General features: G+C 71.2%; 56 protein-coding genes and 1 pseudogene (2 of these 57 only partly in view). 26 read left to right on the forward strand and 31 right to left on the reverse strand.

Annotated features, from left to right (window positions below):
- On the reverse strand, positions 1–152 hold the 5' portion of the coding sequence (locus AB0383_RS07975; protein ID WP_366185937.1) for an L-aspartate oxidase. Its footprint begins 1,489 nt before the window's first position; 152 of the gene's 1,641 nt are visible here — the first part of the coding sequence; it begins with the start codon at positions 150–152; its stop codon lies beyond the left edge, outside the window.
- Positions 149–1,165, reverse strand: a pseudogene (nadA, locus tag AB0383_RS07980) (quinolinate synthase NadA); the annotation flags it as partial. The gene AB0383_RS07975 and the pseudogene nadA, both read right to left, overlap by 4 nt.
- A 109-nt stretch (positions 1,166–1,274) precedes the next feature.
- On the opposite strand from nadA, the gene AB0383_RS07985 reads away from it, so the two are divergent.
- Both AB0383_RS07985 and AB0383_RS07990 read left to right on the forward strand, forming a co-directional pair.
- A complete protein-coding gene (locus AB0383_RS07985; RefSeq protein WP_220237968.1) occupies positions 1,275–1,910 on the forward strand; it encodes an NUDIX domain-containing protein in 636 nt (211 codons plus the stop codon).
- Positions 1,911–1,949: 39 nt separating this feature from the next.
- Entirely contained in the window at positions 1,950–2,672 is a 723-nt protein-coding gene (locus AB0383_RS07990) for an LON peptidase substrate-binding domain-containing protein (RefSeq protein ID WP_366185939.1), read from the forward strand.
- A gap of 4 nt (positions 2,673–2,676) precedes the next feature.
- Here the strand turns inward: AB0383_RS07990 and AB0383_RS07995 are convergent, their stop codons facing one another.
- From AB0383_RS07995 to AB0383_RS08030, 8 genes are all read right to left on the reverse strand, one after another.
- On the reverse strand, positions 2,677–3,282 hold the full coding sequence (locus AB0383_RS07995) for a DUF2567 domain-containing protein (protein ID WP_366185941.1): 606 nt from the start codon (positions 3,280–3,282) through the stop codon (positions 2,677–2,679).
- A gap of 56 nt (positions 3,283–3,338) precedes the next feature.
- The gene (locus tag AB0383_RS08000) at positions 3,339–3,545 is read right to left on the reverse strand and encodes a hypothetical protein (protein ID WP_366185943.1); all 207 of its coding nucleotides are present in this window, start codon (positions 3,543–3,545) and stop codon (positions 3,339–3,341) included.
- A complete protein-coding gene (bioB, locus tag AB0383_RS08005; RefSeq protein WP_366185945.1) occupies positions 3,532–4,563 on the reverse strand; it encodes a biotin synthase BioB in 1,032 nt (343 codons plus the stop codon). The genes AB0383_RS08000 and bioB overlap by 14 nt, the downstream gene beginning before the upstream one ends.
- Positions 4,564–4,649: 86 nt before the next feature.
- Positions 4,650–5,369, reverse strand: a complete 720-nt coding sequence (gene bioD / locus AB0383_RS08010) for a dethiobiotin synthase (protein WP_366186022.1) — start codon at positions 5,367–5,369, stop codon at positions 4,650–4,652.
- Between the two features lie 17 nt (positions 5,370–5,386).
- Positions 5,387–7,600: a bifunctional SulP family inorganic anion transporter/carbonic anhydrase gene (locus tag AB0383_RS08015; RefSeq protein WP_366185947.1), complete on the reverse strand. Its 2,214-nt coding sequence runs from the start codon at positions 7,598–7,600 to the stop codon at positions 5,387–5,389.
- 710 nt (positions 7,601–8,310) lie between these two features.
- On the reverse strand, positions 8,311–10,569 hold the full coding sequence (locus AB0383_RS08020; RefSeq protein WP_366185948.1) for a bifunctional SulP family inorganic anion transporter/carbonic anhydrase: 2,259 nt from the start codon (positions 10,567–10,569) through the stop codon (positions 8,311–8,313).
- Between the two features lie 229 nt (positions 10,570–10,798).
- On the reverse strand, positions 10,799–12,085 hold the full coding sequence (locus AB0383_RS08025) for an adenosylmethionine--8-amino-7-oxononanoate transaminase (RefSeq protein WP_366185950.1): 1,287 nt from the start codon (positions 12,083–12,085) through the stop codon (positions 10,799–10,801).
- A 44-nt stretch (positions 12,086–12,129) separates the two neighbouring features.
- Positions 12,130–13,299 carry a cytochrome P450 gene (locus AB0383_RS08030; protein WP_366186024.1) on the reverse strand — a complete coding sequence of 390 codons (1,170 nt, stop codon included), beginning with the start codon at positions 13,297–13,299 and terminating at the stop codon, positions 12,130–12,132.
- A 133-nt stretch (positions 13,300–13,432) separates the two neighbouring features.
- Between AB0383_RS08030 and AB0383_RS08035 the strand changes: the two genes are divergently transcribed.
- Positions 13,433–14,059 (forward strand): uridine kinase, encoded by a 627-nt coding sequence (locus tag AB0383_RS08035; RefSeq protein ID WP_364179540.1) that lies wholly within the window; start codon positions 13,433–13,435, stop codon positions 14,057–14,059.
- A 10-nt stretch (positions 14,060–14,069) separates the two neighbouring features.
- Here the strand turns inward: AB0383_RS08035 and AB0383_RS08040 are convergent, their stop codons facing one another.
- The 4 genes from AB0383_RS08040 to AB0383_RS08055 all read right to left on the reverse strand — a co-directional run bounded on the left by AB0383_RS08040 (position 14,070) and on the right by AB0383_RS08055 (position 18,696).
- Positions 14,070–15,227: a glycosyltransferase family 4 protein gene (locus tag AB0383_RS08040; RefSeq protein ID WP_366185952.1), complete on the reverse strand. Its 1,158-nt coding sequence runs from the start codon at positions 15,225–15,227 to the stop codon at positions 14,070–14,072.
- A gap of 105 nt (positions 15,228–15,332) precedes the next feature.
- Entirely contained in the window at positions 15,333–16,397 is a 1,065-nt protein-coding gene (locus tag AB0383_RS08045) for an NlpC/P60 family protein (protein WP_364179542.1), read from the reverse strand.
- A 425-nt stretch (positions 16,398–16,822) separates the two neighbouring features.
- Positions 16,823–17,014, reverse strand: coding sequence for a hypothetical protein (locus tag AB0383_RS08050; protein ID WP_220247473.1), 192 nt, complete (start codon positions 17,012–17,014; stop codon positions 16,823–16,825).
- A 257-nt stretch (positions 17,015–17,271) separates the two neighbouring features.
- A complete protein-coding gene (locus AB0383_RS08055; RefSeq protein WP_364179543.1) occupies positions 17,272–18,696 on the reverse strand; it encodes an NYN domain-containing protein in 1,425 nt (474 codons plus the stop codon).
- 142 nt (positions 18,697–18,838) lie between these two features.
- Between AB0383_RS08055 and AB0383_RS08060 the strand changes: the two genes are divergently transcribed.
- Together AB0383_RS08060 and AB0383_RS08065 are read left to right on the forward strand one after the other, a co-directional pair.
- Positions 18,839–20,557, forward strand: a complete 1,719-nt coding sequence (locus tag AB0383_RS08060) for a DEDD exonuclease domain-containing protein (protein WP_364179545.1) — start codon at positions 18,839–18,841, stop codon at positions 20,555–20,557.
- A gap of 52 nt (positions 20,558–20,609) precedes the next feature.
- Positions 20,610–20,894, forward strand: a complete 285-nt coding sequence (locus AB0383_RS08065; RefSeq protein ID WP_220237955.1) for an Lrp/AsnC ligand binding domain-containing protein — start codon at positions 20,610–20,612, stop codon at positions 20,892–20,894.
- A gap of 69 nt (positions 20,895–20,963) precedes the next feature.
- On the opposite strand, the gene AB0383_RS08070 is transcribed toward AB0383_RS08065, so the two are convergent.
- Genes AB0383_RS08070 through AB0383_RS08085 form a run of 4 tightly spaced genes read right to left on the reverse strand, consistent with a single transcriptional unit; the run spans position 20,964 to position 25,305 of the window.
- Positions 20,964–22,661, reverse strand: coding sequence for a cytochrome bc complex cytochrome b subunit (locus AB0383_RS08070; RefSeq protein ID WP_366185955.1), 1,698 nt, complete (start codon positions 22,659–22,661; stop codon positions 20,964–20,966).
- Positions 22,658–23,809, reverse strand: a complete 1,152-nt coding sequence (locus AB0383_RS08075; RefSeq protein ID WP_364179549.1) for a ubiquinol-cytochrome c reductase iron-sulfur subunit — start codon at positions 23,807–23,809, stop codon at positions 22,658–22,660. Before AB0383_RS08075 ends, AB0383_RS08070 begins: the two co-directional genes overlap by 4 nt.
- The gene (locus tag AB0383_RS08080) at positions 23,806–24,624 is read right to left on the reverse strand and encodes a c-type cytochrome (protein WP_364179551.1); all 819 of its coding nucleotides are present in this window, start codon (positions 24,622–24,624) and stop codon (positions 23,806–23,808) included. The genes AB0383_RS08075 and AB0383_RS08080 overlap by 4 nt, the downstream gene beginning before the upstream one ends.
- Before the next feature lie 54 nt (positions 24,625–24,678).
- Positions 24,679–25,305, reverse strand: a complete 627-nt coding sequence (locus tag AB0383_RS08085; RefSeq protein ID WP_285969328.1) for a heme-copper oxidase subunit III — start codon at positions 25,303–25,305, stop codon at positions 24,679–24,681.
- A gap of 95 nt (positions 25,306–25,400) precedes the next feature.
- Between AB0383_RS08085 and AB0383_RS08090 the strand changes: the two genes are divergently transcribed.
- Genes AB0383_RS08090 through trpD form a run of 3 tightly spaced genes read left to right on the forward strand, consistent with a single transcriptional unit; the run spans position 25,401 to position 27,354 of the window.
- Entirely contained in the window at positions 25,401–25,826 is a 426-nt protein-coding gene (locus AB0383_RS08090; protein ID WP_366185958.1) for a ribonuclease E inhibitor RraB, read from the forward strand.
- A gap of 60 nt (positions 25,827–25,886) precedes the next feature.
- A complete protein-coding gene (locus AB0383_RS08095; protein WP_354863944.1) occupies positions 25,887–26,297 on the forward strand; it encodes a hypothetical protein in 411 nt (136 codons plus the stop codon).
- Positions 26,298–26,304: 7 nt separating this feature from the next.
- Positions 26,305–27,354: an anthranilate phosphoribosyltransferase gene (gene trpD / locus AB0383_RS08100; protein WP_366185960.1), complete on the forward strand. Its 1,050-nt coding sequence runs from the start codon at positions 26,305–26,307 to the stop codon at positions 27,352–27,354.
- A gap of 82 nt (positions 27,355–27,436) precedes the next feature.
- Here trpD and AB0383_RS08105 read toward each other — a convergent pair whose 3' ends face one another.
- Positions 27,437–28,408: a helix-turn-helix domain-containing protein gene (locus AB0383_RS08105; protein ID WP_364179557.1), complete on the reverse strand. Its 972-nt coding sequence runs from the start codon at positions 28,406–28,408 to the stop codon at positions 27,437–27,439.
- A gap of 83 nt (positions 28,409–28,491) precedes the next feature.
- On the opposite strand from AB0383_RS08105, the gene AB0383_RS08110 reads away from it, so the two are divergent.
- Positions 28,492–29,436 carry a DMT family transporter gene (locus tag AB0383_RS08110; protein WP_366185962.1) on the forward strand — a complete coding sequence of 315 codons (945 nt, stop codon included), beginning with the start codon at positions 28,492–28,494 and terminating at the stop codon, positions 29,434–29,436.
- Here the strand turns inward: AB0383_RS08110 and AB0383_RS08115 are convergent.
- Positions 29,381–29,803: a cytochrome c oxidase subunit 4 gene (locus AB0383_RS08115; protein WP_220237945.1), complete on the reverse strand. Its 423-nt coding sequence runs from the start codon at positions 29,801–29,803 to the stop codon at positions 29,381–29,383. The two genes, AB0383_RS08110 and AB0383_RS08115, sit on opposite strands and share 56 nt — an antisense overlap.
- A gap of 39 nt (positions 29,804–29,842) precedes the next feature.
- Positions 29,843–30,790: a cytochrome c oxidase subunit II gene (coxB, locus tag AB0383_RS08120; RefSeq protein ID WP_364179561.1), complete on the reverse strand. Its 948-nt coding sequence runs from the start codon at positions 30,788–30,790 to the stop codon at positions 29,843–29,845.
- A gap of 195 nt (positions 30,791–30,985) precedes the next feature.
- Between coxB and asnB the strand changes: the two genes are divergently transcribed.
- Entirely contained in the window at positions 30,986–32,920 is a 1,935-nt protein-coding gene (gene asnB / locus AB0383_RS08125; RefSeq protein WP_364179562.1) for an asparagine synthase (glutamine-hydrolyzing), read from the forward strand.
- Positions 32,921–33,049: 129 nt separating this feature from the next.
- Here asnB and AB0383_RS08130 read toward each other — a convergent pair whose 3' ends face one another.
- Entirely contained in the window at positions 33,050–34,039 is a 990-nt protein-coding gene (locus AB0383_RS08130; protein WP_364179564.1) for a carbohydrate kinase family protein, read from the reverse strand.
- A 145-nt stretch (positions 34,040–34,184) separates the two neighbouring features.
- On the opposite strand from AB0383_RS08130, the gene AB0383_RS08135 reads away from it, so the two are divergent.
- Positions 34,185–34,367, forward strand: a complete 183-nt coding sequence (locus AB0383_RS08135; protein WP_220237941.1) for a hypothetical protein — start codon at positions 34,185–34,187, stop codon at positions 34,365–34,367.
- A 90-nt stretch (positions 34,368–34,457) separates the two neighbouring features.
- Here the strand turns inward: AB0383_RS08135 and AB0383_RS08140 are convergent, their stop codons facing one another.
- Complete coding sequence (locus AB0383_RS08140) at positions 34,458–34,835, reverse strand: iron-sulfur cluster assembly accessory protein (protein ID WP_220237940.1); 378 nt, start codon at positions 34,833–34,835, stop codon at positions 34,458–34,460.
- A gap of 145 nt (positions 34,836–34,980) precedes the next feature.
- On the opposite strand from AB0383_RS08140, the gene AB0383_RS08145 reads away from it, so the two are divergent.
- The gene (locus AB0383_RS08145; protein ID WP_364179566.1) at positions 34,981–35,628 is read left to right on the forward strand and encodes a DUF3043 domain-containing protein; all 648 of its coding nucleotides are present in this window, start codon (positions 34,981–34,983) and stop codon (positions 35,626–35,628) included.
- 192 nt (positions 35,629–35,820) lie between these two features.
- Entirely contained in the window at positions 35,821–36,816 is a 996-nt protein-coding gene (locus tag AB0383_RS08150) for an aldo/keto reductase family protein (RefSeq protein ID WP_366185966.1), read from the forward strand.
- A gap of 22 nt (positions 36,817–36,838) precedes the next feature.
- Here the strand turns inward: AB0383_RS08150 and AB0383_RS08155 are convergent, their stop codons facing one another.
- Both AB0383_RS08155 and AB0383_RS08160 read right to left on the reverse strand, forming a co-directional pair.
- A complete protein-coding gene (locus AB0383_RS08155; protein WP_364179570.1) occupies positions 36,839–37,528 on the reverse strand; it encodes an IspD/TarI family cytidylyltransferase in 690 nt (229 codons plus the stop codon).
- A gap of 11 nt (positions 37,529–37,539) precedes the next feature.
- Positions 37,540–38,109: a dihydrofolate reductase family protein gene (locus AB0383_RS08160; RefSeq protein ID WP_364179571.1), complete on the reverse strand. Its 570-nt coding sequence runs from the start codon at positions 38,107–38,109 to the stop codon at positions 37,540–37,542.
- Between the two features lie 152 nt (positions 38,110–38,261).
- Between AB0383_RS08160 and cobT the strand changes: the two genes are divergently transcribed.
- Complete coding sequence (gene cobT, locus AB0383_RS08165; protein WP_364179573.1) at positions 38,262–39,341, forward strand: nicotinate-nucleotide--dimethylbenzimidazole phosphoribosyltransferase; 1,080 nt, start codon at positions 38,262–38,264, stop codon at positions 39,339–39,341.
- A 64-nt stretch (positions 39,342–39,405) separates the two neighbouring features.
- Here cobT and AB0383_RS08170 read toward each other — a convergent pair whose 3' ends face one another.
- Positions 39,406–40,509, reverse strand: coding sequence for a branched-chain amino acid aminotransferase (locus AB0383_RS08170; RefSeq protein ID WP_364179575.1), 1,104 nt, complete (start codon positions 40,507–40,509; stop codon positions 39,406–39,408).
- Between the two features lie 112 nt (positions 40,510–40,621).
- On the opposite strand from AB0383_RS08170, the gene AB0383_RS08175 reads away from it, so the two are divergent.
- On the forward strand, positions 40,622–40,927 hold the full coding sequence (locus AB0383_RS08175; RefSeq protein ID WP_364179577.1) for a hypothetical protein: 306 nt from the start codon (positions 40,622–40,624) through the stop codon (positions 40,925–40,927).
- Between the two features lie 15 nt (positions 40,928–40,942).
- Here AB0383_RS08175 and AB0383_RS08180 read toward each other — a convergent pair whose 3' ends face one another.
- Positions 40,943–41,575, reverse strand: coding sequence for a DUF402 domain-containing protein (locus tag AB0383_RS08180; protein ID WP_364179579.1), 633 nt, complete (start codon positions 41,573–41,575; stop codon positions 40,943–40,945).
- Positions 41,562–42,419, reverse strand: coding sequence for a sulfatase (locus AB0383_RS08185; protein ID WP_364179580.1), 858 nt, complete (start codon positions 42,417–42,419; stop codon positions 41,562–41,564). Before AB0383_RS08185 ends, AB0383_RS08180 begins: the two co-directional genes overlap by 14 nt.
- A 102-nt stretch (positions 42,420–42,521) precedes the next feature.
- On the opposite strand from AB0383_RS08185, the gene AB0383_RS08190 reads away from it, so the two are divergent.
- Both AB0383_RS08190 and AB0383_RS08195 read left to right on the forward strand, forming a co-directional pair.
- Positions 42,522–44,024, forward strand: coding sequence for a leucyl aminopeptidase (locus AB0383_RS08190; protein WP_364179582.1), 1,503 nt, complete (start codon positions 42,522–42,524; stop codon positions 44,022–44,024).
- Positions 44,025–44,092: 68 nt separating this feature from the next.
- Positions 44,093–45,061 carry an SMI1/KNR4 family protein gene (locus AB0383_RS08195; RefSeq protein ID WP_366185970.1) on the forward strand — a complete coding sequence of 323 codons (969 nt, stop codon included), beginning with the start codon at positions 44,093–44,095 and terminating at the stop codon, positions 45,059–45,061.
- Here the strand turns inward: AB0383_RS08195 and AB0383_RS08200 are convergent.
- Positions 45,058–45,402: an oxidoreductase gene (locus AB0383_RS08200; protein WP_220237928.1), complete on the reverse strand. Its 345-nt coding sequence runs from the start codon at positions 45,400–45,402 to the stop codon at positions 45,058–45,060. The two genes, AB0383_RS08195 and AB0383_RS08200, sit on opposite strands and share 4 nt — an antisense overlap.
- A gap of 182 nt (positions 45,403–45,584) precedes the next feature.
- Here AB0383_RS08200 and lpdA point away from each other — a divergent pair, with 182 nt between their 5' ends.
- From lpdA to lipB, 5 genes are all read left to right on the forward strand, one after another.
- On the forward strand, positions 45,585–46,958 hold the full coding sequence (gene lpdA, locus AB0383_RS08205; RefSeq protein ID WP_364179586.1) for a dihydrolipoyl dehydrogenase: 1,374 nt from the start codon (positions 45,585–45,587) through the stop codon (positions 46,956–46,958).
- A gap of 56 nt (positions 46,959–47,014) precedes the next feature.
- Positions 47,015–48,832 carry a 2-oxoglutarate dehydrogenase, E2 component, dihydrolipoamide succinyltransferase gene (sucB, locus tag AB0383_RS08210; RefSeq protein WP_366185973.1) on the forward strand — a complete coding sequence of 606 codons (1,818 nt, stop codon included), beginning with the start codon at positions 47,015–47,017 and terminating at the stop codon, positions 48,830–48,832.
- A gap of 238 nt (positions 48,833–49,070) precedes the next feature.
- Positions 49,071–49,955, forward strand: coding sequence for a TIGR01777 family oxidoreductase (locus AB0383_RS08215; RefSeq protein ID WP_366185975.1), 885 nt, complete (start codon positions 49,071–49,073; stop codon positions 49,953–49,955).
- Entirely contained in the window at positions 49,952–50,581 is a 630-nt protein-coding gene (locus tag AB0383_RS08220) for a phosphatase PAP2 family protein (protein ID WP_366185977.1), read from the forward strand. The genes AB0383_RS08215 and AB0383_RS08220 overlap by 4 nt, the downstream gene beginning before the upstream one ends.
- Entirely contained in the window at positions 50,578–51,321 is a 744-nt protein-coding gene (lipB, locus tag AB0383_RS08225; RefSeq protein WP_366185979.1) for a lipoyl(octanoyl) transferase LipB, read from the forward strand. Before AB0383_RS08220 ends, lipB begins: the two co-directional genes overlap by 4 nt.
- Before the next feature lie 65 nt (positions 51,322–51,386).
- On the opposite strand, the gene AB0383_RS08230 is transcribed toward lipB, so the two are convergent.
- Together AB0383_RS08230 and AB0383_RS08235 are read right to left on the reverse strand one after the other, a co-directional pair.
- The gene (locus tag AB0383_RS08230; protein WP_364179596.1) at positions 51,387–52,319 is read right to left on the reverse strand and encodes an LLM class F420-dependent oxidoreductase; all 933 of its coding nucleotides are present in this window, start codon (positions 52,317–52,319) and stop codon (positions 51,387–51,389) included.
- 25 nt (positions 52,320–52,344) lie between these two features.
- Entirely contained in the window at positions 52,345–52,965 is a 621-nt protein-coding gene (locus AB0383_RS08235) for a TetR/AcrR family transcriptional regulator (protein WP_366185981.1), read from the reverse strand.
- Positions 52,966–53,097: 132 nt separating this feature from the next.
- Between AB0383_RS08235 and AB0383_RS08240 the strand changes: the two genes are divergently transcribed.
- From AB0383_RS08240 to AB0383_RS08255, 4 genes are all read left to right on the forward strand, one after another.
- Complete coding sequence (locus AB0383_RS08240) at positions 53,098–53,643, forward strand: hypothetical protein (RefSeq protein WP_366185983.1); 546 nt, start codon at positions 53,098–53,100, stop codon at positions 53,641–53,643.
- 35 nt (positions 53,644–53,678) lie between these two features.
- Positions 53,679–54,629, forward strand: coding sequence for an oxidoreductase (locus AB0383_RS08245; protein ID WP_366185985.1), 951 nt, complete (start codon positions 53,679–53,681; stop codon positions 54,627–54,629).
- Positions 54,630–54,666: 37 nt separating this feature from the next.
- Positions 54,667–55,668, forward strand: a complete 1,002-nt coding sequence (lipA, locus tag AB0383_RS08250; protein WP_366186027.1) for a lipoyl synthase — start codon at positions 54,667–54,669, stop codon at positions 55,666–55,668.
- 139 nt (positions 55,669–55,807) lie between these two features.
- Positions 55,808–56,298, forward strand: the 5' portion of a protein-coding gene (locus AB0383_RS08255; RefSeq protein WP_364190699.1) for a DedA family protein. The gene runs 163 nt beyond the window's last position; the window shows 491 of its 654 coding nt (coding positions 1–491); it begins with the start codon at positions 55,808–55,810; the stop codon falls past the right edge of the window.

Here is a 56,298-nt window from a genome sequence, read left to right on the forward strand (position 1 = left end):
GCCGCTTTGGTCACCACGAGCACGTGCAGCCCGAGCTCCTGCGCCCGCAGCGCGGCCGTCAGCCCGGCCACCCCGCTGCCCACGACGACGAGGTCCGCACGGGCTTCCCACACCGGGGTTTTCGCCTGTGAAGCGTTAACCGGGGTGGTCATTCGCCGCCGCCGGGCTGCCCGATCTCGATCATCCGCTGCACCGAAGCCCGCGCCCGGGCGGCGGTCTCGAGGTCCACGTGGACCTCGTCCGCGCCTTCACGCAGGCTCCGCAGCAGCGCGGCGGGCGTGATCATCTTCATGTACCGGCAGGACGCCCGGTCGTTCACCGCGCGGAAGTCGATCTCCGGCGCGGCCTTGCGCAGCTGGTGGATCATGCCGATCTCGGTCGCCACCAGCACCGAGCGAGCCTTCGTGTCCCGAGCCGCGTGCACCATGTCGCCGGTGGACAGGATCTTCACGCGCTCCGGCGCCACCGCGCCCTCGCCCGCGAGGTAGAGCGCCGATGTCGCGCAGCCGCACTCCGGGTGGATGAACAGGTCGGCGTCGGGGTTCTCTTCGGCCCGCGCGGCCAGCTCGGCCCCGTTGATGCCGGCGTGGACGTGGCACTCGCCGGCCCAGATGTGCATGTTCTGCCGGCCCGTCACGCGCTTCACGTGCGCGCCGAGGAACTGGTCGGGCAGGAAGAGAACTTCCTGGTCAGCGGGGATCGAAGCCACCACGTCGACCGCGTTCGACGACGTGCAGCAGATGTCGGTCTCCGCCTTCACCTCGGCGGTGGTGTTCACGTACGACACCACGACCGCGCCCGGGTGCTCGGCCTTCCAGGCCCGCAGCTCGGCGCCGGAGATGGAGTCGGCGAGCGAGCAGCCGGCCCGTGCGTCGGGGATCAGCACCGTCTTCTGCGGCGCCAGGATCTTCGCGGTCTCGGCCATGAAGTGCACGCCGCAGAAGACGATCGTGGACGCGTCGCTGCTCGCCGCGATGCGGCTCAGCGCCAGCGAGTCGCCGGTGAAGTCGGCGATGTCCTGGATCTCGGGGACCTGGTAGTTGTGCGCCAGCAGCACCGCGTCGCGCTGACGAGCGAGCTCGCGCACCTCCTCCGCCCAGTCCGCGTTCGCCTCGACCCCGCCGTACGGAGTCAGGTTCTGCTCAACCGTGGTGGTCATGTGTGTGGCCCTCCTGGACCGTCGACGGGTTTTCGCCTTATAATCGAAAACCGTGCGAAGTCATCTTAACACCCAGACCCCCTTGGCCCACGAGGTTCTGGGAGCGGTCCTGCAAGTGCGCTCGGACACACTGCGCGTGCTCCTGTGGCGGCGCGCGCTCGACCCGCACCTGGGCCGCTGGTCGCTCCCGGGCGGCCGGCTGCGCCCTGACGAGGACGTCGAAACGTCCATCCGCCGCCAGCTCGCCGAGAAGGTCGACGTACGCCAGCTAAAGCACGTGGAGCAACTCTCGGTCTTCAGCGCGCCCGACCGCGTGCCGGGGCCGCGAGTGGTCGCCACGGCGTTCCTCGGGCTCGTGCCGTCGGACGTCGACCCGGAGATCCCCGAGGACACGCAGTGGCACGACGTGACCGCGCTGCCGCGCACCGCGTTCGACCACGAGGCGATCGTGCTGCGCGCCCGCGACCGGCTGCGCTCGAAGCTCAGCTACACCAACCTCGGCTTCGCCCTGGCGCCCGAGCAGTTCACGATCTCGGCCCTGCGCGGGCTCTACTCCGCCGCGCTGGGCTACCGGGTGTCGGCGACGAACCTGCAACGCGTGCTCTCACGCCGGGGACTCCTCGTGCCCACCGGGGACACCGCGTCACCCGGCCGGGCCGGCGGGCGCCCGGCGGCCCTGTTCTCCTTCGCGGGCAAAGGGATGCAGATCACAGACCCGTTCGCAGTCCTCAAGCCGCCGCCGAAAAGGTGACGGCCTGCGAGCGCGCCCCGGTACCCGTACGGTGGACGCGTGACCGAGCGGGAGCAGGAGCAGAACCCCAGTGGGACGGCGACACTGCCGTTGTTCCCGCTGCAGACCGTGCTGCTGCCCGGTACGCACTTGCCGTTGCACATCTTCGAGCCGCGCTACCGCCAGCTGACCGCCGACCTCGTGGGCGGCGCCGTGCCAGGGCGCGAGTTCGGCGTGGTCGCGCTGCGCGCCCCGCTCGTGCGTGAGGTACGTGGTCTGGACCATGTGTACGACGTGGGCTGCAGCACAGTGCTGCGCGAAGCGAAGCGGCTGCCCGACGGGCGCTACGACGTAGTCACCAAGGCCGCCCGCCGCTTCCGCCTGCGCGAGCTCGACTGCACGTCGGCGCCCTACCTGATGGGCGTGGTCGACTGGCTGCCCGACGACGCCGTGCCCGCCAGCGCGGTCGAACCGGGGCAACGCCTCGGCGAAGTCGCGCGCGCGGCTCACCGTCGCTACTGCGAGGCCGCCTGGCACGACGACGACTGGAGCACGCCAGACGACGACGCCGACATCAACGAGCTCGCCTACCAGCTCGCCGCCGACTGCCTGCTGCCACTGGAAGACCGCCAGCTGCTGCTGGAGGAGACGCACCCGTTGCGGCGCCTGCGCATCGTCTGCCGGTTGCTCACGCGCGAGGCGTGGTTCCTGGACACGCTCAGCGCCGTGCCGCTGCCGCCGACCGAGTTCGCCGACTTCTCGAAGCCGGCGAATCTCAACTAGGGCCTCAGCCGAGGCGACGGCCCAGGTCCTCGCGACCGTTCCACGCCGCGAGCAGCGCGTAGACGAGCGAGGTCACCAGCGGGGCCGCCAGCCAGATCCATCCCGATTCCAGCTGCGGCGCCGCCGAGATCACTGCGCCCAGCGCGGGCGCGGTGTCGATGGCGTACTTCGAGTTCACGAACGCCACGCCGATCTGCGTGCCGAGCCAGCCGGCCAGCGCGGCACCCCCGGCGGCGGCCAGGAACACGACCGGGCCCCGGCGTTCGCGCATCAGCCACACGATCACGCCGATCAGCAGCCCAGTGGCCAGCGCCAGGAAGCCGTAGATGGCGAGGTCATCGAAGCGGTGCCAGCTCTCCAGCTCCAGCGGCACGCGCTGCCCGTCTGCGGTGACCACGCGCTCGCGCTGCGGCGGCGCCATCAGCGACCACAGCCAGCCGAGCGGGATGCCGAGCAGGCCCGCCGTCGACAGCACGCTCACGGCCGGCAGCAGGTCGGCCTTCACCACGACCTTCGGCCGCGCACGGTGCGGTGGGAAGAGGTTCGGCACCGACCAGGCGTCGGCCACGGCGGACGACCGGTGTGCTGCCTTGCCCGCGGAATCGACCACCCCGGACTCCCTCCCTGCGTTTGTGCGGACCGAGCGTAACCGGTCAGCACCCGCGGTCAACCACTGGCGGTCTCGCCGTGCCTGCTGCACCGCGCCGTCCAGCCGACGGGCGTCACCTGCACCACCATCCGGCGGGCGCAGAACACGCAGAACCGCGGCGGTTCGAGCGCCGTGCGCGGATTGTGGCAGGCGTCGTGATCGGCGCCGCCGGGCGACGCCTGTCCACAGTGGACGCAGTAGGCGGGTGGTTCAGAGGCTGTCACTGAGGGCCTTGACCGGCATTTTCAGCTCGTCGAGCATCTTCAGGTCCGCGCTCGCGGGCCGGCCGAGGTTCGTCAGGTAGTTGCCGACGATGATCGCGTTGATCCCGCCCAGCATGCCCTGCTCCGCGCCCAGGTCGCCCAGGGTCAGCTCACGGCCCCCGGCGAAGCGCAGCATCGTGCGCGGCATGGCGAGCCGGAATGCCGCGACCGTGCGCAGCGCGTCCTTGCCCTCGACAATCTCGAAGTTCTCGTACGGCGTGCCCGGCTGCGGGATGAGGAAGTTCATCGGCACCTCGTGCGGGCTGAGCTCGGCGAGCTGCACGGCGAACTCCGCGCGCTGCTCGACGGTCTCCCCCATGCCGATGATGCCGCCGCAGCAGACCTCCATGCCGGCCTCGGCGACCATCCGCAGGGTGTCCCAGCGCTCTTCCCACGAGTGCGTGGTCACGACGTCGGGGAAGTGCGAGCGCGCCGTCTCGAGGTTGTGGTTGTAGCGGTGCACGCCCATCTCGACGAGCTCGTCGACCTGCTCCTGGGTGAGCATGCCGAGCGAGCACGCGATCTGGATGTCGTTGCCGTCCGCGCGGATCGCCTGCACGCCTTCCCGGACCTGCGACAGCAGCCGCTTGTCCGGACCGCGCACGGCGGCGACGATGCAGAACTCGGTCGCGCCCGTCTCGGCGGTCTGGCGCGCGGCCTTGACCAGGCCGGGGATGTCGAGCCACGCCGAGCGCACCGGCGACGGGAACCGGCCCGACTGCGAGCAGAAGTGGCAGTCCTCGGGGCAGCCACCGGTCTTGAGGCTGACGATGCCCTCGACCTCGACCTCCGGGCCGCACCAGCGCATGCGCACCTCGTGCGCGAGCTGCAGCGCCTCGCCGAGCCGTTCGTCGGGCAGCCGGAGCACGGCCAGCACCTGTTCCTCGGACAATCCGACCCCGCGCTCGAGCACCTGCTCGCGCGCGACGGTCAGCACGTCCGCGATGTCCTGTGCCGGCTTTCCCGCAACTGCGGTCACGACGTCTCCTGTCTGTCGAACTTCTGCACGAGCGCGCTCTCCGGGCCATGGTGCCCGAGAGCCCGCCGCATGGGCTGCGACGCCCGTCACTTATTCACGGAAGCGCCCTGCGTGAAAGCCTCCGGGTCGAACTCCCCGCCGAACCACGGCGAGAGCCCGGCGCGCGCCCGTTCCACGAACGTATCGTGATCCGTCGCCGCCAGCCCCCCGGGCAGCACCCCGAGCAGGGGTGCCCCTGCCGCGTTGGGCAGGTCGTGCAGGTTCTCCACCGACGCGAGATCCGGCTCGGCCGGCCACGCGCCGACCACCACACCCGCGACGTTGAGGCCGCGCCGCGTGGCGACCTCAGCGGTCAGCGCCGTCGCGTTGAGCGTGCCGAGGCCCGGCTGGGCCACGATCACGATCGGCGCGCCCAGCGCCCACGCGACGTCGGCGAGCCCGCTGCCGTGCTCGTCGAAGCGCACCAGCAGGCCGCCGGCACCCTCCACGAGCGTGAGGTCGTGCTCGGCGTCGAGCGCGGTGGCGGCGGCCGCGATCTCGCCCGGGCCGAGCGTCGGCAGGCCGCTGCGCCGCGCCGCCGCCTCCGGGGAGAGCGGGTCGGGGTAGCGGCGCAGCTCACGCGTGGTCACGCCCTTGCCGGCCAGCCGCACGACCTCGTCGAGGTCACCCGCCTCGCCCGTCGCGACCCCGGTCTGGGCCGGCTTGAGCACCGCGACGCGCTGCCCTTGCCCGAGCGCCAGCGCCGCGATCGCCGCCGTGGTGATCGTCTTGCCGACCTCGGTCCCGGTCCCCGTCATCACCAGCATGGTCACGGGCCATCAACTTAGTCACCCGCACCCGGTGCGCACCACGTCCGGGTGGGATCACCCACGATGTGGGGTGACCGGCGTCCCCGCCGCCAGAACGCGCCCGCCGCCGGGTCGGACAGGTAGACCTGGGCCGCGCCGACGTCGAAGTACAGGCCGGTGAGGAGCAACTCGCCGCGGGCTTCGGCCTCGGCGACCAGCGGGTACGCGCGCAGGTGGTCGAGCTGCTGCAGCACGTTGTGCAGGGCCAGCCGGTCGGGTTCACGGGCGGGAAGCTCGCCGCCGAGCGTGACCGGGCCGCCGCGGCGCAGGCTGGGCTCGGCGTGGCGCAGCCAGCCCTCCAATGCTGTGCCGGCCGGCGGCCCGTCGGCGAGCGCGCCCATCGCGCCGCACGAGGAGTGCCCGCACACCACGATCTCGCGCACGTGCAGCACCCCCACCGCGTACTCGACGGCGGCGTTCATCGACGGGTCGGCCTGCGCGGGCGGCACGAGGTTGCCGATGTTGCGGACGGTGAACAGGTCGCCCGGCCCCGACGTGGTGATCAGGTTGGGCACGATGCGCGAGTCGCCGCAGGTGATGAACAGCGTGTGCGGGCGCTGGCCGTCGGCGAGGCCCGAGAGCGTCTCCTTCAGCAGTGGCGCGGCTCGGCGCTGGAACTCCGTGGCGCCGCGGTGGGTCCGCTGGCCGGGCAGGCGGACGTCGACGGCCTGCCAGTCGGACCACGGCGCGGGCCAGCGCGGCACGGCGCCGGCCGCAGCCGTGCGCCGCAGCGTCGGGGTGCCTTCCTTGCCGTTGCCGAACCACGGGTGGCCGACCTCGTCGACGACCACGGTGCCGCCGGCCCGTTCGTGGGCCTGCTGCCAGCTCGACAGGCTTTCGAAGGCGGCGTGGTCGAGGTAGTCGGCGACCAGCTCGAGGGTCACGACCGTGCCGGGTGGGACGGCGCCGAGCACCTTCGACAGGCGCGGCACGGACAGGAACGTGAGCACGCCCTCCACCACCACGCGCCACTCGTCCCCGTCCCGCTCGGCGTGGACGCCGGACCACACGGTGCGGCGCAACATGAGGACCACGGCCAGCACGATCCCGGCGAGCACGCCCGTGAGCAGGTCGAACACCACCACCCCGGCGAGCGTCACGAGGTAGAGCGCGAGGTCGCCGTGGCGCAGGACCTGCCTGAGGTGGCCGGGGTTCACGAGCTTCACGCCGACGTGCACGAGCAGGCCGGCGAGCGCGGCCAGCGGGATGTTCCCGATCAGCCCGGCGAGCGCGACGACGAAGACCAGCACCCACACGCCGTGCAGGATGGCGGACGCGCGCGTCTTGGCGCCCGCGGCAACGTTGGTGGAGCTGCGGACGATCACGCCGGTCACGGGCAGGCCGCCGAGCGCGCCGGACACCAGGTTTGCCGCGCCCTGGCCCACGAGCTCGCGGTCGAGGTTCGCGCGCGGGCCGGTGTGCAGCTTGTCCACGGCGACGGCCGAAAGCAGGCTCTCGACGCTCGCGATCAACGCGATGGTCACCGCCGCCAGCACGACGTCGGTCCAGCCGTCGCCGGGCAGCTGCGGGGCGAAGCGAATCTGCAGCAGGTCGCCGGGCAGCTCCACGCGCGGCAACGTCATGCCCGCGACGAGCGAGATCACCGTGGCCGCCGCGATCGCCGCGAGCGGCCCGGGCACCTTGCGCACGGCGGCGGGCAGGCGCGGCCAGACCACGAGGATCACGATGGTGAGCAGCCCGATCACGGCCGCCGCGTCGTGGTGGGCCACGACCTGCGCGGGCAGCTCGGCGATGTTCTCCAGCGCGGAGCTCTGCGCCTTCCCGCCGAGCACGACGTGGAGCTGACCCAGCACGATCGTCACGCCGATGCCGGCGAGCATCCCGTGCACGATGGCCGGCGAGATCGCCAGCGCCGCCCGCGCGATGCGGCTCAGGCCCAGCAGCACCTGCAGCGCACCGGCGAGCACGGTGATCAGGCAGGTGACGGCCCACCCGAAGGTGGCGATCGTTTCGGCCATGATCACCGTCAGGCCGGCCGCAGGCCCGCTGACTTGCAGCGGCGAGCCGCCCAGCGCCCCGGCGACCACGCCCCCGACCACAGCGGCGATCAGCCCGGCGACGATCGGCGCCCCGGACGCGAGCGCGATGCCCAGCGACAGCGGCACGGCGACGAGGAAGACCACGAGCGAGGCGGGCACGTCGTGGCGAAGCACGGCAAGTCGGCTCATGATCACCAGGTAACCCGATTGTGGGTGAAATGTCCGCTATGTACCACCTGATGGCATGAATTTTTATCGGACACCCCACTTTCGGGTTGCACGGGGAGCTCGACCGCTGGGCCGGTGCGGGTCCGCACCGGCCCAGTCGGTCACTGCGGCTGGTCAGTGAACTGGCCGGCCTCGCCCACGCCCAGCGGAGCTACTCCCGGCCGGCGCCGAGCCGATGTCCGCTGACCGGAGCAGGCTGGGCCGGACCGGCCGCGCACGCTCAGGCACTGGAAAGATCGGCACCCGGCGAGGCAGAACTGAGCCGCTCAGTGCCCGGCCGGGCCAGCGCCAGGCCAGGTCAGGCTCCAGCCGGCCGGTGCCGTGTTATCCAGGCGACCGGTTCGCAGCCCACCGGCGCTGGCGTCGATCGGCGCCGGCCGGGCAGGACCAGCCCGACCGGCGCCGGCGGTCAATGCACCGTCCAGCCGACCGGGTCAGCGCCCGGCCAAGTCGGGCTCCAGCCGGCCGGTGCCGAGTGGTCGTCCAGGCGACCGGCTACCAGTCCGCCGGCGCTGGCGGTCAATGCACCGTCGAGCCGGCCGGGTCAGCCCCCGGGCCAAGTCACGCTCCAGCCGACCGGTGCCGCGTTATCCGGGCGACCGGTTCGCAGCCCACCAGCGCGGGGTCGATCGGCGCCCGACCGGGCAGGACGGTGCCGGCAGCACAACCGGTCAGTGCACCGTCGAGCCGGCCGGGACGAAGCCGCGGTGAGCGCTGTCCAGCAACGAGACCTGGGCGGCGCCGACGTCGAAGTACATGCCCGTCAGCGTCAGGTCACCGGCGGCCAGGGCGTCGGCCACGACCGGGTGGGTGCGGAGGTGGTCGAGTTGCTGGACGACGTTGTGCAGCGCCAGCTGGTCGCACTCGGCGGTCGGGCGCCGGCCGTCGAGCAGCAAGGTCGCCTCCGAAGCGCGGCGGCGGAGGGTGGGTTCGCCGTGGCGCAGCCAGTCGCCGAGGCGCGTGAGGCCCTCGGGGGCCTGTCCGAGGAGCGCCTTCATCGCGCCGCACGAGGAGTGGCCGCACACGACGATCTCGGGCACCTTCAGCACGCCCACGGCGTACTCGACGGCCGCGCCCACCGAGGAGTCGGTGCCGTCGCCGGCGGCGGGGACGAGGTTGCCGATGTTGCGCACGGCGAACAGATCGCCAGGGCCCGACGTGGTGATCAGGTTGGGCACGATCCGCGCGTCGCCGCAGGTGATGAAGAGGGTGTGCGGCTGCTGGCCGTGCGCGAGGCCGCTGAGGGTGTCGCGCAGCAGTGGCGCGGTGCGGCGTTGGAACTCCGAAGCGCCGCGCGACAACGGCGAGGCGCCGTCGCGCGGTCCGGGCAGCGAAACGTGCTCGGCCTGCCACTGCGACCACGGCGCGAGCCACCGCGGCAACACGCGCGCCGCGAGGCTGCGTCGCACGGTCGGCTCGCCAGAGCTGCCGCGGCCGTACCAGGGGTGCCCGATCTCGTCGACGGTCACCGTGCCGCCGGCTTTCACGTGCGCCTGCTGCCAGCCGCGCAGGCAGTCGAACGCCGCGTGGTCGAGGTAGTCCACGAGCAGCTCCAGCGTCACGTCGGCGCGCTCGGGCACGCCGGCGAGCACCTTCGTCAGGCGGGGCACGGAAAGGAACGTGAGCGCGCCCTCGATCACCACGCGAGTGCCGCGCTCGCCCGTCTCCACGTGCACGCCGGAGTGGACCATCCGCCGCAGCATGAACGCGAGCGCCAGCAGCACCCCGGCCGCGACGCCGGTGAGCAGGTTCACGAACACCGCGCCGACGAGCGTCACCGCGTACACCGCGAGGTCGCCGTGGCGCAGCACTTCCTTGAGCGCCGGGAGGTTCACGAGCTTCGCGCCCACGTACACGAGCAGCCCGGCCAGCGCGGCGAGCGGGATGTAGCGCAGCACGCCGGTGAGCAGCAGGCAGAACCCGAGGATCCAGCACGAGTGCAGCAGCGCCGACGCGCGGGTCTTCGCGCCGGCCTCGTAGTTGGTCATGGTCCGCACGATCACTCCGGTCACGGGCAGCCCGCCGAGCGCGCCGGACGCGACGTTGCCGGCGCCCTGGCCGATGAGCTCACGGTTGAGGTCCGTGTGACGGCCGCCGCGCAGCTTGTCGATGGACACCGCGGAAAGCAGGCTCTCCAGGCTCGCGATGAGCGCGACTGTGACGGCCGCGAAGGCCACGCCGCTCCAGCCATCCGAAGGAAGCTGCGGTACGAACCCGAAGGACGGCAGCGCGGCGGGCAGGTCCACGCGCGGCAACGACATCCCGGCGGCGACGGACAGCCCCGTCGCGACCGTGACGGCGACCAGCGGCCCCGGCACCTTCCGCACCGGCGCGGGCAGCTTCGGCCACACCAGCAGGATCGCCACGGTGAGCACGCCGATCAGCACGGCCTGGTCGTGGTGGCCGACGATCTGCCCGGGCAGCGCCGCGAGGTTCGCGAGCGCGGAGCCCTGGGCCCGGCCGCCGAGCACCACGTGGAGCTGGCCGAGCGCGATCGTCACGCCGATGCCGGCCAGCAGCCCGTGGACGATGGCGGGTGAGATGGCCAGCGCGGCGCGGGCGAAGCGCAGGAGCCCGAAGAGGATCTGCAGCAGGCCGGCGCCGACGGTCACGGCGCAGGTGACGGCCCAGCCGTAGGTGGCGATGCTGTCGGCGAGCACCACGGTCAGGGCTGCGGACGGCCCGCTGACCTGCAGGGCCGACCCGCCGAGCAGGCTCGCGACCAGGCCGCCGACGACGGCGGAGACGAGGCCCGCGAGCAGCGGCGCGCCGACAGCGAGGGCGACGCCGAGGGAGAGCGGAACGGCCACGAGGAAGACGACCAACGAGGCCGGCACGTCGTGGCGCAGGATGTTCTGGAGGGTCCGGTTGGCTTGGGCGCGGCGCGACGGGGGCCCGGTGTCGTGCTCGCCACGAACGATCTCGATCATGGCGACAGGAAAGCGGAAAAAGATCGAAAAGTCCGCTACGCGAACGATCTTCGGCTTCACTTGTGAACCGGAGAACTAGGACGTTTCCGGCAAAGCTCACCAATCCGTCAGACACTCACGAAGCGACCCAGACCTGATCGCGTGGAAACCTCAGCGTTCCGGCGACTTTACGTGACTCACGGTATACAGCCCGTGTCTTATGGTCGCGGTCACACTCGACCAGGTGAATTCAGGCTTTTTCAGCCGCCGCGAGCATCGCGCCGGTGATCACGGCCAGGTCCGCGTCGTCCGTGACGTACGGCGGCATCGCGTACACGAGGTCGCGGAACGGCCGCAGCCACGCGCCCTCCGCCGTCACGATGTCAGTGGCCACGCCGAGGTCGACCTCGTGGTCGAGCTGCAGCACGCCGATCGCGCCGAGCACCCGCACATCGCGCACGTTCGGCAGGTCCCACGCCGGCTCGAGACCGCGCCGCAGCCCCGCCTTGATCCGCGAGACGTCCGCGTGCCACCGGCCCTCGACCAGCAGCCCGAGCGACGCATTGGCGACGGCGGAGGCCAGCGGGTTGCCCATGAACGTCGGCCCGTGGGCCAGCACCGGCAGGTCACCGCGCGCGATGCCGTCGGCGATCTCGGGCGTGCACAGCGCCGCGGCCATCGTGAGGTAGCCGCCGGTGAGCGCCTTGCCGAGGCACAGCACATCGGGCGTCACGCCGGCGTGCTCGGCCGCGAACATCCGGCCCGTGCGCCCGAAGCCGGTGGCGATCTCGTCGAACACGAGCAGCACGTCGTGCTCGCGCGTGAGCTCGCGCAGCGCACGCAGGTAGCCGGGGTGGTGGAAACGCATGCCGCCGGCGCCCTGCACCACCGGTTCCACGATCACCGCGGCCAGCTCGTGCGCGTGCTTCTCCATTGCGGCGGCGAGAGTGTCCACATAGGACTGGTCAACCGGCGAGTCGAAGCCGGCCGGCGGTTCGGGCACGAACACCTGCTCCGGCAGGACTCCGCGCCACAGCGAGTGCATGCCGCCGTCGGGGTCGCAGACGCTCATGGGCGTGAACGTGTCACCGTGGTAGCCACCGCGCCACGTGAGCAGCCGCCGCTTCTCCGGCAACCCGCGCGAACGCTGGTACTGCAGGCACATCTTCACGGCGACCTCGACCGAGACCGAGCCGGAGTCGCACAGGAACACGTGCTCGAGGCCCTCGGGCGTGAGGTCCACCAGGGTCTTGGCGAGCGTGATCGCCGGCTCGTGCGTGAGGCCGCCGAACATCACGTGGCTCATCCGCCCGGCCTGCTCGACCAGCGCCGCGTCGAGCACCGGGTGCCGGTAGCCGTGCACCGCCGCCCACCACGACGACATGCCGTCGACGAGCTCGCGGCCGTCCGCGAGCTTCAGCCGCACCCCGCTCGCCTCGGAGACGAGCAGCGGCGCCACCCGTCCCGGCATCGGCGCGTACGGATGCCACACGTGCGCGGCGTCGAGGGCGAGCAGGTGATCGGGGCTGGTGTCCACGGGCCGACCCTACGTGCCGCCCCGCCCGCTCCGCGCACAAGAGCTCAGCGGAGCAGCACGGGCAGCGTCTTGACGCCGTGCACCAGCGGGCTCGTGCGGTAGACCAGGTCCTCCTCCGGCACGGCCGCTCGCAGCTGCGGGAACCGCGCGAGCAGCGCCGTGAGCGCGATCTCCGCCTCCATGCGCGCCAGCGGGGCGCCGACGCAGTAGTGGATGCCGTGGCCGAAGGCGAGGTGGCCGCCGGCTGCGCGCGTGACGTCGAGGTCGGCCGGGTCGGGGAAGCGGCCCTCGTCCCGGTTGGCGGCGAGGAGCGAGACCTGCACGAACTCACCCGCGGGGATCTTGTGGTCGCCGACCTCCACGTCCTCGACGGTGTAGCGGAGGGTGGCGATGTTGATGGGCCCGTCGAAACGCAGGAACTCCTCGACGGCGCCGGGCATCAGCGACGGGTCCGCCACCAGCTTCGCGCGCTGCTCAGGCGCGCGCAGCAACGCCAGCACCGCGTTGCCGATCAGGTTCACGGTGGTCTCGTGGCCCGCGACGAGAAGCAGGAACGCCATCGCGACGAGCTCTTCCTCGCTCAGCGAGTCGCCCTCGTCGGTCACGTGCACGAGCCCGGACAGCAGGTCCTCGCCCGGTTCCGCGCGCTTCTGCGCGACGAGCGCCACGAGGTAGGTGTGCATGGCGATCGCGGCCGCCTGCATCTCCTCGACGTCGCCCGCACCCAGCAGGATGTTGGACCAGCCGGTGAACTCGCCGCGATCCGCCTCGCGCACGCCGAGCAGCTCACAGATCACGGTGATCGGCACCGGGCCGGCGAACGCCGCCATGAGGTCGACCTGCTCGTGCTCGGCCATCGCGTCGAGCAGCTCCGTGGTGATCTGCTCGATCCGCGGACGCAACCCGGCGATCGCGCGCGGGGTGAAGGCCTTGTTCACGAGCTTGCGCAGCCGCGAGTGGTCCGGCGGGTCGGTGTTGAGCATGTGCGCGCCGAGCAGCTGACCGAAGTTCCGATTGATGTTCTCGGCCCCGACCTTCGCGATCATCAGGTCGTAGGCGCCACGGTTGTCCTTGCTCAGCCGCGGGTCCGCGAGCAGCGCCCGCGCCTCGTCGTAGCCGGTCACGAGGTACGACGGCGTGCCGCGCGGCATCCGGATCGGGCACACGGCGCCTCGCTCGTGCAAGTGCCTCAGCGTCTCGTGCGTGTGCTGCATGAACTCGTCGTCGATCACGGGGATTTCTTCGACGGCCACTTCGCCCCCAAGGTTTCCGTCTGATTGGTCGGTGCTTCCCAGTATGCCCACGCGCCGGTGTGCTGCGTGTGGCCCGAGGGCAGGATGGTTTTCCGTGCGCTACCGACCGATTTCCCCCGACGTCCTGGCCGCCGAGCTGACCGAGCGCGTCGCGGCCCTGCCGCACCGCCGGCTGGCGGTCGCCGTGGACGGCGCCGACGGTGCCACCGACACCGCGGGCCTCGCCGACGCGCTCGTGGACCCGTTGCGGCTGCTGGGCCGCGCCGCGGTCCGTATACCCGCACGCGGGTTCCTGCGCCCGGCGTCGCTGCGGTTCGAGCACGGCAAGCGCAACCCCGACGCGCGCTACACCGACTGGCTCGACCTCGGCGCCCTGCGGCGGGAAGTTCTCGACCCGCTCGCCGGCGTTGGCAGCGGCGAGGTGCTGCCGGCGCTGTGGGACACCGAGCGCGACCGCGCCACGCGGATGGCGCGCGTGCCCGTGCCCGAAGGCGGCGTGGTCCTCGTCAACGGCGAGTTCCTGCTCGGCGCCGGCCTCGCGTTCGACCTCGTGGTGCACCTGTGGCTCTCCCCCGCCGCGCTGCACCGCCGCCTGCCCGACGACGACGCGTGGGCGCTGCCCGCGTACGAGCGGTACGAGTCGGAGGTCGACCCGAGCGCGCTCGCCGACGTCACCGTCCGTGTCGACGACCCGCGGCACCCGGCCGTGTACGAGCCCTGACTTCGTCGACCTAGCGCACGGCGGCGACCGGATCGCCGTCCAGCAGGCCGGACAGGCGCTGCGCCATCGTGTCCCAGCGCCAATTCTCCGTGACCCACGCGCGCCCCGCCTCGCCCATTCGCCGGGCCCGTACGGGGTCGGCCAGGAGGGCCTCGAGGGTGTCGCGCAGCTGGCCGACGTCACGGCCGTCCACGACGTGGCCGGTCACCTCGTCGAGCACCGCCTCGGGCGCGCCGCCCGACGTGCCGGCCACCACGGGCAAGCCGGTCGCCGACGCCTCCAGGTAGACGATCCCCAGCGCCTCCACGTCGAGCCCCTTGCCGCGGGTGCGCGCGGGCATCGCGAAGACGTCGCCCGCGTTGTAGTGCGCCGGCAGCTCGGCCCACGGCACGGAGCCGGTGATGACCACGTTGGCGGCCACGCCGAGCTCGGCAACGAGCTCCGTGAGCCGCTTGCGGTACGGACCGCCGCCGACGAGCAGCAGCGCCACGTCCGGCACGCGCTTGCGCAGCTCCGGCAGCGTGCGGATGAGCATGTCCTGGCCCTTGCGCGGCACGAGCCGCGAAACGCACACGACCGTCGGCCGGTCGCCCAGGCCGTGGCGGGCGCGGATCTCCTCGCGCGCCCCCGCGTCGGGCGCGAAGAGCGTGGTGTCGACGCCGGACGGCAGCATCTCGAGCCCCGCCATCGGCCCGAACGCCGCGCCGAAGCGGCGGCGCGTGTACTTGCTGACGTAGGTGAGCACGTCGACCGTGTCGCCGATGCGCCGCAGCGCCTGGCGCGAACCCGGCAGCATCGACCAGCCGACCTCGTGCCCGTGCGTGGACGCGACGACCCGCCTCGCGCCGGCCTGGCGCAGCGGGTGCCCCAGCAGCGCCAGCGGTGCGGCCGCACCGAACCACACGGCTTCGCAGTCGCGGGCCCGCATGATCTGCTTCGCGCGGCGCAGCACGTCGGGCGTCGGCAGCATCAGCGACGTCGGGTGCCGCACGACCTCGAACGGCGCCTCGGCGTCGAAGTCGACGTGCGAGCCGGCTTTCCCTTCCCACGACGGCGCATAGACCACCAGGTCGTCGGCCGGAAGCCGCGTGGCCAGCGAGTTGAGGTAGTTCTGGATCCCCCCGGGCCGCGGCGGGAAGTCGTTGGTCACGAGCAGCGTCCTCAGCACACGGGCAGGCTACTGGGCACGCTCGCCGGCGCTGTGGGCCCACCAACGACGACGGGGCGGCACCGCGTGCGCGGTACCGCCCCGTCGTCAGGGAAGGGTTGCTGCTCAGCTGCTGGGGCGGCGGGCACCCACGTACTGGCTCTGCAGCGGCGAGATCTTCACGACGTCGCCGGTGGTCGGAGCGTGCACCATCTTGCCTTCGCCGATGTACATGCCCACGTGGGAGACCGGAGTGTAGTAGAACACCAGGTCGCCCGGCTGGAGCTGGCTGCGCGGGATCGGGGTGCCGAAGGTCGACTGCTCCCGGCTCGAACGCGGCAGCGTGATGCCCGCCTGCCGGTAGGCCCACTGCATCAGGCCCGAGCAGTCGAACGTGCTCGGTCCGGTGGCGCCCCACACGTAGGCGTCGCCGAGCCGGCTCAGCGCCGCGTCCACGGCCGCCTGGGCCGCGGGCCCGGGCGCCTTGATGTTCACGGGCGCGTCGCTGCCCTTGTCGCCGCGCAGGGCCTGGTCCAGCGACGACAGCTCCGGCTCGGTCTTCTTGAGCTCCGCGATCTGGTCGTTGAGCGTCTTCTGCTTGGTCTTGATGTCGTTCGCGAGCTTCGCGGCCGCGTCACGGGCGTCCGTCGCGCGCTTGGCGGCGTCGGCGGCCTGCTTCGTGGCGTCCTGAGCCTGCTTCACGGCACCGGCCAGCGCGTCGAGCGCGGCGTCCTTCTGGGACGCGATCTGGTCCAGCGCGGAAGAGCGCTCGAGGAACTCCTGCGTCGATGTGCCCGCGAGCAGCGCCGAGAGCTTGTTCATCTGCACGCCGCTGAGGAACGAGGCACCGGCGAACTTGTCGACGTCGACGCGGTAGAGCTTCTCGTTGTTCTCGGCCTGCTGCGCGGACTTCTTCGCGTTCTCGACGTCGGCGTTGGCCTTGTCGAGGTCCTTCTGGCGGGCCGCTTGGTCGTCCTGGGCCTTGAGAAGGTCTTCGTTGGCCTTTTCGGCCTGCGAGGCCAGATCGCGGTACTTCGCGAGGGCGCTCGAGCCGGAGTCGGGCGGGGTCTGAAGGGCGGGGATGGGAGCTGCGATGGCCGTGGCCGAGGGCTGGGCGATGGTGACCATGGCGATCACCGAAGCTGCCGCGAGGGCACCTGACACCACGCGCTTCACTGGATGCGACTGCACGGTCGCGCGTGTCTCCTTTGCTGTCGGGCCGCCGTCGGAACCTCGTGACGCCGAAGAGGTCGGGGGCCCTCTTCGCTGCGTCCACCCCGCGCGTTCCGGCCGCGTTTCACTGCAACAGCCTCACGCGCACGGTGTGGTTCCGGTGTTGGCTCCCCGACAAAGCCTTTTCCGGCGGCGATCTCGCGTCGCCGTCTTGCCGACGGCTGCTGGCCGCGAGATCTCGGACAGGTTACGAAAAGACCGTCACCGCGTCCACCGGGCCCCACATAAAAACTCTCCGTAGTTCGCCGAAACACCATCGGACCAGCGAGGGAGGGTTTGTGTGATCGCGGTCATACTCTGTGGTGTCAGAATTGCGTGAATTCGCTACCGACCGTTCATCCGACTAGATCGACCACTCGTCGCGTCGTTATCACCCACAAGTGTCACGCTGGCTTACGTTCGGGCTCCGAAACCAAGCGCAGCCGGGGCACCATCCCCGCCTCGGCGAGCGCGTCGACGGCTCGCCGTTCGTCCGCGTCCCACGCCAGGGCGACCGGCGGGCCGAGCAGCACGCTCACCACACAGTCGTGGCACGCGTGGCCCCGCACGGCGCAGCGGTCGCAGTCGACGACCAGCGTGTCGAGGTCCGCCGGGTCGACCTCGCCGAGATCGACGCTGCCGAGATCGACGTCGCCGAAATCAACGCTGCCGAGATCGAGGTCGCGATCGGCCGGTTCGTCGAAGTCGGTCCAGTCGGGCGGGTGGTGGTTCGTGTTCTCGGTCACGGGAGGCTCCTCACCGCAAATTGGCTGTCGTGCTTCCTGGGACGCACGGTAGGAGCCACCACCGACAGTTTCCGTCCCGCCGGCCTCAGCCGTCCCCCGGACGGGTCTCAGACGCGGCTCAGGCGGCTGACCAGCACCGCCGAGGGCGCCGAGTGCGCACCGGTCGCGCGGACCGAGTCGGCGACCGCCCGGTCGGACGTCGCGACGACCATCGGCCGGCCCTTCGGCTCGGCCGCCACGATCGAGCGGATCACGTCGTCGGCCAGCACGCCGCGGTCTGAGAACAGCACGCGCACGCCGCGCGGCACCGACGCCGGCACGGACAGCACGCCGGCCCCGTCGAACACCACCGTGACCTCGGCGCTCGTGCGCGCGGCGAGGGCGGAGAGCTGGTGGATGAGCCGGTCGCGCTGGTCGGCCAGCGCCAGCTCGGGATAGCCGGTCTTGGTGACGTTGTAGCCGTCGACGATGAGGTGCACGTTGGGTAGCGCGAGGTAGCGGTCGAGCGCCCCGACGTCCTGCACGCGCCCGCCCGGGCCGAGCCCCGACGTGGCGCCGCGCACCATGTCGGCGGGCCGCGCGCCGCGGTCGCTCAGCATCAGCTCGCGGCGCAGACCGGTCACGGCACCGTCGATCGTGTCGACGAGCAGCGCCAGGCGCACCTCGTCGGCTTCCCGGGCCTCACGAGCCGACTGACGGGCGATCTCCGCATCGGCGACCGCCCGCTCCGCCCGCGCGCGCTCGGCCGCCACGCGGCGACGCTCGCGGTCCAGCTGCGTGGTCAGCGCGTCGATCTCCTCGGCCTTCGCCGTGCCGCCGCGCGCGACCTCGGCGAGGGCCTGCTCGGCTGCGTCGCGGGCGTTGCGCAGCTGCACACCCTGCTCACGCAACCGGCGCAGCAGCTTCTCGACCTCGGCCTCGCGTTCGCCGCGAGCGGCCTCCACGGCGCCGCGCGCCTGGTCCAGTTCCCCCCGCAGCTCGGCGAGCTCCGCCTCGAGCTTCTGGTTCCGAACCAGCGCGGCGTCGCGTTCGGCCCGCAGCGCCGTCTCTTCCGCGTTCTTCGCGACGAGCCGCACGCGCCCGGCCGCGCCCGACTCCCCCAGCAGCACGGCGGCGGCCGCGCCGACGACGGAATCGGCGGCGTTGGGATCCAGCGCGTCGGTGCGGTGCTCGCGCAGCCACTCGATCACGGCGGTGCGGAACTGCGCGGAGTCGCCCAGCGCGGCCAGCAACGCCGCGCCGCCGAGCTTCGCGCGCTTCGCGGGCGCGAACTTCGCGACGGGACGCAGCTGCCGCGGCACGTCGGTGGGCGGCAGCTTCGCGACGGCGGTGGCCGCCAGCTCGGCGATGCGCTCGCGCACGGCGTCCGGCAGGCCCGTCCAGGAAGCGGGCTCGGGCGCCGCCGTGTCGGCTTCGGGGATCTCGGCCGCGCCGGTCTCGGCCGGCACCGCGGTCGCGTCAGCCCGCGCCGGCACGGCCGAGGGGCCGGCGGCCTCCTCGGGTGCGACCGGATCCACGGGCTGGGGGTGCATTGGACCAGGGTAGGCCCCAGGGCCGGATCGCGCGCCGCTGGTCACCGGACGTGGGACCCACCCCACCAGGCACCCGCGCCACACCCGTCACACGGATCGCGCCGTCCGGGATTGTCGGTGGGCGGTCCTAAGGTGCGCGATCATGGACACCCGACCGCGGCCCGGCCAGGCGCAGCTGGCCTTCGACGAGCTCGGCACCCCGTTGCGGGACATCACGTTCGTCGTCTTCGACCTCGAGACCACGGGCACGAAGCCGGGACCGGACGCGATCACCGAGATCGGGGCCGTGAAGGTGCGCGGCGGTGAGGTGGTGGCCGAGTTCGCGACGCTGGTGAACCCGGGTTCGCCGATCCCGCCGCAGGTGGTGGAGCTCACGGGCATCACGCAGGCGATGGTCTACGACGCGCCGCGCATCGAGCGCGTGCTGCCCGCGTTCCTCGAGTTCATCTCCGGCGCGGTGCTCGTGGCCCACAACTCGGGGTTCGACACGGGCTTCATGCGGGCCGCCTGCGAAGGCCACGGCTACGTCTGGCCGCGCGCCACGGTGATCTGCACGGTGAAGCTCGCCCGGCGCGTGATCCCGCGCGAGGAGGCCCGCAGCTACCGGCTTTCGAACCTGGCGATGCTGCTCGGCTCCCGCACCCGGCCCACGCACCGCGCGCTCGACGACGCCCGTGCCACCGTCGACGTCCTCCACGCGCTGCTGGAGCGGGTCGGCAACGTCGGCGTGCACACGGTCGAAGAGCTCGTGGACTACCTGCCCGAGGTGACCACCGCGCAGCGGCGCAAACGCCACCTCGCGGCCGACCTGCCGGCGCGGCCCGGCGTGTACCTGTTTCGCGGCCCCCGCGAGGAGGTCCTCTACGTCGGCACCGCGCGGGATCTGCGCCGGCGCGTGCGGCAGTACTTCACGGGCTCGGAAAGCCGCGGGCGCATCCGCGAGATGGTGGCGCTGGCCGAACGCGTGGAGGCCATCGAATGCGCCCACTCGCTGGAAGCCGAGATCCGCGAGCTGCGGCTCATCGCGGCCCACCGGCCGATGTACAACCGGCGCTCGAAGAACCCGCACCACGCGTGGTGGGTCGGACTCACCGACGAGGCCTTCCCGCGCCTGTCCGTGGTCCGGCTGCCGCGCGAAGGCACCCTCGGCCCCTTCCGCAGCCAGGCCGATGCCCGCACGGCCGCCGACACGCTCGCGGGCGCCGCCGGGCTGCGCACGTGCACGATGCGAATCTCGGCGCGCGGCGGCTCCGCGACCCCGTGCGTGCTCGCCGAGCTGGGCCGCTGTGGCGCGCCGTGCGCCGGCCGCCAGAGCGTGGACGACTACTCCCCCGCCGTCGTGGCCGCCCGCGACCTCATCTCCGGTCACGACGGGCGTCCCCTGAAGATCGCCGCGGCTCAGCTCGACCGGCTCTCGGAGGGCCGGCACTACGAGCAGGCCGCACGCCATCGCGACGAGCTGGCGGACCTCGTGCGTGCCGTCGGCCGGTCCCACCGGCAAGCCGCGCTCGCCGACATCGCCGAGCTCATCGCCGCCAACCCGGACGGCAACGGCGGCTGGGAGCTCTCCGTGATCCGCCACGGCCGCCTGGCGTCCGCCGGCGTCGCCCGCCGCGGAGTCCCGCCGATGCCGGTGGTGGAACACCTGGTCGCCGCCGCGGAGACGGTGCTGCCCGGCGAAGGGCCGTTGCGCGGCTCGTCGGGAGAAGAAGTCACGGTGCTGCTGCGCTGGCTCGCCCGGCCCGGCGTGCGGCTCGTGCGCACCACGCGGCCCTGGGCCGAACCCACCGCCGTCGCCGGGTGGCGTGGTTGGCTCGATCTGGCCGCCGGTGCCCGGACGCTGGAGCGGGTGGCGGGGTGATGAAGGCTACGATCAGCGCTCGTCGGGTACCGCCAGGGAGTGGAGGAACGCTGTGATCACGGCGATCGTGCTGATCAACGTAGAGGCCGAGGAGATCCCGCAGGCCGCACAGGCGATCGCGGACCTCGAAGGGGTCAACGAGGTCTACTCGTGCGCCGGTGACGTCGACCTGATCGCCACTGTGCGCGTGAAGGCCCACGAGGACCTGGCCGACCTCATCCCCGGCCGCATCGGCAAGGTGAGCGGCGTGCTGGACACCGTCACGCACATCGCGTTCCGCTCGTACTCACGGGCCGACACGGACTCCGCGTTCGAGATCGGCGTCGAAGGCGCCTGACACCTGCGAACGGCGAAGGCCCCTCCGACCCGAGACGGGTGGAGGGGCCTTCGCCGTGTCAGCGGGAACTCAGTGCCCGGAGCCGCGCGAATCCGACGGCTGGGCGCTGGTCAGCTGCGGGCTGCCCAGCTTGGAGGTGTCGCCTTCGGCGGCCTGGCCGTGCCCGTCGCCGTTGCCTTCGTGGGCAGCGCGCTCGAGAGCGGCCGACTCCTCCGGCGGGTCCGCGGTCCAGAGCGAGCCGGGGACGGCGTGCCCGGCGGTGCCGAGCTTGTTCATCTTCTTCGGCACCGGCGCACCCTGGTACTCGAGCGGCACCGCGTGGCCGTGGCCGTCCACGCCGCCCAGCGGCTGGTGGACCTCGATGAACTCACCGTGCGGCAGGCGCTTGATGATGCCCGTCTCCACGCCGTGCTCCAGCACCTCGTGGTCGGCCCGCTGCAGACCCAGGCAGATCCGGTAGGTGATGTAGTAGGCGATCGGCGGCACGATCAGCACGCCGATGCGGCCGGCCCACGTGGTGGCGTTCAGCGAGATGTCGAACTGGTCGGCGATGATGTCGTTGAAGCCCGACAGCTCGATGACCAGGAAGAACCCGAGCGCCATCATGCCCAGCGCGGTGCGGACCGGTGCGTCGCGCGGCCGCTGGAGCAGGTTGTGCGCCGCGTTGTCCTTCGACAGCTTGCGCTCCAGGAACGGGTACGCCAGCAGCAGCCCGATCAGCAGCGGCATGCCCACCGCGCCGGGGAAGAACACCGCCGGAATCGTGTAGTTCCCGAGGTAGACCTCCCACGCGGGCCAGATGCGCAGCATGCCGTCGGCCCAGGCCATGTAGAAGTCGGGTTGCGAGCCGGCCGACACCATCGAGGGGTTGTACGGCCCGAAGTTCCACACCGGGTTGATCTGGAACAGGCCCGACATCAGCGCGATGACACCTGTGACCAGCGTGAAGAACGCGCCGCCCTTGAGGGCGAAGTACGGCATGATGCGCACGCCGACGACGTTGGTCTCCTTGCGCCGCACGCCCGGGAACTGCGTGTGCTTCTGGTACCAGACCAGCGCCAGGTGCACACCGATCAGCGCGAGCATGATGCCCGGGATCAGCAGGATGTGCAGCGTGTACAGGCGCGGGATGATCTGGTCGCCCGGGAACTCGCCGCCGAACAGCGCCCAGTGGATCCAGGTGCCGATGACCGGCACGGAGAGCACGATGCCCGACAGCGTCGCGCGGATACCGGTACCGGAGAGCAGGTCGTCCGGGAGCGAGTAGCCGAAGAAGCCTTCGAACATGCCCAGGACCAGCAGCAGGCCACCGATGATCCAGTTGGCCTCACGCGGCTTGCGGAACGCGCCGGTGAAGAAGATCCGGAACATGTGGATCATCATCGAGGCGACGAAGATCAGCGCCGCCCAGTGGTGCAGCTGGCGCACGAAGAGGCCGCCGCGCACGTCGAACGAGATGTCCAGCGTGGTGCGGAACGCCTGCGACATCTCGACGCCCTGCAGGTTCTGGAAGCTCCCGTGGTAGGTGACTTCCTGCATGGAGGGGTCGAAGAACAGCGTCAGGTACACACCCGAGAGCAGGATGATGATGAAGCTGTACAGCGCGATCTCGCCCAGCAGGAACGACCAGTGCGTGGGGAAGACCTTGTTCATCTGGTGACGCAGGCCCTTGGCCAGCTTGTACCGCTGGTCCGCATTGTCCGCGGCCTCGCCGAGGTGTTGCTCCAGCGCGCTCGTGCCCTTGGTGGGCGTGGTCAGTGAGCTCATGACTTACGCTCCCAAAAGGCCGGACCGATGGCCTCGTTGAAGTCGCCCCGTGCGATCAAGTATCCCTCTGAGTCAACCGTGATCGGCAGCTGGGCCAGCGGACGCGTCGCCGGGCCGAAGATGGGCTTGGCGTAGTGCAGGGCGTCGAACTGCGACTGGTGACACGGGCAGAGGATGCGGTTCGTGCGCTGCTCGTACAGGGAGGTCGGGCAGCCGACGTGGCTGCAGATCTTCGTGTACGCGTAGTAGTCGCCGAAGTTGTAGTCCTCCTGGCCCTTCCGCTTCACCACGCGCGCGGCGTCGGTGGGGCGCAGCCGGATGAGCATCACCGGGTTGTCGACGCGGGTCAGCGCGGCGGCCAGCGCCTCGCGGTTGCCCGCCTCGGTCTTGCGGTACGGGAACACCGTCTCCATGCCGCCGGCGTCGAGGTCTTCGACGCGCAGCAGGGTCACGCCCTTTTCGACGTCGTCATCCAGGCTGCCGGTGTTGGCGCGCAGGTAGACGACCTCACCCGGGTGCTGCGGCTGCCAGCCGGTGTGCCACAGCGAGTTCTCGTTGTCGGTGTCCTTCCACGGGTCCTTGATGAAGGACGCCAGCGGCAGGGCCGCGACCGCGAGACCCAGCACACCGGCACTCGCGCCGGCCGTGCGCTTGATCAGCGACCGGCGGGCGATGGTGCTGCGGGCCCCGGCGTCGGCCAGGTGCGCGAGGATCGTGGCGCGGTCGACCTCGGCCGACGGGCCGTCGCTGCGCTGCTGCACCGCGTTCTCCTGCGGCACGAACTTCTTCGTGTACAGGATCACGCCGATGCCGAGCGCGAGCACCGCGATGCCGAGCGTGACGCCCAGCGCCGGGGTGTACAGGCTGTAGGTGGCGTGCCCGCTCGCGTCGCTCGGGTCCTTGTACTCCCACCAGTGCGGCCACGCGACGACCACGACGAACGCCAGGCCCGCGAGCGCGGACAGGGCGAACCAGAACGCGACGAGCCGCTGCGCGCGGCGTTCGGCGCGGGTGTCCTTGACCGGCCACGGTTCCGGATAGTCGACGATCTCGACGCCGTCCAGCTGACCGCCCAGCTTGAGCAGCTGGTCGCGGTCCATCTTGGCCAGTTCCGCCTCCGAGGGCGGCTGGGGCCCTTCGGCACTCATGCCTTCGATCCAATCCACAGTGTGATGCCCACGAGCGCGACAATTCCGACGACGAAAGCGATAAGGCCTTCGGAAGCGGGACCGAACCCGCCGAGGCCGTTACCACCCGGGTTGTTGTTGCCGTCTGACACCGACTTTACATAAGCGATGATGTCTTTCTTCTCCTCCGGGTTGAGCTGCCGGTCGGAGAATTTCGGCATGTTCTGCGGCCCCGTGAGCATCGCGTCGTAGATCTGCTCTTCGGTGGCCGGGTCGAGGTTCGGCGCGTACTTGCCCGCGGAGAGCGCGCCACCGCGACCGGTGAAGTTGTGGCACGACGCGCAGTTGAGGCGGAACAGCTCGCCACCGCGCGCCGGGTCGCTGCCGCGCAGCGCGGCACCGGTCTCGTCGGGGCGCTGCGCGCCGCCGCCGTGGGCCTGCACGAAGGCGCCGACGGCGTCGATCTCGCTCGGCGTGAGCTTCGGCGGCTTGCGCTCGATCTGCGCCTCCTGGCGCGCGGCAGGCATGCGACCGGACGAGGTCTGGAAGTACACGGCCGCGTCGCCGACGCCGATGAGGCTCGGACCGCGGTCCTGCACGCCCTCGAGGTTCTTGCCGTGGCACTCGATGCAGGTGTTGTTGTAGACCTGCTCGCCCTGCCGCAGCAGAGCCGGGTCGCCCTGGGCCTGCGCGGTCTGGGGCTCGGGCGCGAACACGGCGTACAGGGCGCCGGCTCCCACCAGCGCGACACCGAGTGCGAGCAGGCCGGCGAAACGCCTGCGCAGCTTCGAACGCGCGCGGAACCGGCGCTCCGGGGACTTCTTGCTGGTGGTCATCTTGCGGCAACCCTTGCTGTCAGTTCAGGCCGATGGTGGTGGCGGCGGGCGGGATCAGGGGAGGATGTAGATCACCGCGAAGAGGCCCACCCACACGATGTCGACGAAGTGCCAGTAGTACGACACGACGATCGCCGAGGTGGCCTGCGCGGGCGTGAACTTGCTGAGCTTGGTGCGGATCAGCAGGTACACGAACGCGATGAGCCCGCCGATCACGTGCAGGCCGTGGAAACCGGTGGCGAGGTAGAACACCGTGCCGAACGGGCCGGACGGGATCGTGAGTCCCTCGTTCACCAGGTTGTGGTACTCGTTGGCCTGGCCCGCGACGAAGATCGCGCCCATGATCAACGTGACGATGTACCAGCGCCGGAGCCCGTAGACGTCCCCGCGCTCCGCGGCGAACACGCCGAACTGGCACGTCAGCGAGGACAGCACCAGGATCACCGTGAACGGGATCGCGTACGGGATGTTGAGGTGGAATTCCTCGCCGTGCAAGGGCGGCGGCCAGGGTGCGCCGGCCGCGTTCTGCGCCTTGACGGTGAAGAACATGGCGAACAGTCCGGCGAAGAACATCAGTTCGCTGGACAGCCACACGACTGTGCCGACGCTGACCATGTTCGGCCGGTTCAGCGAGTGGACCCGCTGGCTGATGGTGGGAGCTGCCGTTGTCACGGATCGCATTATGTCCTCCCGCGCGGGCACCCCGCCCTTCGGGTCCACGGCGGGTCGTGGGAGCTTCGCATCACACCCGAACCCGGCACAGGCAGGAGCTACTCGTGAGTTTGCTCGGTCGGCTTCGTGACCTGGCCCGAAAGCGCGAAAGTCCCGGTCTGACGCCTGATGCGCCCGGTTTGGTGATCGTCGCGGAGGCGTTCGACCCCGCCGTGGCGGACTCGGCCGTGCTCACGAATTCACCCGGCTGGGTCGCGTCCGCCCCCGCGGTCTTCGTCCACCACCTGAGCCTGCCGCCCGAGCGCGTGGCCGAGGCGGCGGCGATCCTTGCCCAGGACGGGTGGGAGCTGCGCGAGCAAGGTCCCGACGGCGACCGAGTGCTGGTCCACGCCCTGCGGGTGCAGGTGCTCGACGCCCTGCACTGCGCCCAGGAACGGTCGCGAATGGCCGGTCTGGCGCAGCGCCTCGGCGGCGACGCGCTCGGCTGGGACGCGCGGCAACCGGGTGAGTCGCCCACCGCGTCCGCGTGAGATGCATCTCGGCCGATACGATCGCGAAGTTCCACCCGTGACGAGACGGAGGCGTGCTCAATGGGCGAGCAGACGAAGCGGATCCTGGTGTTCAGCCACAAGGCCGAGGTCCGCGACGCGATCATCAACGCCGTCGGCCGGCGGCCCGCCGCCGACCTGGGCCGCGTGGAGTACGTCGAGGCGGCCGGGATCGCCGACGTGCTGTCCGAGGTGGACGCCGGCACCGTCGACCTCGCGATCCTCGACGGCGAGGCCCAGCCCACCGGCGGCATCGGCCTGACCCGCCAGCTCAAGAACGAGATCACCGACTGCCCCCCGATCGTGGTGGCCGTGCGGCGCAAGGACGACCGCTGGCTCGCCACCTGGTCGCAGGCCGACGCCGTGCTGGTGCACCCACTCGACCCGCTGACCGCGGCGGAGACCGTCGCCGGCGTGCTGCGCGCCGGGCGCGTGCCCGCCGTCAACGGCTGAGCCGGGGATGGGCACCACCCCGGTCCCCCACACCTGGTCCGGCCTGCTGACGCAGCTGATCGGGCGCTCGGACCTGTCCGCCGACGACACGGCCTGGGCCATGGACCAGATCATGTCCGGGGCGGCCACGCAGGCGCAGATCGCCGGGTTCGCGATCGCGTTGCGCGCCAAGGGCGAGACGCCGGAGGAGATCTCCGGCATGGCCGAGGCGATGCTGGCGCACGCGCGCCGCATCGAGCTGGACGCGCCCGCCGTCGACATCGTCGGCACGGGTGGCGACCGGTCCAACTCGGTCAACATCTCCACGATGGCGACGATCGTCACAGCGGCTGCGGGCGCGCCCGTGGCCAAGCACGGCAACCGCAGCGCTTCGTCGAAGTCGGGCGCGGCCGACGTTTTGGAGACGCTCGGCGTCGCGATCGAATTGCCGCCGGACGCGGTGCACCGGTCGTTGCGTGAGATCGGCATCGGCTTCTGCTTCGCGCCCGCGTTCCACCCGGCGTTTCGCCACACCGGCCCGCCGCGGCGGGAGCTGGGCGTGCCGACGACGTTCAACCTGCTCGGCCCGCTCACCAACCCGGCCCAGCCGCGCAGCGCGCTGATCGGCTGCGCGTACGCGGACAAGACCCGCGTGCTGGCGGAAGTGTTCGCACAGCGCGGTTTCTCGGTGCTCGTGGCCCGCGGCGACGACGGCCTCGACGAGATCACCACCACCACGACCACGTCGGTCTGGGTGGTCTCGGACGGCACTGTGACCGAACGCAGCTTCGACCCCGGCGCGCTCGGCATCCCGCGCGCCACGGCCGAGGACCTGCGCGGCGGCGACGCGACCGCCAACGCCGAAGTGGTGCGCCAGCTCATGGCCGGCAAGACCGGTCCGGTGCGCGACGCCGTGGTGCTCAACGCGGCAGCCGCGCTCGCCGCGTTCCGGGGCTTCTCCGGTTCGCTGGAGGACGATCTGGCCACCGGACTGGAGCAGGCCAACCGCGCCATCGACTCCGGCGCGGCGGCGGCCCTCCTGGAGCGCTGGATCAAGTTCTCCTCGGCGTCTCGCTGACCCGACCACGACGAAGGCGGCACCGGAATCTTCCGGTGCCGCCTTCGTCGTGCGCGGGAGCGGCGCCGGGGACAAAAGCGGCTCAGGAGCCCTGGAAAGCCGCGCGGTAGGCGCTCGGGGTGGTTGCCCGCAGGCGCGTGAACTGGTGGCGCAGCGCGGCCGCTGAGGCGTAGCCGCAGGCGGTCGCGATGTCCTCGACGGACAGCCGGCCCTCCTCCAGCAGCGCCTGCGCGCGGTCGAGCCGGCGTTCGGTGAGCCAGCGGTGCGGCGTGGTGCCCGTGGCGGCGGAGAACCGGCGCAGGAACGTCCGCTCCCCCAGCCCGCTGCGGCGCGCGAGCTCCGCGACCGTGAACGGCCGGTCCAGCCGCCGTTCCACCCACTCCAGCGCCTCGGCGACCACGGCGTCGTCCGGCGAGGCGGTGGCGGGCAGCGGTGCCTCGACGAACTGCGCCTGCCCGCCCGCGCGGTGCGGCGCCGCGACCATCCGCCGCGCGAGCGTGGTGGCCGCCGCGACGCCGCGCAGCCGCCGCACGAGGTGCAGGCACAGGTCGACGGCCGCGACGGTGCCCGCGCTCGTCGACACGCCGTCGTCGTCCGCGTACAGCGCCTGCGGGTCCACAAGGGCCTTCGGGAAGAGCCTGCGGAAGTCCTGTTCGTACACCCAGTGCACCGTGCAGCGGCGGCCGTCGAGCAGGCCCGCGTAGCCGAGGGAGAACACACCTGCGCAGAAACCGGCGACCCACGCGCCGCGCTCCCTGGCGTCCCGGAGGACCTCCAGAACCGGTTCCGGCGGCGCCACCATGCGCGGTTCGCACGTCGGCACGATCAGCAGATCGGCCGACGCGGCGAAGTCCAATCCGGACAGTCCCGTGAGCCCGAAACCGGACCAGGTGTCCACTGTGTGGTTTTCGGCCCCCTTCGGCGAGCACACGCCGAACTCCCAGCCCTCGATTCCGTCCGCGCTGCGGTCGGTGCCGAACACCTCGCACGCGACGCCCAGCTCGAACGGTGAGACCCGGTCGGCCAGCACCACCGCGACCCGTTGCACATCCACGCACCCCAGCGTGTCACAAGTTTTGCGGTCGTTGTCATCTCTGACACTGTTCGCGCGGGGCTCGCGGGCCGAATCTGTGAGGCATGAAAAACCCCGAAACCCGCCCGGTCCTGCAGTGGTCGGCCGCCATGGCCCTGTCGGGCACGATCGGCGCGGTAGTGCTGGAAAGCGGTGCCGCCGCGCCCGCCGTCGCGTTCGCCCGCTGTCTCGTCGGCGGTGTCCTGCTCGTGGTGTGGTGCCTCGCGCGCGGCTATCTGCGCAGCTGGCGACCGTCCCTGCGCGACCTGCTGCTGGCCGCGCTGGGGGGCGTGCTGCTGGTGGCCAACTGGGTGCTGCTGTTCACGTCGTACACGCTGTCGTCGATCGGCGTGAGCACCGTCGTGTACCACACGCAGCCGCTCATCCTGGTGGGTCTGGCGGCGGCGTTCCTGGGTGAAAAAGTCGCGAAGACGCACTTGGCGCGGGCGGGCGTCGCGTTCGCCGGCGTGGTGGTGATCTCCCTTTCGGCGCACGGCGACGACGGGCAACCGGTGCGGTTCGCGGGGATCGCGCTCGCGCTGGGCGCGGCGGTGCTCTACGCCGGCACGTCGTTCGTGGCGAAGCAGCTCACCCACGTGCGCCCGCACCTGCTCGCGGCGGTGCAGCTGGCGGTGGGGACGGTACTGCTGGCCCCGGCGCTGGCGTTCACGCCGCTACCGCACTCGGTTCCGGGGCTGCTGTGGCTGGTGCTGCTCGGCACCGTGCACACGGCGGTGATGTACGTGCTGATGTACGCGAGCATCGGCAAGCTGCCCACCACGACGGTGGCGCTGCTGTCCTACCTCTACCCGGTGGTCGCGGTGGTGGTGGACGTGCTGGCGTTCGGCCACCGGCTGTCGTGGCCGGAGGGCCTGGGCATGTTGGCGGTGCTCGCCGCCGCGCTGGCACCCCAGCGCGGCGGCAGGTCCCGGTCGCGAACGGCCGGGGAAAGCGTCACTCGTGGTTCGGACCCGTGTGGTACTCGAACACCAGCCCGCCCACGGCGATGAGCAGGGCGACGAGCGCCATGACCAGCAGCCAGATGTGGAAGAACGCGAGCGCGAGACCACCCAGCGCGGCCGAGGCCGCCATGGCGATCGGCCAGTAGCTGCCCGGGCTGAAGAAGCCGAGCTCGCCCGCACCGTCGCTGATCTCGGCGTCCTCGCGGTCCTCGGGGCGCGGTTCGATCCGGCGGGACACGAACTGCATGTAGCTGCCCGCGAGGAACGCGAGACCACCGGTCAGGAATAGCGAGACGATGCCGACGGGCTCGGCCTTCTGGTCGGTCGCGTAGAGGGCGGTCATGACCCAGTAGATGACGGCCATGACGACGGCGAACGCCGCCACCATGTAGAAAATCCGGGCTTCGACCTTCATGGGACTTTCTCCCCTACTCCTCTGGTTCGCCGGAACCGGTCAGTTGGACGCGGTACGCGCGGTGCGGTCGGTGTTGAACGGCTGCGTGGTCACCGCGTGCGGGGTGCACAGCTCGCCGCAGTTCATCGCCGCCAGCGCCTCGGAAGCCGTGTTCGGCTGGCCCGTCTTCGGGTTCGTTTCCGTGCGCAGCTTGATGTACTGGTCGTACTTGTCCGGCGAGAGCGCGCGGACCTCGAAGTTCATCACCGAGTGGTACGTGCCGCAGAGTTCCGCACACCGGCCGACGAAGGAGCCTTCGCGGTCGATCGAGTTCTGGAAGGAGCTGTCCTGGTTGTTCTTCTCGGGGTCCGGGAAGACGTCGCGCTTGAAGTGGAACTCCGGGACCCAGAACGAGTGGATGACGTCGGTGGACCGGAGGCGGTACTCGATCGTCTTGTTCGTGGGGAGCACCAGCAGCGGGATCTCGCCGGAGGAACCGACGGTGCTGACCTGGCTGCCGTCCGGACGCTTCGCGTTCGCGTCGTCGTACTTGAACTCCCAGTTCCACTGGAAGGCCACCACGTCGACGGTCACGTCCGGGTCGGGCTTCTTGTCCAGGACGTTGCTCTCGGTCGTCGCGGTGAAGAAGAACAGCACGCAGACCATGATCGTCGGGACGACGACCGTGAAGATCTCGAGCGGGATGTTGTACTGGAACTGCCGCGGGAGGTCGTCAGGCCCCTCGACCGCAGAGTTCTTCTTCTTGCGGTGGAACGTCGCGGTCCAAAAGATCAGGGCCCACACGATGACACCGACGGCGAGCGCGGCGACGACCGTCCACGTCCAGAGGTTCTGCATCTCTTCGGCCTGCGGGGTGACCCCGACCGGCCAGCCGAATCGGAGGATCTCGTCCCCGGAGCAGCCCGTCGCGGTCAGCGCCACCAGCACGGCCAGCGCGGCGACCCGGCCGACACGCTTACTCCCGTGGGTGCGCGCTGGTTTTCCCACTGCGCCTCGCCCTTTCACCCAGAGCCTCCTCGACCGATCTTCGTGACAGGCGGAGCCTAGCCGAGTTCACGGTTCCCGCTGTCCAAGGGGTGACCACAACGCGCGCGCGTCCACCCGATGCGGTCCGCGGTGCACGGTTCGCGGCATACTGTGCCCTTCCCGGACCGGCGAAGACCCTGAGGTGTGTGAGTACGCGTGTGCGGCCTGCTTGGACTGATCTGCGGCACCGAGACCGACGCGGCGAACGCCCGTGAAGCCGTGGGCACGGCGATGCGCTGCCAGCGCCACCGCGGCCCCGACGAGCAGGACACCTGGGCCGACGGCGAGGTCGTCTACGGCTTCAACCGGCTGGCGTTCATCGACGTCGACCACGCCCACCAGCCGCTGCACTGGGGTCCGTCGGAGGCGCCGGGCCGCTACACCATGAACTTCAACGGCGAGATCTACAACTACCGCGAGCTGCGCGAAGAGCTCGCTGAAAAGTTCGGCGCGAAGTTCGAGACCGAAGGCGACGGCGAGGCCATCGTCGCGGCGTACCACTACCTGGGCGCCGACGCGGTGAAGAAGCTGCGCGGCATGTTCGCCTTCATGATCTGGGACTCCGCCGACAAGGTCGTGTTCGGCGCGCGGGACCCGTTCGGCATCAAGCCGTTGTTCTACTCCGCCGGCCCCCAGGGCGTGGCGTTCTCCAGCGAGAAGAAGAGCCTGCTGGAGCTCGCGGACACCCTCGGCGTGGCCCTGGAGCTGGACCGCAAGGCCCTGCAGCACTACCTGGTGCTGCAGTACGTGCCGGAGCCGGAATCGCTGCACACGGCGGTGCGCCGCGTCGAGTCGGGCACGTCGTTCCGCGTGGTGCCGGGCGGGCAGGTCGAGTTCACCCGCTACTTCCACCCGCAGTTCTCGGCGAAGCCCGTGAACGGCACCGGTGAGGCCGAGGAGCTGTACCAGCGCATCGCCGATGTGATGCGCGACTCGGTGGGCAAGCACATGATCTCCGACCCGGACGTGACGGTCGGCGCGTTCCTGTCCGGCGGCATCGACTCCACCGCCACGGCGACGCTGGCGAAGGAGCACAACCCGAACCTCATCGCGTTCACCACCGGGTTCGAGCGCGAGGGTTACTCCGAAGTGGACGTCGCCGCCGAATCGGCCGCGGCGATCGGCGTGAAGCACGTGGTGCGCACGGTTTCGGCCGACGAGATGATGGAGGCCCTGCCGCTCATCGTCTGGTACCTCGACGACCCGGTGGCCGACCCGGCGCTGGTGCCGCTGTGGTTCATCGCGCGCGAGGCCCGAAAGCATGTGAAGGCCGTGCTTTCCGGCGAGGGCGCCGACGAGCTGTTCGGCGGCTACACGATCTACAACGAGCCGATTTCGCTGGCACCGTTCGAAAAGGTGCCCGGCGGGGTGCGCAAGCTCATCGGCAAGGTGTCCACGAAGATCCCGGAAGGCACGCGGGGCAAGGACTTGCTGCGCCGCGGCGCGCTGCCGCTGGAGGACCGCTACTACGGCAACGCCCGCAACTTCCGCGACGACCAGCTGCGCAACGTGCTGCGGACCTATCAGGACGGTGTGGGCTTCAAGGACGTCACCGCGCCCTGGTACGACGTCTCGCGCGGCTGGGACCCGGTGGCGCGCATGCAGCACGTGGACCTGTTCACCTGGCTGCGCGGCGACATCCTCGTGAAGGCCGACAAGGTCACCATGGCCAACTCGCTGGAGCTGCGCGTGCCGTTCCTCGACGCCGAGGTGTTCAAGGTCGCCGCTTCCATTCCCCTGGACCAGAAACTCGCGCACGGCACCACGAAGTACGCGCTGCGCCAGGCACTCGCGAAGATCATCCCGGCCCACGTGCTCAACCGGCGCAAGCTCGGCTTCCCCGTGCCGATCCGCCTGTGGCTGCGCAACGAGATGTACGACTGGGCGCGCGGCATCATCAACGATTCGAAGACCGACGAGCTGCTCGACAAGCCCGCCGTGCTGCGCCTGCTGGAGGAGCACAAGGCGGGCCAGCTCGACCGCAGCCGCCAGATCTGGGCGCTGCTGGTGTTCATGCTGTGGCACGGCATCTTCGTCGAGCACCGCATCAAGCCGGAGATTCCGGAGCCGGTGTACCCGGTGAAGCTCTGAGCTTCCGGCGTCCGGGGTGGCCAACGTCACCCCGGACGCCGTCCGGCAGCGGTTCCGCGAGGGCCGCGACGACCCCGGACACGACTGTGGCCGCCCCGGACGTCCGGGCGGCCACAGTCGTGAGGTGCGTCAGGCCGGCAGCACCGTGGCGATCTCGTCCGCCGCTTCCGGGCCGAACGCGTCGCCGAGGCGCGCCAGGACGTCGGTGCGGTCGAAGATCCACTCCTGCGTGCCGACGGTCTCCAGGACCAGCACCGCGATGAGCGAGCCGAGCTGCGCGGCGCGCTCCAGCTCCAGGCCGCCGTCGAGCGCGGCGAGGAAGCCGGCGCGGAAGCCGTCGCCGACGCCCGTCGGGTCGGCCTTGCCGCGCTCCGGGACGGCGCCGATCTGCAGGGCGAGGCCGTCGCGGCCGATGATCTCCACGCCCTTCTCGCCCAGCGTCGTGATGCGCATGCCCACGCGCTCCAGCACGTCGGCCTCGGTCCAGCCCGACTTCTGGAGCAGCAGCTCCCACTCGTAGTCGTTGCTGAACAGGTACTTGGCGCCCGCGATGAAGTCGCGCACCTGGGCGCCGTCCATGCGGGCCAGCTGTTGCGACGGGTCGACGGCGAAGGTGTAGCCACGCTGGCGGCACTCCTGCGCGTGGCGGACCATGCCCTCGGGGTCGTCCGGGCTGATCAGCACGAGACTCAGCGCGCCGGCGCGGTCGGCGATGGGCTTGAGCTCGATGTTGCGCGACTCGGCCATGGCGCCGGCGTAGAACGTCGCGATCTGGCACAGGTCCTCGTCGGTGGTGCACACGAACCGCGCGGTGTGCGCGACCTCGGACACGAGCACCCCGGAGGTGTCCACCCCGTGGCGCTCCAGCCACGACGCGTAGTCGGCCCAGTCGGAGCCCACGGCACCCACGAGTACGGGGTTCACGCCCAGCACGCCGAGACCGAACGCGATGTTGGCGCCGATGCCGCCGCGGCGGACGACGAGGTCGTCGGCCAGGAAGCTCAGGGAAACCCGGTGGAGCTGTTCCTTCACGAGCTGCTCGGCGAACCTGCCGGGGAAGTGCATCAGGTGATCGGTTGCGATGCTGCCGGACACGGCGATCCTGGCCTTGTCTGCCACCGGTTCTCCTCTGGCTGTCGTGTGCATGCGACTCTGGCGCGGTTACCCGCAGGTCATGACCCGTCCGGGTAGTTCCCACGCCTCGGCCGACACTACCGGCTGGTACCGCTTTCCCAGTCGCTGAAGGATCAATAGCGTTACGGAAGTGAACACGGCCACTGAACCGGAAGACCTCGGCGAGCTCATCGCCGATTGCGCCCACATCCCGTCCGCGCTCCGCAGCGAGGGACTCACCACCGACCGGATGCCGCACCCGCGGGCCGCGCGGCCGTGGCAGGTCGACGACGCCTGCCACGCGCAGGTCGCCGACCTCGACGCCTACGTCTGAGACCCCGGCACCCCACCTCCGAGCACGAAGAAGGGCCCCACCGACTCGGCGGGGGCCCTTCTTCGTGTCTGTGCTGGCTGAGCGCGCGGCTCAGTGGAAGCTGTCACCGCACGCGCACGAGCCGGTCGCGTTCGGGTTGTCGATCGTGAAGCCCTGCTTCTCGATCGAGTCGACGAAGTCGATCACGGCCTCGGACACGTACGGAGCGCTCATCCGGTCGACCGCCACGCGCAGACCGTCGAAGTCGCGGAAGAGGTCACCGTCGAGCTCGCGCTCGTCGAAGAACAGCTGGTAGCGCAGGCCCGCGCAGCCACCGGGCTGGACGGCGATGCGCAGGTGCATGTCGTCGCGGCCCTCCTGCTCGAGCAGGGCCTTCGCCTTGACCGCCGCGGCGTCGGTCAAGGTCACGCCGTGGGTCTCCTCGGCGGTCTCGGCCTGCGCCGCACCGGTCTGCTCAGCGGTCGTCATGGCACTCCCTCTAGGTCGAACTCACTGCGGGTACTTCTCGTCCGAAACAGTTCAACTCTCCGGGTACCCGATCTGTTCCCCCTCCATGGTTGCACATCGCACGACCTGCCGAACATCGTCGTGACGCCTGCAATACCCTGGTGAGGTGAGGTTCCTGCGCCGAAGCACCACCAAGACCCCCGCCGACGACGTCGACGCCGACGTGGTCGACCCCGCGTCGACCACCGGGAAGGCGTATACGCCGGGCAAAGGCCGGGCTACACCGTCGCGGCGGGAAGCGGAAGGGCGCAAGCGGGGCCCGGTCGCCCCGCCACCCACCAGCATGCGCGAGGCGATGAAGCGCAACAAGCAGCTCCGCAAGGAGAACCCGGTCAGCAAGGACGACCGCCGGGCGGCCGCCAAGCAGCGCCGCGAACGCATGATGTCGGGTGACGACAAGTACCTGCCCGTGCGCGACCGGGGCCCGGTCAAGGCGTACGTGCGCGACCTCGTGGACTCCCGCCGCAACATCCTGGGCCTGTTCATGCCGCTCGCGATCCTCGTGTTCCTCGCGCTGCTGATCCCGGTTCCCGCGGCGCAGCAGTACATCACCCTCATCTGCATGGCGATGCTGCTGGTCATGGCCATCGAGGGCGTGGTCAACGGCCGCAAGATCTCCCGTCTGGCCCGGGAGCGGTTCCCGAAGGAGCCCACCCGAGGCGTCGGCTGGTACGCTTTCGTGCGCGCGAGCCAGATCCGCAAGCTGCGGGTCCCGAAGCCGCGCCTGCGCCCGGGCGACCCGATCCCCGGCTGAGCGCTTTCGTGACGGCCGCCACACCTTCACGGGTGGGGCGGCCGTTGTCATGTCCGGCTGCTTGCCGGCGAGTACCCGGTGAGCGCTGTGCACGCACCTTGAACGCCGGCGCCGACCATCCGTGAGCACCACCACTTCCCGATCGGGGAGGTTCGTTAGCAACGCGAACAACCTCCGCCTAGGCTGAGCGGCATGGAGTTTCGACGACTCGGCCGCAGCGGCCTCAACATCAGTGAGATCTCCTACGGCAACTGGCTCACCCACGGGTCCCAGGTCGAAGAGGAGCAGGCCCAGGCCTGTATCAAGGCGGCGCTCGACGCCGGAATCACGACCTTCGACACGGCCGACGTGTACGCGAACACGGCGGCGGAGTCGGTGCTCGGGCGGGGCCTGAAGGGCCAGCGCCGGGAGAGCCTCGAGATCTTCACGAAGGTGTTCTGGCCGAGCGGGCCGAAGGGCCAGAACGACAAGGGCCTCTCGCGCAAGCACATCATGGAGTCGGCCACCGCGTCGCTGCAGCGGCTCGGCACCGACTACCTCGACCTCTACCAGGCGCACCGGTTCGACCACAACACGCCGCTCGAAGAGACGATGACCGCGTTCGCCGACCTCGTCCGCCAGGGCAAGGTCCTCTACATCGGCGTCTCGGAGTGGTCGGCCGACCAGATCACGCAGGGCGCGGCGCTCGCGCGTGAGCTGAAGGTGCCGTTCATCTCCAACCAGCCGCAGTACTCGATGCTGTGGCGCGTCATCGAGTCGCAGGTCGTGCCGGCGTCCGAGCGCGAAGGGCTCAGCCAGATCGTCTGGTCGCCGATCGCGCAGGGCGTGCTCACCGGCAAGTACAAGGCCGGCCAGCCCCTGCCCGAGGGTTCGCGCGCGACCGACCAGAACGGCGGCGCGAACATGGTCAAGCGCTTCCTCAACGACGAGACGCTGACCGCGGTCGCCAAGCTGGAGCCGCTGGCCGCGCAGGCCGGACTGAGCATGGCGCAGCTGGCCGTGGCGTGGGTCCTGCAGAACCCGAACGTCGCCTCGGCGATCATCGGCGCCTCCCGCCCGGCGCAGGTGCACGAGAACGTCAAGGCCGCCGGCGTGAAGCTCGACGCCGACCTGCTGACGGCGATCGACGAGGCGCTCGAGTCCGTTGTCGAGCGCGACGCGTCGCTGACCCGCAGCCCGTCGCTGTGATCTGTCCCGCTGGGCAGCCTGTTCAGCGGGACAGCAGCCGCTCGGCCACCGCGAGGTCGTGCGGGTAGGTGATCTTCAGGTTCTCCGCGCCGCCGGGCACCCAGTGCACCGGCAGCGCGGAGAACCGTTCCATGCACGAAGCCGTGTCCGTGCCCAGGAAGCCCTCGGTCTCGGCCTGTTCGTAGGCCGCCAGCAGCGGCTCGGCGCGGAAGCCCTGCGGCGTCTGCACGCGGATCGCGCCCGGCAGCGGCGCGGCGACCGAACCGTCGGCGGCCATCGAGACCACGTCGTCGGCGGCCAGCCCCGGCACTGCGCCGCCGAACTCGCGGGTCCGGGCGAGGACGTCGCCGATCAGAGCGGGAGTCGCGAGCGGGCGGGCGGCGTCGTGGATGAGCACGGCGTCGACGGCGCCCGACTCGATGCGCGGGGCGAGGTGGCGCAGGGCGTTCAACTCGGACCCCTGCCGCGTCGCACCCCCGGTGACGACCTCGACCTTCCCCGGGTGCGCGGCCAGCACCTCGTCGGCCAGCTCGGTGTCCTGCTCGCGGATCACGAGCACCAGCACGCCGACCTCGGGCACCGCGGCGAACGCCGCCAGCGACCACTCCACGACCCGGCGGCCCGCCATCGGCAGGTACACCTTGTTGAGCGCGGCGCCGACCCTCGTGCCGGCGCCGCTGGCCAGCACGACCCCTGCCGCTGTCGTCTCCACGGTCGGCGACCCTACTGGGCCGCGTTCGCCGGGGTGTAGCTGAGGATCACCATCCCGTTGCCGAACACTTCGCTGCCGTTGAACGTGAAGCTCGCCTTCGCGGTGTCGCGGTAAAGCAGCTCGTCGGGCTTGGCCGCACCGGAGATCACGGGGTGCAGCCACACGCGCAGCTCGTCGAGCAGGCCGTTGGCCAGCAGCAGCCGGGTGACATCACCGAAGCCGTACTGCAGGATGTCGCGGTCGGTGCGCTCCTTGACCTCGCGCACCGCGGCCACAGCGTCACCGCCGGCACCGCCGAGCACGTGGCTGTTCGTCCACTGGGGATCGGTCAGCGACGAGGAGACGACGTACTTGTCGATCGAGTTCATCCGGTCGGCGAACAGGTCGGTGCCGGACCGCTGCGGCCACGCGGCGGAGAACCCGTCGTAGGTCTTGCGGCCCATGATGAGGGCGTCGCTGCGATCGAGCTGAGCCTGCGCGGCGGCGGTGGCCTCCTCACTGAAGTAGTCCCAGTGCCAGTCGGCCATGTTGGTGATGTCGCCGTCGAGCGTCATGAACGTGGCGTTGACGATCCTGCCCATCGGGTGCTCCCCTCCGTCCGGTTCCGCCCGAGGTGGGCGGCTCTCGAAGACGCGTCGAACGGTACCGCCGCGGTTCGACACGGTCGCGGAAGTTTTTTCTCCGGCGGCCGGTAGGTTGACCCGTGAGGACTCCCGCGAGAGAAAGGCCTGGCGTGGACGCGGACACCAGCATCGAGTTCGGCGAGATCGAACCACCCAGCGACCAGGCCCGGTCGGCGGCGATCGCCCTGCACGGCAAGCTCGTGAAGCCCGCGGGATCGCTCGGCCGGCTCGAGGAGCTCGGCGTGTGGATCTCGTCGTGCCAGGGCCAGGCGCCGCCGCGGCCGTTCACGCGGCCCCGGGTCGTGGTGTTCGCCGGCGACCACGGCATCGCGAGGAAGGGCGTGTCCGCCTATCCGGCGGAGGTCACGTCGCAGCTCGTCGGCACGATGCTGACCGGCGGCGCGGCCATCAACGTGCTCGCCGCCGCGGCCGGCGCCAGCGTGCGCGTGGTCGACATGGCCGTGGACACCGGAGAGTCGGCCATGCGCTCCATCGGCGAGTACAAGGTCCGCCGCGGCTCCGGCTCGATCGACGTCGAGGACGCCCTCACCGACGACGAGGTGCGCGCGGCCGTGCTCGCCGGCATGAAGGTCGCCGACGCCGAGGTGGACGGCGGCGCCGACCTCCTCATCGCGGGCGACCTGGGCATCGGCAACAGCACCCCGGCGTCCGTGCTGGTCGCCGCGCTCACCGGCACCGAGCCCGTGGCCGTGGTCGGGCGCGGTTCGGGCATCGACGACAACGCGTGGATGCGCAAGGCCACCGCCGTGCGCGACGCGCTGCGCCGCGCCCGCGTGGTCCTCGCCGACCCGCTGGCCCTGCTGCGCACCTCCAGCGGCGCCGACATCGCCGCCATGGCGGGCTTCCTGGCCCAGGCGGCCGTCCGCCGTACCCCGGTCGTCCTCGACGGTCTCGTCGTCTGCGCGGCGGCGATGGTGGCCGAGGAGCTCGCCCCCGGTGCGCGCCGCTGGTGGATGTCCGGCCAGCTCACCGGCGAGCCCGCCCACGCCCTCGCCCTGGAACACCTCGACCTCGGCGCGCTGCTCGACCTCGACGTCCGCCTCGGCGAGGGCACCGGCGCCGTCACCGCGCTGCCGCTGCTGATGATGGCCGCGCGCGTGCTCGCGGAGATGACCACGCACGAGCAGTCCGGAGTGTCCGGCCCGCTTACACCGGTGCCGGCTTCCTGAAGCCAGTCAACGAGAAGGGCCGCCCGGGACGAACCCGGGCGGCCCTTCTCGTGTCCACAGTGGATCAGATCAGCGGACGCATCCAGCCGTCCGGGAAGGCCAGGTCACCTTCCTGCATGCCGACCAGTTCCTCCCGCAGCTTCATGGTGATCGGACCCGGCTGCCCGTCGCCGATCGTGAACTCGCCACCGGCGTGCTTCACGTGCCCGACGGGCGTGATCACGGCCGCGGTGCCGCAGGCGAAGACCTCGGTCAGCTCGCCGGAAGCGGCGGCTTTCTCCCACTCGTCGGTGGAGATCCGGCGCTCCTCGACGCGGTGACCCGCGGTCTCGGCCAGCTGCAGCAGCGACTTGCGCGTGATGCCCGGCAGCAGCGAGCCGGACAGCTCCGGCGTGACCACGCGGGCGTCGGAACCCGAGCCGAAGACGAAGAACAGGTTCATCCCGCCCATCTCCTCGACCCAGCGGCGCTCCACTGCGTCGAGCCACACCACCTGGTCGCAGCCCTGTTCCACGGCCTGCGCCTGCGCCACGAACGACGCCGCGTAGTTGCCGGCGCACTTCGCCGCGCCGGTGCCGCCCGGCGCCGCCCGCACGTACTCCGTGGACAGCCACACGCTGACCGGCTTCACGCCACCGGCGAAGTACGAGCCGGCGGGCGAGGCGATGAGCGTGTACAGGTATTCGGTGGCCGGCTTGTTCACGCCGAGCCCGGTCGAGGTGGAGATCATGAACGGCCGCAGGTAGAGCGAGTCGCCCTTGCGGGTCGGCACCCAGCGCTCGTCGACCGCGATCAGCTCGCGCAACGACTCGAGGAAGACCTCCACGGGCAGCTGCGGCATCGCCAGGCGCTCGGCCGAGGCCTGGAAGCGCTCGGCGTTGGCGTCGGGCCGGAACGCGGCGACCGTGCCGTCGGCCTGGCGGTAGGCCTTGAGGCCTTCGAAGATCGCCTGCCCGTAGTGCAGCACCGACGTGGCCGGGTCGAGGGAGAACGGTTCGTACGGCCCGACCTTGGCGTCGTGCCAGCCGCGCTCCTCGCTCCAGCGCACCGTGACCATGTGGTCGGTGAAGTACAGACCGAACCCGGGCTTGTCGAGTACCTCGGCGACGCGCTCGGGAGTCGCGGGGTTCGGGTGCGGGACTCGGGAGAAGTGCGTCGCTGTCGTCATGGCCCAACTTTAGCGCTTGGTCGGAAGCGCGTTAGTCGGAAGACCTCCTGTTTCACGCGCCGCACACCCGCACGTTCGGTGCGTGAGACGCGGATGCCCTTACGATGGACAGGTGAGCTTCCCAGCGACCTCCCAGGGACGTCGACCCGCACAGCCGGGCGCCGGCCCCGACGTGAAGACCTTCGCGACCGCGGTGCTGCTGACGTTCGGCGTCGGCCTGCTCGGCATGGTGGGCTGGGCGCTGCTGGGCAGCGGCTTCGGCGCTGTTCTCGGCCTCGCCGCGGGCGGTTTCGGCGTCTACTGGTGGCGCAGCCTCCACGGCCAGGTGTTCGCACGGGACCTGCCGACTCGGTCGGTGATCATCCTGCTCGTGGTGAACGTCGTGCTCGCCGCGATCCTGTTGCTCACCGCGGCCTGAGCCTCGGTCCAGGAGTCACAGCAGCGCGGCCGGCAGTTCCGGCGCGGGCCACGACGGGTCCGGCCGGAAGTCCGTGTGCGTGCCGTCGAACGGGAACGCGCCGGCGTCGGCCAATGCCCCGATCCGCTCCCCCTCCGCGCGCAGCCGGTCGAGCTGCCCGGCCGTGAGCCGGCCGGCGGCGAGCGCTTCTTCTGCCTCGTCCTCGTCGTCCCAGCGCCAGCCGATACCGGGTGTCACCACTACGTCGAGCACGCCGTCGATGCGGTCCGGGCCGCTCGCGGTGCGCCCGAGCGGGATCTCGAGATTCACGTACCAGTCGCGGAACGTGCCGTCCGGCTCGAAGAACCACCACACCGAGGACCACTGGCCCTCGGGGATCATCCGCAGCGTCGAGGTGCCGCGCCACGTGTCGGGCACCGGCACACGCGGCACGCGGAAGCGCTCTTCCAGCGGGGCCTCGCGCATCGTGCGGCCGTCGGTGAGCCGGCTGCCGACGATCGGCGTGCCCATCGGGAGCCAGCCGAGCAGCACCTGCCCGTCGTCGGACACCACGCGCAGGGGGTGGTGCTGGCCGATGCTGCCGTCGGGCCGCAGGAAGCGTTCGACGACGGTCTCCCCCGACTCCCAGAGGTGATCACTCGCGGGCATGGGCGTCACGGTAGCGGCGGGCCCGCAGCACCAGCTCCAGCACGGTGCCGAGCCCGGCCACGACCAGCACCGCGTACGGCGTCGCGAACAGCGCCGCGGCCAGCGTGACGACGGCTCCCGCGGCGGCGAGCCAGCCCTTGTCCGGTGCGTACCGCTCGCGGGCGTCGGTGTACGTGGTGAGGGCCGCGGGGACCGTCGCGAGCACGACGACCACGGTGAGCACCGGCTGCAGCTGACCCGCGTCGGCGGCGTAGAGGAGGTCGCGGATCGACGTGGCCGAAAGCCCGAGCCGGTCCGGGCCGAGCTGCACGAGCGCGACGATCGTGACCAGCACCGCGAGCCCGCCGAGCGTCAGCGCGCGCAGGGTGACGCGGTCCGCGGCGACCGGCAGCAGGAACGGCAGCGTGACCACGGCCGCCACGATGACCCCGGCGACGTCCGGCGCGGCGATCGGCGAGGTCGTCACGACCGGGGCCACGACGGCGCACAGCACGATCAGCACCACCGCGGCGGCGATCAGCACGATCGTGAGCCAGCGGACCAAGGCGGCGGGCAGCCGCAGGCCGGCGAAATCGGTCACGGCGACCACGACCACGAGCCCGGCCGCCGCGTACGCGGGTTGCGCCGGGACGACGTACGCGCCGAAGACGATCGCCTGCACAGCCACCAGCGCCAGCCGCGTGATCCCGCCGGTCCAGCGCTCGGCCTGCGTGTCGCCGAGCGGGGGCAGCCGGGCCGTGACACCGGCGGCGATCGCCGCGAGCACGACGCCCGCCAGCACCCAGTAGCCGGCCCCGGCGGCCCCCACCGCCAGCACCACGAGGAGCCCGCCCCCGAGTCGCACGATGGTCCCCTCCCGACGTCCGGCCGCGCTTGTCATTAGCATGGCTCACGATCCGTCCGGGCACGTCGCCCGGTACCACCGCGAACGCGCGAGGAGCCAGAAGTGACCGTGCCGAAGCTTGCCCTGTCCGAGAACACCGAGGCGGCGCTCACCAAGACCCGCGCCGACGTGGTGGTGATCGGCACCCTCCAGGGCGAGGACGGCCCGGTGCTCGCCGCGGGCGCCGCGGGCGCCGACGCCGCGTTCGACGGCAAGCTCACCGAGGTGCTCGCCACGCTCGGCGCCACCGGCAAGGCCGAGCAAGTCGTGAAGCTGCCCACACTGGGCAAGCTCACCGCCGGCGTCGTGCTGGCCGTGGGCCTGGGCAAGGCGACCGACGGTGCCGTGACGGCCGAGCAGGTCCGCCGCGCCGCCGGTGCCGCCGCGCGGGCGCTGGCCGGCACGGAGCGCGCATTCGTCACGCTCTCGGCGCTCGACCTGCAGGCCGCCGTCGAAGGCACCGCGCTCGGCGCGTACACCTTCACCGAGTACCGCTCCTCGAAGGGCGACGCCCCGCTGGCCAAGGCCGACTTCGTCAGCCCGGAGGACGGCACCGCACGCGAGCACAAGGCGACGCTGAAAGCCGCCACCGCCATCGCGGAGTCGGTGATCATCACCCGCGACCTGATCAACACCCCGCCCAACGACCTGTTCCCGGCCTCGTTCGCCGACCGCGCGAAGAAGCTCGCCGAGGACAACGGCCTCGACTTCGAGGTGCTCGACGAGAAGCAGCTGAAGCGCAAGGGCTTCGGCGGCATCCTGGGCGTCGGCGGCGGTTCCGAGCGTCCGCCGCGTCTGCTGCGCGTGGGCTGGAAGCCGGCCAAGGCGAGCAAGCGCGTGGCGCTGGTCGGCAAGGGCATCACGTTCGACTCGGGCGGCATCTCGATCAAGCCTGCCGCGGGCATGGACCACATGACCTCGGACATGTCCGGTGCCGCCGCGGTGCTGGCGTCGGTCGTGCTGGCCGCGAAGCTGAAGTACCCGCTCGAGGTCACCGCGCACATCCCGCTGGCGGAGAACCTGCCGTCGGGCAGCTCCTACCGTCCGGGCGATGTCCTGACCATGTACGGCGGCAAGACCGTCGAGGTCCTCAACACCGACGCCGAGGGCCGCCTGGTCCTGGCCGACGCGATGGTGCGCGCCGCCGAGGAGAACCCCGACTACCTCATCGAGACCGCCACCCTCACCGGCGCGCAGGTCGTGGCGCTCGGCAACCGCACCGCCGGTGTGATGGGCTCCGACGAGTTCCGTGACCGCGTCGCGGGCATCATGCAGGCCACCGGCGAGGGCGGCTGGGCCATGCCGCTGCCCGAGGAGCTGCGCGCCGACCTCGACTCCCGCCTGGCCGACCTGGCCAACGTCACGGGCCACCGCTGGGGCGGCATGCTCGCGGCCGGCCTGTTCCTCAAGGAGTTCGTGGCCGAGGGCCTGCCGTGGGCCCACATCGACGTCGCGGGCCCCGCCTTCAACACCGGCGGCCCCTGGGGCTACACCGGCAAGGGCGGCACGGGCGTCCCCGTCCGCACCATCGCCGCCGTCCTGGCCGACATCGCCGACCGCGGCTGACCCGTTCTCGACGCCAGGCCCCTCACCGCGCGCGGTGGGGGGCCTTCTTTTGTGGCACCCTCGCGACCATGGACCGTGACGCCTACCTCGAAGCCGCGATCCGCGACGTCCTCACCGCCGACGAGCCGGCCCTCGATCGCCGCGTCGGGCACACCGCCCTGCTGCTGGCCACGGCGGGCGCCGACGCCGACCGGCTCGTCACGCACTGGCGCGCGGTCACGGGCCGCCCGGCCACGCAACTCGCCGACGACGCCGTGCGGGCGCGCGCGTGGGCGATGCTGTTCGAGGCGCGTGGCGACCGTCCACAGTGGGCGGACGAACTCATCCCGCTCGACCTCGACGCGGAAGAGCAGGCGCACCAAGCCTTCCTGACCCGCCGGGTGTCCGATCTGGACGATGTCCTCGACGGCTCCCCCGTCGCGGGCGTCGTGTCCGCCCTCGCCCCGGGCCGTCCCGACCGCGTCCGCACGGCCCTGGCGGAGGGCGACCTCGGGGCGTGGGCGGAGCTCGTTGCCTCTCACCCGGCCCCAGACGTCGCCGCACTGGCCGCGACGCGCGCGATCGCCTCACGGGTCGTCGCCGGCGCCGATCCACTCGACCTCGGACCGGACTGGCCCGATCAGTGCGCCGGCGCCCTGATCGCCGCGCTGCGCGAGCGCTACCCGACGCAGCCGGACAGCTGGCCGGAGCTCGTCGCGGCGATCATGCGCGAACGCGGCCAGACGGCTCCGCCACCGGCGTCCGAAGAAGACCTCCAAGAGGCCGAACGCCGGCTCACCACGACACTGCCCGCCGACTACCGCGAGTTCCTCCGCACGACGAACGGCCTCCCCGACGACGTCACCTTCCCGCGCCTGCTGCCCGCGCAGGAACTGCGCGCCGACAACGGTGTCGTCATCGTCTCCGACCCCGCACTCGTGCTGCTGACCGCGACCGGCCACGCCGTGGAGGTCGACCTCGCGTTCGGCAGCACCGCGCACCCGACATTCCGCGCGCTGCTCGAACACCACCTCGGCCTGCTCGAAGCGAGCCGCTAGACCTGGCCGCGCTTCTTCCGCTCCGTGTATTCACGCATGCGCTTGGGGTAACCGACCCGCGACACCTCATACACGGGAATCGACCGCTTCTCGCCGAAGTGCAGTGCCGCCTGGAGACTGCCGATGCGCCGACGGGTCCACTCGCCGTCGTGGGCGATGAGGACCACAGTGGCTTCCGTCACGGTGGTGCGGGGCTCGACGTAGGCCTCCACGCCACGCCGCGATGCGGCCCATTCCTCCAGGTGACGGGTGTCTTCGGAGGTGGCCTTGCGCATCGTTCCCGGACGTCTGCCGCCTCGGCCTCGCCGACGCAGCGAGTCGAAGATCCCCACTCCGACCACCTCTCTTCCTGCAGGAGTACGAACTCCATTATTCCCACGATCAGGTGTGGTCGGTGTCGCACGGCCGGGTTGGTCGGCCGGATCGGCGTAGTGACAAGATGGCTGGTGTCGCGCGCGCGGTTATACCGGGGCTGCGCGACGACCGAGCTTCACCCCTACACCGCTGCCGAGGAGTTATTGAAGTGAGCGACACCTCCGCCGACCTTGTGATCCTGGGAGGCGGATCGGGCGGCTACGCCGCGGCTTTCCGCGCGGCCGAGCTGGGCCTTTCCGTCACGCTGATCGAGAAGGACAAGCTGGGCGGGACCTGCCTGCACCGTGGGTGCATCCCGACCAAGGCCCTGCTCCACGCCGCCGAAGTCGCCGACGAAACTCGCGAATCGGAGTCGGTCGGGGTCAAGGCCGTGTTCGAAGGCATCGACATCGCCGGGGTCAACAAGTACAAGGACGGCGTCGTCGCCCGCCTGTACAAGGGCCTGCAGGGTCTGGCCAAGGCCCACAAGGTCAACCTGGTCGAGGGCACCGGCACCTTCGTCGGCGGCACGACCGTCGAGGTCGAGGGCACCCGCTACACGGGCAAGAATGTCATCCTCGCCACCGGTTCGTACTCGCGGACCCTGCCCGGTCTGGAGCTCGGCGGCCGGATCATCGCCAGCGAGCAGGCGCTCGCGCTCGACTGGGTGCCGAAGAAGGTCGTGGTGCTCGGCGGCGGCGTGATCGGCGTGGAGTTCGCGAGCGTCTGGGCCTCCTTCGGCGTCGACGTCACCGTGGTCGAGGCCCTGCCGCGCCTGGTGCCCGCCGAGGACGAGTTCGCGTCCAAGCAGCTCGAGCGCGCGTTCCGCCGCCGAAAGATCGCCTTCAAGACGGGCGTGCGGTTCACCGGCGCGAAGCAGGACGACAACGGCGTGAGCGTGTCCCTGGAGTCCGGCGAGACCATCGACGCTGACCTGCTGCTGGTCGCCGTCGGCCGCGGCCCGAACTCCGCGGGCCACGGCTACGAGGAGGCCGGCGTCAAGATCGACCGCGGCTTCGTCCTCACCGACGACCGCCTGCGCACGAACCTGCCGAACGTCTACGCCGTCGGCGACATCGTGCCGGGCCTGCAGCTGGCCCACCGCGGCTTCCAGCAGGGCATCTTCGTCGCCGAGGAGATCGCCGGGCTCGCCCCGCGCGTGATCGACGAGAAGGGCATCCCGCGCGTCACTTACTCGCACCCCGAGGTCGCCTCGGTCGGGCTCACCGAGTCGCAGGCCAAGGAGAAGTACGGCAACGACGTCACCACCTACACCTACGACCTCGGCGGCAACGGCAAGAGCCAGATCCTCAAGACCTCCGGTGGCGTGAAGCTGGTCAAGGCGCCCGACGGCCCGGTCGTCGGCGTGCACATGGTGGGCGACCGCGTCGGCGAGCTGATCGGCGAAGCGCAGCTGGTCTACAACTGGGAGGCGTTCCCGGAGGACGTCGCCCCCCTCATCCACGCGCACCCCACCCAGACCGAGGCCCTCGGTGAAGCGTTCCTCGCCCTCGCGGGCAAGCCGCTGCACGTGCACAGCTGACGTCTCACCAGCACAATCCAAACCTACGTCTTACAGATCAAGGGAGTCAGCGAACGATGGCCTACTCCGTCACGTTGCCGGAGCTCGGTGAGAGCGTCACTGAAGGCACCGTCACCCGGTGGTTGAAGCAGGAAGGCGACACCGTCGCGGTCGACGAGCCGTTGCTCGAGATCTCCACCGACAAGGTCGACACCGAAGTCCCGTCCCCCGTGGCCGGCACCCTGGTGAAGATCAGCGCCGGTGAGGACGAGACCGTCGAGGTCGGCGGCGAGCTCGCGGTGATCGACGACGGCACCGGCGGCGTCCCCGCCGCTGCCGAGCCGGCCGCCGCGCCCGCGCAGGAAGCCGCTCCGGAGCCGCAGGCGGCGCCCGAGCCCGAGCCGACGCCGGCGCCCGCCGCGCAGGCTCCTCAGGCCGAGGCCCCGTCGCGTCCGGACACCGCGCCGGCGTCTGGTGGCCAGGGCACCGAGGTGAAGCTGCCCGAGCTGGGCGAGAGCGTCACCGAGGGCACCGTGACCCGCTGGCTCAAGCAGGTCGGCGACCCGGTCGAGGTCGACGAGCCGCTGCTCGAGATCTCCACGGACAAGGTCGACACCGAGGTCCCGTCGCCGGTCGCCGGCACGGTGCTCGAGATCCGCGCCGGTGAGGACGAGACCGTCGAGGTCGGTGGGGTTCTCGCGGTGATCGGTGACGCGGGTGCGGCTCCGGCCGCCGCCCCGGCGCCCGCCGCTCCGGCCCCGGCTGCCCCGGCTCCGGCCCCGGTTCAGGAGAGCAAGCCCGCTCCTGCGCCGGCGCCTGCCGCGCCCGCCCCGGCTGCTCCGGCTCCGGCTGCTCCGGCTCCGGCCGCTCCGGCTCCGGCCGCTGCCGCCCCGGCCGCCAAGGCCGAGGACAACGGTTCGGCCGACGGCCCGTATGTCACGCCGCTGGTGCGCAAGCTCGCGTCCGAGCACGACATCGACCTGGCGACGCTGACCGGCAGCGGTGTCGGCGGCCGCATCCGCAAGCAGGACGTGCTCGCGGCGGCCGAGGCCAAGCAGAAGGCGGCCGCGCCGGCGCCCGCGGCTGCTGCCCCGGCCCCGGCTGCGCAGGCCCCGGCTCCCGCCGCGGCTGCCCCGTCGGCTCCGGCCGCGGTCTCGCCGGACATCGCCGCCCTGCGCGGCACGGTGCAGAAGGCCAGCCGGATCCGGCAGATCACGGCCACCAAGACCCGCGAGTCGCTGCAGGTTTCCGCGCAGCTCACGCAGGTGCACGAGGTGGACGTGACGAAGATCGCCAAGCTGCGCCAGCGCGCGAAGGCGGCCTTCCGCGAGCGCGAGGGCGTGAACCTCACGTTCCTGCCGTTCTTCGCGAAGGCCACCGTCGAGGCGCTCAAGCAGCACCCGAACGTCAACGCGTCCTACAACGAGGACACGAAGGAGATCACCTACCACGGCGCCGTGCACCTGGGCATCGCGGTGGACACCGACCGCGGCCTGCTGTCGGTCGTGATCCACGACGCGGGTGAGCTGAGCCTGGCCGGTCTCGCGCACCGCATCGCCGACCTGGCGGCGCGGGCCCGGGCCAACCACATCAAGCCGGACGAGCTGACCGGTGGCACCTTCACCGTCACGAACATCGGCAGCAACGGCGCCCTGTTCGACACGCCGATCATCGTGCAGCCGCAGTCCGGCATGCTCGGCACCGGCGCCGTCGTGAAGCGCCCGGTCGTCGTGTCCGACGCTGAGGGCAACGACACGATCTCCGTCCGCTCGATGGTGTTCCTGCCGCTGACCTACGACCACCGCCTGGTCGACGGCGCCGACGCCGGCCGCTTCCTCACGACGATCAAGCAGCGTCTGGAAGAGGGCAAGTTCGAGGACGAGCTCGGCCTCTGACGCGGTAGCCGGTCTGTCGAAGGCCCCGCACTCCCCCAGGGGTGCGGGGCCTTCGCCGTTCTCGAGTGTCCGATGTAGACGGTCGGCCGCGGTCCGCCGTGGCGGGACCGGGGGCCGGGCTGGGACACTGGCGGTGCCACGGTCACCCCCGTCCTGTCCATTCCGGACGGTCCCGCACGGGGTCGCCGACCACGGGCCGGGGGTGCGGAACACGCACGGATAGGACACGATCTCAGGCATGCGGGTACTCATCGCGGGGTCCGGCGGGCTCATCGGCACGGCACTGGCGGCGCGGCTGCGCTCGGCCGGCCACGACGTGCGCCGCCTCGTGCGGCGCACCGCGCGGGCGGCCGACGAACACGGCTGGGACCCGCCGTCGGCGCGGATCGACGAGGGCGCGTTCGACGGGGTCGACGCCGTCGTGAACCTCTGCGGCGCGCCTCTGCTGCCGGGCCGCTGGAGCGCGATGCGCAAGCAGGTGCTGCTCGACAGCCGCGTCGAGCCCACCGAGGTGCTCGCCGAAGCCGTGGCCGAACACGGCGTGAAGGTGCTCGTGAACGCCTCCGCGGTCGGGTTCTACGGCAACACCGGTTCCCGCGTGGTCGACGAAACCGCCGGTACGGGCACGGGTTTCCTGGCTGAGCTCTGCACGGCGTGGGAAGGCGCGACCGCCCCCGCCGCCACGGCCGGCGCCCGCGTGGTGCTCGTCCGCACCGGCCTCGTGCTCGCGCGCAAGGGCGGCCTGCTCGACGTGCTGCGGCCGCTGTTCGGCTTCGCCCTCGGCGGCCGCCTCGGCGACGGCCGCCAGTTCATGCCGTGGATCTCGCTCGACGACGAGGTCGGCGCCCTCGTCCACGCGCTGGAGCACGAAACGCTGGCCGGCCCGGTCAACCTCGCCGGCCCCGCGCCCGCCACCAACGCCGAGTTCACGAAAGCCCTCGGCCAAGCCCTGCACCGGCCCGCGCCGTGGTGGGTTCCGGGGGTCGCGCTGAAGCTCGCGCTCGGGCAGGCCGGCGAGGAAATGGCGTTGTACGGCCAGCGCGCCGTCCCGAGGCGGCTGGAGCACACGGGTTACGAGTTCCGCCACCGCACTCTGGAGAGCGCGCTGGCCGCGGCGACATGACCGTGCCGCGCGTCCGCTGGGTCGTGACCGGTGTGGTGCTGTTCGCCGCGTTCCTCGCGCTCGGCCTGCTCGTCGACCGGCAGCCGCTGCAGTTCGACACGGAGGTCGCGAACGTGTTGCGCGGCCAGGACACCCGCCCGGCCGGGCTGGTCGCGGGGGTCGTCACGAACGTCCTCGGTCCCGTGCTGCCCTGGGTGCTGGGCGTGGCGCTGCTCGCACTGGCGTTGCGGGACCGCTCGAAGCTGTCGTTGTGCGTGCGGCTGGCTGTGGTGCTGGTGCTGTGCCGGCTGACGAGCGTGACGTTCAAACCCGTGTTCCTGCGCCAGCGTCCGCGCGAGTACCCGGACCTGAGCTACCCCAGCGGCCACGTCGTCGCGGTGGCCTCGACCGGACTGGTCGTGGTGCTCGTGTGTGGCTGGTTCGCGCCGCGGTTCGTCCGGTGGGCGGTGGGGATCACCGTGGCCGCGACCGTCGTGGCGGCGGCCTGCCGGGTCGTGCTGGGTGTGCATTGGGTCACGGACACCGTCGGCGCCGCGCTCGCGGTGCTGGGAATGGGCCTGGTGTCGGCGACGGCACTTCGGCTCGTGCCCTTTCGCAGGCCTGACGGGCGTAGCCTCGACGAGTGAGTTCTTCGACCGATTCCTGCCGTGCCGCCACCGAACCCGTCGTAGTCCGGGAGCTCGGCACGATCGACTACACCGAGGCCTGGGACCTGCAGCGCGAGATCCTCACCGCGCGCGCCGACCAGACCGGACCGGACACCCTGCTGCTGCTGGAGCACCCGTCGGTCTACACCGCGGGCAAGCGCACGGAGCCCGAGGATCGGCCGGCCGACGGCACCCCGGTGATCGACGTGGACCGCGGCGGCAAGATCACGTGGCACGGCCCCGGCCAGCTCGTCGGTTACCCGATCATCGAGCTCGCCGACCCGATCGACGTCATGCATTACGTGCGCCGCCTCGAGGAGGCGCTGATCGTGGTGTGCGAGCGGCTCGGTGTGCACACCGGCCGCGTCGAGGGCCGCAGCGGCGTGTGGATCGCGGCCGACGACCGCGGGATCGAGCGCAAGATCGCCGCGATCGGCATCCGCGTGCAGCGCGGCGTGACCATGCACGGCCTCGAGTTGAACTGCAACGCCGACCTCGGCGCGTTCGACTCGATCGTGCCGTGCGGCATCCGCGACGCCGGCGTCACTTCGCTGTCCTACGAACTGCAGCGCGACATCACCGTGGCGGAGGTGCTGCCGATGGTGCGCGACGCCGTGCTGGCCGCGCTAGAAGGTGAGCTGGTCGTGCGTGACGACCGCTGGCTGCCGCGCCCGGAAGCGCCTTCGGCGCCGGGCGTCACCTTCGCCCTGCAGAACTGAGAACTCGTGAGGGGCCGCGCTGCGTTCGAACAAGAACCGAACCGGCGCCGCCCCTCACGAGCAAGTCACAGCTGCGGTGCCACGTCCGAGGCGATGAACTCGAGGTGGTCCAGGTCCTGCAGGTCGAGAACCTGCAGGTAGAGCCGCGTGATACCCGTCTTCTCGCGCCACTGCCCGATGCGGTCGACGACCTGGGCCGCCGTGCCGGCCAGGCCGGACTCGCGCAGCTCAGCGAGGTCACGGCCGATGGCTCCGGCCCGGCGCGCCACCTCGGCGTCGTCGCGGCCGATCGCGACGGTGAGCGCCACCGAACGCAGGATCTCCTTGGGGTCGCGGCCCACGGCCTCGGCCGCGGCGGCCACGCGCTCGAACTGCGCCAGCGCGGCTTCCGGGCTCGCGAACGGCAGGTTGAACTCGTCGGCGAAGCGCGCGGCCAGCTCGGGCGTGCGCTTCTTGCCCCCGCCACCGATGATCACGGGCGGCGCGGGCGACTGCGCCGGCTTCGGCAGCGCGGGCGAGTCGACGACGGTGTAGTGCTCACCGGAGAACGAGAACGTCTCGCCCACCGGCGTCTTCCACAAGCCGGTGATGATCTCCAGCTGCTCGGCGTAGCGGTCGAAGCGCTCCTTCAGCGGCGGCAGCGTGAGCGCGTAGGCGGTGTGCTCGGTGTCGAACCAGCCCGCGCCGAGACCGAACTCCACGCGCCCGCCCGACATCTGGTCGACCTGCGCCACGGAGATCGCGAGCGGGCCGGGGTGGCGGAACGTCGCGGCGGTGACGAGCGTGCCGAGCCGGATCCGCTTGGTCTCACGGGCGAGCCCGGCCAAGGTGATCCACGCGTCGGTGGGCCCGGGCAGGCCGTCGCCGTCGCCCATCTTCAGGTAGTGATCGCTGCGGAAGAACGCGTCGAAACCGGCGGCCTCGGTCGCCTTGGCGACGCGCAGGAGGTCGTCGTACGTGGCGCCCTGCTGGGGCTCCGTGAAGATCCTCAAGTCCATGGCGCCAGCCTAGCCACGGAGCCGCTCAGCTCGCGGCCGGTCGCTCCCCCGCTTCGCCGGGCTGACGCAGGCGCAGCAGCATCCGCACGATCACGCCTTCGATCTGCTCACCGATCTTCTTCGGGTCGGTCGCGCTCGCGATCTCCGTGGCCGCGGACGACAGCGCGCCGAACAGGAGCCGCGCGGTGATGTCGACCGGCACGGGCTCGACCTCGCCGGCGTCCACGAGCGACTGCAGGCCCGCCCGCACGAGCCCGAAGCTGCACTGCTCCTCGGCCTCACGCCAGCGTTCCCAGCCCATCACCACCGGCGCCTCGTGGATCGCGATGCGCTGGTAGGCCGGGTCGAGGCAGCTCTTGATGAACGCGTTGAGCGCGCCCAGCACCCGTTCCCACGGCGTGCCGGGGCCGGTCATGATCTTCTCCAGCCGGTCGTAGACCAGGCTTTCCACGGAGTCGAACGCGGCTTCGAACAGGGCTTGCTTGCCGCTGAAGTGGTGGTACAGCGCGCCCTTCGTCACGCGGGCGCGTTTGGCCACCTCGTCGAGCGAGGTACCCGCGTAACCGCGTTTCGTGAACAGCTCGACGGCGCTGTCGACCAGGGCGGATCGTGTGGACTCCGAGTAGTCGAGTCGTCTGGACCTCATTGTCGGCACCCTCACAACCTTACGCCGGACGGCGATCTCCATACCCATGGTATGTTCACTGCGTCAGGTCCGTACCGGGAGTATGCCGCAAACTCGCGGTACGACCCGGGCCACGGAAGGGGAGCCCACACCATGAGCTGGACCGACTTCTACCGACGCCGGGAGATCCTCGAGGCGGCCGTGCGCCACGCGCAGCGCACCCCCGGTGAGCCGCTCATTCTCGCCGAGATCCCCGGCGCCACCGACGTTTTCGGCTGTGAAGAGAACCTGCTACTGGCGCTGCAGTACAAGTGGACGCAGGTGCTCGGGGGGCACCTGCGCGCCGAGCTGGCCGACCCGGAGGACGCCGCGGCCGACGGCGTCGGCGACCAGGTCGACGCCGTTTCCCGCGCGTGGCGGCGCGCGCAGTCCGAGCACGAGACGCTTCGTGCGGTACTCGACGGCGCGCTGACCCGGCACCCGTCGCTGGTGAACCTGCACGAGGGCGAGCTGCGCACACTGGCGCTCACGGCCGGGCTGGCCGGGCCCGGCGAGCCCACCGAGGAGATCACCCGCGTCGGCTACGCCTTCGATTCGCTGGTGCGCGCCGGCAGTGACCGCTCGGACCGCGCGGCCTGCCCGGTGCGGCGGCGCAGCCCCATGGGACACCTCATGCGCCTGCTCGCACCCAGCGCGTGACCGCGTAGTTACAGGCGTGTAGTTAGGTGAACCCCATGAACCGACGCTGGACCGAGGCCGACCTGGCCGACCAGACCGGCCGGACCGTCCTGGTCACCGGCGCCAACTCGGGCCTCGGTCTGCGCACGGCGGAGGTCCTCGCCGGCCGCGGCGCGCGGGTGCTGCTCGCGTGCCGTTCGGCCGAGCGCGGTGCCGCCGCTCTCGAGCGTGTGCGTTCGGTGGCCTCCGGTGCCGCGCCGGAGCTCGTGCAGTTGGATCTGGCCGACCTCGCGTCGGTGCGCAAGGCGGCCACGTCGGTGCGCGAGCGGACCGGTGACGCGCTTGACGTGCTCGTGAACAACGCCGGCCTCATGGGCACGCCCCAGGGCCGGACGGCCGACGGCTTCGAGCTGCAGTTCGGCACCAACTACCTCGGGCCGGCCGCGCTCACGTGGCTGCTCATGCCCGCGCTACGCGGCGGCACGGCGGCACGCGTGGTCACGCTCTCCAGCATCGCCGCGACGGGCGCGCGAATCCGGCTGGCGGACCCGAACTTCGAGCACGGCCGATTCCACACGGCCGCCGCCTACGGGCAGTCGAAGCTCGCGGACCAGATCTTCGGGCTGGAGCTCGACCGGCGGCTGCGCGCGGCCGCCTCCCCGGTGATCAGCGTGCTCGCCCACCCCGGCTACACATCGACCGGCCTGCAGCCCGCCATGGCGAAGTCGTACAGCAACGCCGTCGTCCGCAACGTCATGCAGGGGACCATGTGGCTCGGCAACTTGCTGGTGGGCCAGGACATCGCGCACGGCGCCCTGCCGCAGCTCTACGCGGCCACGCAGCCCGACGTCGAGGGCGGCGACTACTACGGCCCCGACCGGCTGTCCGGCTCCCGCGGCCACCCCACCAAGGTGCGCCCGCTCGCTGCCGCCCGCGACCTCGCGACTGCGACCGCATTGTGGGACTTGACGGCCCGCTTGACGAACGTCACGCCCGACCCGCAGTAGGCGATTCGCCCGGTACCGCGGGCGTAGTGTGGTGGACGTGACTGCTGCGCCTGAAGGGCGGAAGTTGCTGCGGCTGGAGGTCCGCAACAGCGAGACGCCGATTGAGAAGAAGCCGTCGTGGATCAGGACGAAGGTGCGGATGGGGCCGGAGTTCACCGAGCTGAAGGGCTTGGTGCGCAGGGAGGGTCTGCACACTGTCTGCGAGGAAGCGGGCTGTCCCAATATCTACGAGTGCTGGGAAGATCGCGAGGCGACGTTCCTGATCGGTGGGGACCAGTGCACGCGCCGCTGTGATTTCTGCCAGATCGACACGGGTAAGCCCGCCGAGCTGGACCGCTCGGAGCCGCGCAAGGTGGCGGAGTCGGTGCAGGCTATGGGGTTGCGGTATTCGACCGTCACGGGTGTCGCGCGTGATGACTTGGATGATGGCGGGGCTTGGTTGTATGCGGAGACCGTGCGGCAGATTCACGAGCTGAACCCGGGTACGGGTGTGGAGTTGCTGATCCCGGACTTCAATGCCGATCCCGGGCAGTTGGCTGAGGTGTTCGGTTCGCGGCCGGAGGTTTTGGCGCACAACGTGGAGACGGTGCCGCGGATCTTCAAGCGCATCCGTCCGGGGTTCCGCTACGCGCGTTCACTGGAGGTCATCACGAAGGCCCGTGAGGCGGGGTTGGTGACGAAGTCGAACTTGATCCTCGGGATGGGCGAGACGCCCGATGAGGTCGGGTCGGCGATGCGGGACTTGTACGAGGCGGGTTGCGAGATTCTGACGATCACGCAGTATCTGCGGCCGTCGCCGCGGCACCATCCGGTGGACCGGTGGGTGAAGCCGGAGGAGTTCGTGGTGCACTCCCAGGCGGCTGAGGCGCTCGGGTTCAGCGGTGTGATGGCGGGACCGCTCGTGCGCTCCTCCTACCGGGCGGGCCGGTTGTACGCGCAGACCAAGGCCCACCGTGGTGAGGAGCTGCCGGAGAACCTGGCGCACCTGGCCGAGCAGGGCCCCGCAGCGCAAGAGGCCAGCTCGCTGCTCGCACGCTGACCGGCGTTTGATTCGCGAAGGGCCCGCTCACCTCGAGCGGGCCCTTCGTCGTTCCCGGCCCCTACGGGCAGTCCCTGGGAAGTCCCCCAAGTCGGGCGGAGCGCCGTGACGGAGTCCAAAGAATCCGTAAAGTGACCTTGTGGCTCTGGTAACGGATCTCCTGAACTGGCTGCACGGACTCCCGGAACCGGGCCTTGTCGCCGCGGCCGGCGGGCTCGTGTTCGCCGAGTGCACCATCGGCCTGGGGTTCATCGCTCCCGGCGAGTCGGCGCTGCTCATCGCGGCCACGACAGCGACCACGACACCACGGTTCCTCACGCTGTGGGCCGTGGTCACGGTGTGCGCGGCGCTCGGCGACTCCGTCGGCTACGCGCTCGGCCGCCGGTTCGGACCACGGCTGCGCGAGACGAAGCTGATCCGCAAGTACGGCCTCGACGCGTGGGACAAGGCCGCCGGCGTGCTGGAGCGGCGCGGCGCGTGGGCAGTGTTTTTCGCGCGGTTCCTGCCGGTGTTGCGGACGTTGACGCCGGCCGCCGCGGGCGCGTCACGGCTGCCGTTCCGGAAGTTCCTGCCCGCGACGGCCGCGGGGGCGTTGTGCTGGTCACTCGCGCACATCAGCCTCGGCGCGGC

The organism is Amycolatopsis sp. NPDC051373, from assembly GCF_040689465.1.
Classification (GTDB): Bacteria; Actinomycetota; Actinomycetes; order Mycobacteriales; family Pseudonocardiaceae; genus Amycolatopsis.

Excerpts from the sequence above, each read along its gene's own strand:
- AB0383_RS08235 (WP_366185981.1), bottom strand. The coding sequence starts at position 52,965 with ATGAGGTCCAGACGACTCGACTACTCGGAGTCCACACGATCCGCCCTG.
- AB0383_RS08240 (WP_366185983.1), top strand. The coding sequence starts at position 53,098 with ATGAGCTGGACCGACTTCTACCGACGCCGGGAGATCCTCGAGGCGGCC.
- bioD (WP_366186022.1), bottom strand. The coding sequence starts at position 5,369 with ATGCTGGTGATGACGGGGACCGGGACCGAGGTCGGCAAGACGATCACC.
- AB0383_RS08245 (WP_366185985.1), top strand. The coding sequence starts at position 53,679 with ATGAACCGACGCTGGACCGAGGCCGACCTGGCCGACCAGACCGGCCGG.
- AB0383_RS08115 (WP_220237945.1), bottom strand. The coding sequence starts at position 29,803 with ATGAAGGTCGAAGCCCGGATTTTCTACATGGTGGCGGCGTTCGCCGTC.
- AB0383_RS08085 (WP_285969328.1), bottom strand. The coding sequence starts at position 25,305 with ATGCGATCCGTGACAACGGCAGCTCCCACCATCAGCCAGCGGGTCCAC.
- sucB (WP_366185973.1), top strand. The coding sequence starts at position 47,015 with ATGGCCTACTCCGTCACGTTGCCGGAGCTCGGTGAGAGCGTCACTGAA.
- AB0383_RS08095 (WP_354863944.1), top strand. The coding sequence starts at position 25,887 with ATGGGCGAGCAGACGAAGCGGATCCTGGTGTTCAGCCACAAGGCCGAG.
- AB0383_RS08075 (WP_364179549.1), bottom strand. The coding sequence starts at position 23,809 with ATGAGTGCCGAAGGGCCCCAGCCGCCCTCGGAGGCGGAACTGGCCAAG.
- AB0383_RS08020 (WP_366185948.1), bottom strand. The coding sequence starts at position 10,569 with ATGATCGAGATCGTTCGTGGCGAGCACGACACCGGGCCCCCGTCGCGC.
- AB0383_RS08015 (WP_366185947.1), bottom strand. The coding sequence starts at position 7,600 with ATGAGCCGACTTGCCGTGCTTCGCCACGACGTGCCCGCCTCGCTCGTG.
- AB0383_RS08030 (WP_366186024.1), bottom strand. The coding sequence starts at position 13,299 with ATGCAGCACACGCACGAGACGCTGAGGCACTTGCACGAGCGAGGCGCC.
- AB0383_RS08220 (WP_366185977.1), top strand. The coding sequence starts at position 49,952 with ATGACCGTGCCGCGCGTCCGCTGGGTCGTGACCGGTGTGGTGCTGTTC.
- AB0383_RS08060 (WP_364179545.1), top strand. The coding sequence starts at position 18,839 with ATGGACACCCGACCGCGGCCCGGCCAGGCGCAGCTGGCCTTCGACGAG.
- AB0383_RS08160 (WP_364179571.1), bottom strand. The coding sequence starts at position 38,109 with ATGGGCAGGATCGTCAACGCCACGTTCATGACGCTCGACGGCGACATC.
- AB0383_RS08150 (WP_366185966.1), top strand. The coding sequence starts at position 35,821 with ATGGAGTTTCGACGACTCGGCCGCAGCGGCCTCAACATCAGTGAGATC.
- AB0383_RS08055 (WP_364179543.1), bottom strand. The coding sequence starts at position 18,696 with ATGCACCCCCAGCCCGTGGATCCGGTCGCACCCGAGGAGGCCGCCGGC.
- AB0383_RS08110 (WP_366185962.1), top strand. The coding sequence starts at position 28,492 with ATGAAAAACCCCGAAACCCGCCCGGTCCTGCAGTGGTCGGCCGCCATG.
- AB0383_RS08140 (WP_220237940.1), bottom strand. The coding sequence starts at position 34,835 with ATGACGACCGCTGAGCAGACCGGTGCGGCGCAGGCCGAGACCGCCGAG.
- AB0383_RS08080 (WP_364179551.1), bottom strand. The coding sequence starts at position 24,624 with ATGACCACCAGCAAGAAGTCCCCGGAGCGCCGGTTCCGCGCGCGTTCG.
- trpD (WP_366185960.1), top strand. The coding sequence starts at position 26,305 with ATGGGCACCACCCCGGTCCCCCACACCTGGTCCGGCCTGCTGACGCAG.
- AB0383_RS08230 (WP_364179596.1), bottom strand. The coding sequence starts at position 52,319 with ATGGACTTGAGGATCTTCACGGAGCCCCAGCAGGGCGCCACGTACGAC.
- AB0383_RS08170 (WP_364179575.1), bottom strand. The coding sequence starts at position 40,509 with ATGACGACAGCGACGCACTTCTCCCGAGTCCCGCACCCGAACCCCGCG.
- AB0383_RS08070 (WP_366185955.1), bottom strand. The coding sequence starts at position 22,661 with ATGAGCTCACTGACCACGCCCACCAAGGGCACGAGCGCGCTGGAGCAA.
- AB0383_RS08180 (WP_364179579.1), bottom strand. The coding sequence starts at position 41,575 with ATGCCCGCGAGTGATCACCTCTGGGAGTCGGGGGAGACCGTCGTCGAA.
- AB0383_RS08215 (WP_366185975.1), top strand. The coding sequence starts at position 49,071 with ATGCGGGTACTCATCGCGGGGTCCGGCGGGCTCATCGGCACGGCACTG.
- AB0383_RS08195 (WP_366185970.1), top strand. The coding sequence starts at position 44,093 with ATGGACCGTGACGCCTACCTCGAAGCCGCGATCCGCGACGTCCTCACC.